This window comes from Blautia massiliensis (ex Durand et al. 2017), assembly GCF_051861785.1.
GTDB lineage: Bacteria > Bacillota > Clostridia > Lachnospirales > Lachnospiraceae > Blautia_A > Blautia_A luti_A.
Genome location: NZ_CP146725.1, coordinates 1,980,001 through 2,037,671 on the forward strand (window position 1 = coordinate 1,980,001; position 57,671 = coordinate 2,037,671).

Annotated in this window: 47 protein-coding genes and 2 riboswitches (1 of these 49 running past the window's edge); of the genes, 2 read left to right on the forward strand and 45 right to left on the reverse strand. The window is 45.1% G+C overall.

The window, feature by feature from the left end; genetic code table 11:
* Positions 1-446 precede the first annotated feature (446 nt).
* From V9W66_RS09555 to V9W66_RS09600, 10 genes are all read right to left on the reverse strand, one after another.
* Entirely contained in the window at positions 447-2,132 is a 1,686-nt protein-coding gene (locus V9W66_RS09555) for a sulfate adenylyltransferase subunit 1 (protein WP_144093817.1), read from the reverse strand.
* A gap of 1 nt (position 2,133) precedes the next feature.
* Complete coding sequence (gene cysD / locus V9W66_RS09560; RefSeq protein ID WP_144093818.1) at positions 2,134-3,036, reverse strand: sulfate adenylyltransferase subunit CysD; 903 nt, start codon at positions 3,034-3,036, stop codon at positions 2,134-2,136.
* 56 nt (positions 3,037-3,092) lie between these two features.
* A complete protein-coding gene (locus V9W66_RS09565; protein WP_015526617.1) occupies positions 3,093-3,404 on the reverse strand; it encodes a 4Fe-4S dicluster domain-containing protein in 312 nt (103 codons plus the stop codon).
* Positions 3,388-5,094: an adenylyl-sulfate reductase subunit alpha gene (locus V9W66_RS09570; RefSeq protein WP_144093819.1), complete on the reverse strand. Its 1,707-nt coding sequence runs from the start codon at positions 5,092-5,094 to the stop codon at positions 3,388-3,390. The genes V9W66_RS09565 and V9W66_RS09570 overlap by 17 nt, the downstream gene beginning before the upstream one ends.
* Positions 5,095-5,099: 5 nt before the next feature.
* Positions 5,100-5,516, reverse strand: coding sequence for a M67 family metallopeptidase (locus V9W66_RS09575; protein WP_144093820.1), 417 nt, complete (start codon positions 5,514-5,516; stop codon positions 5,100-5,102).
* Positions 5,517-5,592: 76 nt separating this feature from the next.
* Complete coding sequence (gene thiF / locus V9W66_RS09580; RefSeq protein ID WP_144093822.1) at positions 5,593-6,399, reverse strand: thiazole biosynthesis adenylyltransferase ThiF; 807 nt, start codon at positions 6,397-6,399, stop codon at positions 5,593-5,595.
* Positions 6,399-6,608, reverse strand: coding sequence for a sulfur carrier protein ThiS (gene thiS / locus V9W66_RS09585; protein WP_021650460.1), 210 nt, complete (start codon positions 6,606-6,608; stop codon positions 6,399-6,401). The genes thiF and thiS (V9W66_RS09585) overlap by 1 nt, the downstream gene beginning before the upstream one ends.
* 12 nt (positions 6,609-6,620) lie before the next feature.
* Positions 6,621-6,866 carry a sulfurtransferase TusA family protein gene (locus tag V9W66_RS09590; protein ID WP_015526613.1) on the reverse strand — a complete coding sequence of 82 codons (246 nt, stop codon included), beginning with the start codon at positions 6,864-6,866 and terminating at the stop codon, positions 6,621-6,623.
* Positions 6,859-7,722 (reverse strand): 4Fe-4S binding protein, encoded by an 864-nt coding sequence (locus V9W66_RS09595; protein WP_021650461.1) that lies wholly within the window; start codon positions 7,720-7,722, stop codon positions 6,859-6,861. Before V9W66_RS09595 ends, V9W66_RS09590 begins: the two co-directional genes overlap by 8 nt.
* A 40-nt stretch (positions 7,723-7,762) precedes the next feature.
* On the reverse strand, positions 7,763-9,001 hold the full coding sequence (locus tag V9W66_RS09600; protein ID WP_144093823.1) for an O-acetylhomoserine aminocarboxypropyltransferase/cysteine synthase family protein: 1,239 nt from the start codon (positions 8,999-9,001) through the stop codon (positions 7,763-7,765).
* A 371-nt stretch (positions 9,002-9,372) separates the two neighbouring features.
* On the opposite strand from V9W66_RS09600, the gene V9W66_RS09605 reads away from it, so the two are divergent.
* Positions 9,373-10,095 (forward strand): hypothetical protein, encoded by a 723-nt coding sequence (locus V9W66_RS09605; RefSeq protein ID WP_243121664.1) that lies wholly within the window; start codon positions 9,373-9,375, stop codon positions 10,093-10,095.
* A gap of 94 nt (positions 10,096-10,189) precedes the next feature.
* Here V9W66_RS09605 and V9W66_RS09610 read toward each other — a convergent pair whose 3' ends face one another.
* The 6 genes from V9W66_RS09610 to V9W66_RS09635 form a co-directional block, all read right to left on the reverse strand.
* Entirely contained in the window at positions 10,190-11,209 is a 1,020-nt protein-coding gene (locus V9W66_RS09610; protein ID WP_144093821.1) for a sulfate ABC transporter substrate-binding protein, read from the reverse strand.
* Positions 11,210-11,464: 255 nt separating this feature from the next.
* Complete coding sequence (locus V9W66_RS09615; RefSeq protein WP_110104204.1) at positions 11,465-12,289, reverse strand: hypothetical protein; 825 nt, start codon at positions 12,287-12,289, stop codon at positions 11,465-11,467.
* A gap of 293 nt (positions 12,290-12,582) precedes the next feature.
* Positions 12,583-13,824: a 2-iminoacetate synthase ThiH gene (thiH, locus tag V9W66_RS09620; RefSeq protein WP_144100547.1), complete on the reverse strand. Its 1,242-nt coding sequence runs from the start codon at positions 13,822-13,824 to the stop codon at positions 12,583-12,585.
* A 166-nt stretch (positions 13,825-13,990) separates the two neighbouring features.
* The gene (locus V9W66_RS09625; RefSeq protein WP_015526604.1) at positions 13,991-14,776 is read right to left on the reverse strand and encodes a thiazole synthase; all 786 of its coding nucleotides are present in this window, start codon (positions 14,774-14,776) and stop codon (positions 13,991-13,993) included.
* 178 nt (positions 14,777-14,954) lie between these two features.
* The gene (thiS, locus tag V9W66_RS09630) at positions 14,955-15,158 is read right to left on the reverse strand and encodes a sulfur carrier protein ThiS (RefSeq protein ID WP_144092642.1); all 204 of its coding nucleotides are present in this window, start codon (positions 15,156-15,158) and stop codon (positions 14,955-14,957) included.
* A 261-nt stretch (positions 15,159-15,419) separates the two neighbouring features.
* Positions 15,420-15,527: riboswitch (TPP riboswitch) on the reverse strand.
* A gap of 57 nt (positions 15,528-15,584) precedes the next feature.
* On the reverse strand, positions 15,585-16,706 hold the full coding sequence (locus V9W66_RS09635; protein ID WP_186289977.1) for an Ig-like domain-containing protein: 1,122 nt from the start codon (positions 16,704-16,706) through the stop codon (positions 15,585-15,587).
* Between the two features lie 367 nt (positions 16,707-17,073).
* Here V9W66_RS09635 and V9W66_RS09640 point away from each other — a divergent pair, with 367 nt between their 5' ends.
* Entirely contained in the window at positions 17,074-18,648 is a 1,575-nt protein-coding gene (locus tag V9W66_RS09640; RefSeq protein WP_144094053.1) for an IS1182 family transposase, read from the forward strand.
* A gap of 126 nt (positions 18,649-18,774) precedes the next feature.
* On the opposite strand, the gene V9W66_RS09645 is transcribed toward V9W66_RS09640, so the two are convergent.
* The 29 genes from V9W66_RS09645 to V9W66_RS09785 all read right to left on the reverse strand — a co-directional run.
* Entirely contained in the window at positions 18,775-19,833 is a 1,059-nt protein-coding gene (locus V9W66_RS09645) for an ABC transporter ATP-binding protein (RefSeq protein WP_144092224.1), read from the reverse strand.
* Entirely contained in the window at positions 19,823-20,659 is an 837-nt protein-coding gene (gene cysW, locus V9W66_RS09650) for a sulfate ABC transporter permease subunit CysW (protein WP_144092222.1), read from the reverse strand. The genes V9W66_RS09645 and cysW overlap by 11 nt, the downstream gene beginning before the upstream one ends.
* Positions 20,659-21,498, reverse strand: a complete 840-nt coding sequence (gene cysT / locus V9W66_RS09655; protein ID WP_144092220.1) for a sulfate ABC transporter permease subunit CysT — start codon at positions 21,496-21,498, stop codon at positions 20,659-20,661. Before cysT ends, cysW begins: the two co-directional genes overlap by 1 nt.
* A gap of 150 nt (positions 21,499-21,648) precedes the next feature.
* Positions 21,649-22,674 (reverse strand): sulfate ABC transporter substrate-binding protein, encoded by a 1,026-nt coding sequence (locus V9W66_RS09660; protein WP_242872633.1) that lies wholly within the window; start codon positions 22,672-22,674, stop codon positions 21,649-21,651.
* Positions 22,675-22,931: 257 nt separating this feature from the next.
* Positions 22,932-24,116 (reverse strand): LacI family DNA-binding transcriptional regulator, encoded by a 1,185-nt coding sequence (locus tag V9W66_RS09665; RefSeq protein ID WP_243121568.1) that lies wholly within the window; start codon positions 24,114-24,116, stop codon positions 22,932-22,934.
* A 214-nt stretch (positions 24,117-24,330) separates the two neighbouring features.
* Complete coding sequence (locus tag V9W66_RS09670; RefSeq protein WP_186289964.1) at positions 24,331-25,629, reverse strand: leucine-rich repeat protein; 1,299 nt, start codon at positions 25,627-25,629, stop codon at positions 24,331-24,333.
* 95 nt (positions 25,630-25,724) lie between these two features.
* Complete coding sequence (locus V9W66_RS09675) at positions 25,725-27,047, reverse strand: alpha-L-fucosidase (protein ID WP_144092216.1); 1,323 nt, start codon at positions 27,045-27,047, stop codon at positions 25,725-25,727.
* A gap of 67 nt (positions 27,048-27,114) precedes the next feature.
* Positions 27,115-27,456 (reverse strand): alpha-L-fucosidase C-terminal domain-containing protein, encoded by a 342-nt coding sequence (locus V9W66_RS09680; RefSeq protein WP_243121567.1) that lies wholly within the window; start codon positions 27,454-27,456, stop codon positions 27,115-27,117.
* Between the two features lie 182 nt (positions 27,457-27,638).
* A complete protein-coding gene (locus V9W66_RS09685) occupies positions 27,639-28,352 on the reverse strand; it encodes a lysophospholipid acyltransferase family protein (RefSeq protein WP_144092214.1) in 714 nt (237 codons plus the stop codon).
* 23 nt (positions 28,353-28,375) lie between these two features.
* The gene (locus V9W66_RS09690; protein ID WP_021651690.1) at positions 28,376-29,005 is read right to left on the reverse strand and encodes a hypothetical protein; all 630 of its coding nucleotides are present in this window, start codon (positions 29,003-29,005) and stop codon (positions 28,376-28,378) included.
* Positions 29,006-29,020: 15 nt separating this feature from the next.
* A complete protein-coding gene (gene gyrA, locus V9W66_RS09695) occupies positions 29,021-31,573 on the reverse strand; it encodes a DNA gyrase subunit A (RefSeq protein ID WP_144092212.1) in 2,553 nt (850 codons plus the stop codon).
* A 14-nt stretch (positions 31,574-31,587) separates the two neighbouring features.
* Positions 31,588-33,513: a DNA topoisomerase (ATP-hydrolyzing) subunit B gene (gene gyrB, locus V9W66_RS09700; protein WP_144092210.1), complete on the reverse strand. Its 1,926-nt coding sequence runs from the start codon at positions 33,511-33,513 to the stop codon at positions 31,588-31,590.
* Positions 33,514-33,861: 348 nt separating this feature from the next.
* Positions 33,862-34,851 carry a 3-isopropylmalate dehydrogenase gene (locus V9W66_RS09705; protein WP_144092208.1) on the reverse strand — a complete coding sequence of 330 codons (990 nt, stop codon included), beginning with the start codon at positions 34,849-34,851 and terminating at the stop codon, positions 33,862-33,864.
* A 381-nt stretch (positions 34,852-35,232) separates the two neighbouring features.
* Positions 35,233-36,096, reverse strand: coding sequence for a 16S rRNA (cytidine(1402)-2'-O)-methyltransferase (gene rsmI / locus V9W66_RS09710; protein WP_144092206.1), 864 nt, complete (start codon positions 36,094-36,096; stop codon positions 35,233-35,235).
* A gap of 633 nt (positions 36,097-36,729) precedes the next feature.
* Complete coding sequence (locus tag V9W66_RS09715) at positions 36,730-37,470, reverse strand: tRNA1(Val) (adenine(37)-N6)-methyltransferase (protein ID WP_144092204.1); 741 nt, start codon at positions 37,468-37,470, stop codon at positions 36,730-36,732.
* The gene (locus tag V9W66_RS09720; RefSeq protein ID WP_021651243.1) at positions 37,460-38,353 is read right to left on the reverse strand and encodes a PSP1 domain-containing protein; all 894 of its coding nucleotides are present in this window, start codon (positions 38,351-38,353) and stop codon (positions 37,460-37,462) included. Before V9W66_RS09720 ends, V9W66_RS09715 begins: the two co-directional genes overlap by 11 nt.
* A gap of 1 nt (position 38,354) precedes the next feature.
* The gene (holB, locus tag V9W66_RS09725; protein WP_144092202.1) at positions 38,355-39,344 is read right to left on the reverse strand and encodes a DNA polymerase III subunit delta'; all 990 of its coding nucleotides are present in this window, start codon (positions 39,342-39,344) and stop codon (positions 38,355-38,357) included.
* Between the two features lie 101 nt (positions 39,345-39,445).
* The gene (locus tag V9W66_RS09730; protein ID WP_144092200.1) at positions 39,446-40,033 is read right to left on the reverse strand and encodes a guanylate kinase; all 588 of its coding nucleotides are present in this window, start codon (positions 40,031-40,033) and stop codon (positions 39,446-39,448) included.
* Between the two features lie 76 nt (positions 40,034-40,109).
* A complete protein-coding gene (locus tag V9W66_RS09735; RefSeq protein ID WP_144092198.1) occupies positions 40,110-41,549 on the reverse strand; it encodes an aminotransferase class I/II-fold pyridoxal phosphate-dependent enzyme in 1,440 nt (479 codons plus the stop codon).
* 66 nt (positions 41,550-41,615) lie between these two features.
* A complete protein-coding gene (locus tag V9W66_RS09740) occupies positions 41,616-42,152 on the reverse strand; it encodes a Uma2 family endonuclease (RefSeq protein WP_022426158.1) in 537 nt (178 codons plus the stop codon).
* Between the two features lie 100 nt (positions 42,153-42,252).
* Positions 42,253-42,942 carry a response regulator transcription factor gene (locus V9W66_RS09745; RefSeq protein ID WP_015526575.1) on the reverse strand — a complete coding sequence of 230 codons (690 nt, stop codon included), beginning with the start codon at positions 42,940-42,942 and terminating at the stop codon, positions 42,253-42,255.
* Positions 42,935-44,092 (reverse strand): sensor histidine kinase, encoded by a 1,158-nt coding sequence (locus V9W66_RS09750; RefSeq protein WP_144092196.1) that lies wholly within the window; start codon positions 44,090-44,092, stop codon positions 42,935-42,937. The genes V9W66_RS09745 and V9W66_RS09750 overlap by 8 nt, the downstream gene beginning before the upstream one ends.
* Before the next feature lie 163 nt (positions 44,093-44,255).
* Positions 44,256-45,458 (reverse strand): methionine adenosyltransferase, encoded by a 1,203-nt coding sequence (gene metK / locus V9W66_RS09755; RefSeq protein ID WP_144092194.1) that lies wholly within the window; start codon positions 45,456-45,458, stop codon positions 44,256-44,258.
* 86 nt (positions 45,459-45,544) lie between these two features.
* A riboswitch (SAM riboswitch) is annotated at positions 45,545-45,646 on the reverse strand.
* Between the two features lie 188 nt (positions 45,647-45,834).
* Positions 45,835-47,421 (reverse strand): pilin N-terminal domain-containing protein, encoded by a 1,587-nt coding sequence (locus V9W66_RS09760; protein ID WP_144092192.1) that lies wholly within the window; start codon positions 47,419-47,421, stop codon positions 45,835-45,837.
* The gene (locus V9W66_RS09765; protein ID WP_144092189.1) at positions 47,411-48,328 is read right to left on the reverse strand and encodes a class C sortase; all 918 of its coding nucleotides are present in this window, start codon (positions 48,326-48,328) and stop codon (positions 47,411-47,413) included. The genes V9W66_RS09760 and V9W66_RS09765 overlap by 11 nt, the downstream gene beginning before the upstream one ends.
* A 3-nt stretch (positions 48,329-48,331) precedes the next feature.
* Complete coding sequence (locus V9W66_RS09770; RefSeq protein ID WP_243121566.1) at positions 48,332-49,192, reverse strand: class C sortase; 861 nt, start codon at positions 49,190-49,192, stop codon at positions 48,332-48,334.
* 160 nt (positions 49,193-49,352) lie between these two features.
* Positions 49,353-50,762, reverse strand: coding sequence for a SpaA isopeptide-forming pilin-related protein (locus V9W66_RS09775; RefSeq protein WP_186289963.1), 1,410 nt, complete (start codon positions 50,760-50,762; stop codon positions 49,353-49,355).
* Positions 50,763-50,832: 70 nt separating this feature from the next.
* Positions 50,833-56,637 carry a SpaA isopeptide-forming pilin-related protein gene (locus V9W66_RS09780; protein WP_144092183.1) on the reverse strand — a complete coding sequence of 1,935 codons (5,805 nt, stop codon included), beginning with the start codon at positions 56,635-56,637 and terminating at the stop codon, positions 50,833-50,835.
* Between the two features lie 363 nt (positions 56,638-57,000).
* Positions 57,001-57,671: the 3' portion of a helix-turn-helix transcriptional regulator gene (locus V9W66_RS09785; protein ID WP_144092181.1), read on the reverse strand. The gene runs 331 nt beyond the window's last position; only the last 671 of its 1,002 coding nucleotides appear in the window; its start codon lies off the right edge, out of view; it ends in the stop codon at positions 57,001-57,003.

Here is a 57,671-nt window from a genome sequence, read left to right on the forward strand (position 1 = left end):
ATTGTTTGTCAACACCTTTTTTTATTTTTTTACATTAATTTTATTGTATTGCGATAGATTGGGGATAATAAAGGATGTATACTATTGTTTATTGCCTACAGGATTTTTTCTCCTTTCCGGCCTGAATGCACAGCCGAGGCTCAGGATACTGTCTGGCTCTGCCTCTGCAGGAGGGGTGCGCTTCTTAGAAGCCAGCCCCCGACGAAGCCGCAGACCGGACAGTATCCTGAGCCTCGGCGTCCGTTCCGTCATAAAGACATGCTGAATGAGGACTCACCAACAAAAAAGAAAAGAGGCCACACACCCATGCAGCCTCTCAACATCATTGACATAATCTGATATAATCTTTCACTCAGACAACCAATCACAACCTCACCCGATCAACTTCAAACGTATAATCCAATCCACATCCGCCACCCAATCCGGTAAGGTCAAATCCGGTCAGATCAGATCATCCAGAAATTATCCGTGCAGACAATCCTCCTGTAAGTCTCAAACTTAAACCACTTATTATGAAACTCCGACTTATTATCAGCAGCCTCAAACTCCCTCAAAAACATCTGATAATCATCATTACTGCGGATCTCCAGGGCAAAACCTCTCTCATCCACAACAGGAAGCCCCATAAACACATACTCATCCAGCGGAATAATATCCTGCACCCTCTTATCACGGATCAGAACAGCCGCGCTATCCTCCAGAGAAACAATATCAAAATAGCCCGGATACGCAAAGCTGTCACCCTCAACAGGCACCACATCCCCTACATGATAAGTCTTAACCTCTTTATCCACCTTGGAAAGCAGCGCATTCTCAAGGTTAAAATAAAACTCCTCAAAAACATAACCGCCAACCTTCACATCATCCTTCTGGAAATAAGGCTTCTCCCCCTCAGTATCAACCGATTCCACAACACCACATGCAGAAGTCATATGACTCACACGGTCGATCAGGATCAGCTCACCGAGAGTCTTATTCCTCTTAAACTCATCCAGCACAACCTTATCAGAAAGACCGATTTTGCAAAGAGCGATCTCATTCTTCTCGATCGTATCCGCATGCAGATGCTCCCCGGTATTTACATCCGTCTTAAACTCAATACTCTTAACCACACCTGCGATCTTCTTGGTACCAAGCTTCACAAGATACTCCTTGCCCACTTCAAGCCTGGAATCATCCATCCATAGAAGCGTAGCCTCAAAGCCCTTTGCAACAGGGATCTCATTATTATTGGTAAGAACACATCCACGGCTTACATCCACCTCTTTATCCAGCTGTATCGTAACAGCCTGGCCGGCAACAGCCTCTTCACGATCGTCGCTGCCCACCAGGATCGTCTTAACAGCCGCTGTCTCGTTGCTTGGGAGCGTTGTGATGATATCGCCTACATGAACCCGACCACTCTCGATCTGGCCCTGGAAACCGCGAAATTCATGATTTGGACGAGAAACACGCTGAACAGGCAGATAAAATTCGCTGACATTCTCAGTCTCTGAAACATCCACAGTCTCAAGATGCTCCAGAAGAGCTTTCCCCGTATACCAGGGCATATGCGGAGACTTCTTCGTTACGTTATCACCCTCTGTAGCACTGACGGGAATGATCACAACATCCTGAAGCCCCAGAGTCTCAGAAAGCTCATTGATATCCTCTACGATCTCATTAAAACGGCTCTCACTGTAATCAACAAGATCCATTTTGTTCACAGCAAATACAAAATGATGGATACCCATCAGAGCGCAGATACGTGCATGACGCCTTGTCTGCACCAGAACCCCCTGCTTCGCATCCACAAGAATAATGGAAAGCTGAGCAAAGGAAGCTCCAACCGCCATGTTTCTTGTATACTCCTCATGCCCTGGAGTATCCGCAACGATAAAACTTCTCTTATCGGTTGTAAAATAACGATACGCAACATCTATAGTGATTCCCTGCTCACGTTCTGCCATCAGACCATCCAGAAGAAGAGAATAATCAATGGCGCCTCCTCTGGAACCTACCTTGCTGTCCAGAAGAAGGGCTTTTTCCTGATCCGCATATAAAAGCTTGGAATCATAAAGAATATGACCGATCAGTGTAGATTTTCCATCATCTACACTTCCGCAAGTGATAAATTTCAGTAATCCGCTCATCCTAGAAGTACCCCTCTCTCTTTCTTTTTTCCATGCTGGCAGCTCCGCCGTCGGAATCGATAACACGTGTGGTTCTCTCAGATTCCACAGAGCTTAAAGTCTCGTCAATGATCTCATCCAGCGTCTCCGCTTCAGATTCGATACCACCTGTCAGAGGATAGCATCCGAGAGTACGGAAACGGACCTTTTTCATCTGCGGCTCCTCACCCGGGTTCAGGCGCATCCTGTCGTCATCCACCATGATAATGTTGCCGTCTCTGTATACAACCGGACGCTCTTTTGCAAAATAAAGAGGAACGATCGGGATATTTTCCCTCTTAATATACTGCCAGATATCCGTCTCAGTCCAGTTGGAAATCGGGAAAACACGGATGCTTTCGCCTTTATTGATCTCCGTATTATAAAGCTTCCACATCTCCGGACGCTGGTTCTTCGGATCCCAGGCCTGCTCTGCATTACGGAAGGAGAAGATACGCTCTTTTGCACGGCTTTTCTCCTCGTCACGACGACCGCCGCCAAAAGCAGCTGTGAAACCATATTTCTTAAGAGCCTGCTTCAGTGCCTGTGTTTTCATGATGTCTGTGTATGCGGAACCGCTGTCAAAAGGATTGATTCCCTGCTTCACGCCATCCTGATTAATGTACTCAAGCATTTCGATTCCCAGATCCTTCGCGGTTTTGTCACGGAACTCGATCATCTCTTTAAATTTCCATGTTGTATTTACGTGAAGAAACGGGAATGGCGGCTTCTCCGGGTAAAAAGCTTTCATTGCAAGATGAAGCATTACAGAACTGTCTTTTCCTATAGAATAAAGCATTACCGGCTTCTCGCACTCTGCTGCAACTTCACGGATGATATAAATTGCCTCTGCTTCCAGCTCATCCAAATGTGATAATCCACTCATATCTGATCTCATCCTCCTGTTCCGGCCGCCAGAACCGGCAGCACTTATCTTCTGGTCTAATATTTATTCGAATTCCGTCGATCCACATCGATCACGGATGTAGAACCGTCCGTTTTTGTAATGATCCAGTGAAGGATATCCCCTTCGCTTTTTACATTCATGATACTTCCGTTACCGCCGATATCCGCACCAAGGAAAAAGTCGATGGCACCGGCTTTACATTCCTTTACACAGGAAACGCAGCCCCAGCAGTTTTTCGGATATTTCATCACGGCTTTTTTGTCTTCCATGACGATCAGGGTTCCCGGACATACTTCACTGCATTTTCTGCAGCCAACACATTTTTTCTGATCAATTCGTATGCTCATATGTGTCCTCCTTTACAATGTCGCGGAAAATCATCCTGATCTCACCGTTTTCCAGTTTCGAATTTACATATTTATAAAATTTCTCATCTGTTTCCGGATGATCCAGATTTTCGTTGAAAGAATGCCATCTGGTCTCTTTGCGGTTTTTCAGATGAGCGATCAGTGAACGACACACAATGAGACGCTCACGAAGTTCGTATGCAAACATCAGCTCATGCATATCTGCTGCCGCTGTTTTTTCGGCAAGAGCCTGAAGCTGAAGGATTTTTTCATCTGCAAGAGCAAGCTGTTTCTCATTAAACTGATAATTGGAAGCAATTCCTCCTGCATACTCATCCATGACTTTCTGCATGGCCTCTTCCAGCTCTTCCACGGAAAATGCCGGTGCATCTTCATTGCGGAACTTTTCGTACTGGGAAAGAATCTCCTCTTCCTGAACCTTGATCTCTGTCTCAGTCTGAACATCTGCTTCCCTCAGCGTTCCGGCCTTAAACTGTTTCACCATATCCAGTGCTGCAAGCTTTCCTTCTGCAAGAGCTCCTGTCACATATTTCTGTGGACATCCACCTGCAACATCACCGGCTGCATACAGCCCCTTTACCGTGGTTTCACGGCCTGTATTTACCCAGTAGCCGCTGGCTGTATGACCACCTACGATATACGGCTCTGTTCCCTGGATCTCAACATCCTGCTCACTGGGGTTCTTTCCGCTTTCGATCCATTTCAGAGTCTGGCTCGGTGCCATGTTGAGATAAGCCTTCAGAAGATCTTCGTCCTGTTCCTTCGTGATCCCTGTAGTCTTCAGGTAACACGGGCCGTGGCCAAGCTGATTTTCCCGGACTGTTCCGTAAACTCTCTCGCTTGTGGTCAGTCCGTATTTTGTCTCATAGATCTCGCCAGCTGCATTGATCTGTTTTGCGCCGACACCCTGTGCGATGGTTCCCGTAGGAGCAATGGTATCCTTGCAGCGAAGTGCGATAAAACGCATCTCAAAGGACGTCATCTCCGCACCTGCCAGGATTCCCATTGCATATCCGGCACCTGTGTTAAACGGCGGATACCACATCTTATGTCTGGAAAATCCCGGATTGTTCGGCTTATAAAGTCCGGCCGCTCCGCCTGTTGCAGCAAGAACTGCCTTTGCCCGGATAATGTATGCGGTTTCTTCCATAATAGAGAAACCAACCGCTCCGTAAACCTGTCCGTCTTTTACAAGAAGGTCTGTGATATTTACATAATTCAGAACGTCTACGTTCTCAGCTTTATGAACTGCATCAGCAAGAAGTGGTTTAAAATTTTCACCGTTGATCTTGATGTTACGGTTTCCTCTGGCTACGTAATCACCATTTTCATCCTTCAGGATCACAAGCCCAAGCTTTTCCATCTTTGCAGTAACTTCGTTGAAATTCTCCGCTGCTGTAAGAAGAAGGTCCTGCCTTACGATCCCGGCGGCATCCTTTGTGGCATAATCTACATAGTCCTGAGGCTTGCGGCCTTTTACAATGTAGGCATTGATGGCATTAACACCTGCTGCCAGACAGCCGCTTCGTCTGATATTTGCTTTTTCTGCGATCAGTACCCTGCCGGCTTTCTGTTCTGAGAGAACCAGCGCCGCATAGCAGCCTGCGGTACCTCCGCCTATGATCAGCACATCTGTTGTAATTTCCTTTGTGTTTAATCTGTTTTTCATACTCATCACTCTGTTATCTGAAGCTCATGTACAGTTACATTTTTCTCTTTATCTACGCCAAAGGCCCTCAACACTGGATTTTCTGCATCCATAAGGGAGAGGATCAGATATTCGATGTTCGGGTCAAATGCAAGTCGTTTATCTTCTTCGGAAGGCCTTGACGGAGACTCCGGATGAGAATGAAAGTTTCCGATCATCTGATATCCGTTCTGACGGATATCCTTGATCGCGCTCAGCTGTTCCTTCGGGTCCATGGAAAAGTGTTCGTTGCTTTCATCAATATTTGTCAGCAGATACACCTTCTCGATGGTTTTTACATCGCCCTCAATGGTCCCGCCCAGAAGGCCGCAGGACTCATTGGGAAGTCCTTTTCTGCAGTGGTCTAATATTTTCTCATAATCTTCTTTTTTTAATTTCAGCATTTCTTCGCAGCCTCCAATGGGTTTCTATACTTATTTATACTGCCTGCACCAGCAGACACTTTTGCCTTCTATATTATCAGTGTTTCAGCTCACACACAGCCTGCTCATAATCGATCAGTTCTGTGATCGTCGGATCATCGCCGCATACCGGGCAATGATGATTCTTCGGAAGCTTCACGGTACGGAAGGTCATCTTCAGCGCATCGTAGGTGAGAAGTCTTCCTGTAAGAAGATCACCCTGTCCGATGATGTACTTGATTGCTTCCATGGCCTGAAGGCTTCCGATCACTCCGCCCATGGCTCCGATCACGCCAGCCTGCTTACAGGTCGGTACGGCATCCTTTGGCGGCGGACTCTGGAACGCACATCTGTAGCATGGGCCCTGTCCCGGAACGTAAGTCATCAGCTGTCCCTGGAAACGGATGATCCCTGCATGTGAAAACGGTTTCTCAGCCATTACACAGGCATCGTTGATCAGGAATTTTGCAGGAAAGTTGTCTGTTCCGTCAAGAATGAAATCGTAATCTTTGATCAGATCCATGATGTTGCTGGAATCTACAAAGGTATGATATGTATTTACAGTAACGTCCGGGTTGATTGCTTTCATGGTCTCAGCCGCAGACTCTACCTTCAGTTTGCCGACATCTGCAGTTGTGTGGATGACCTGTCGCTGAAGATTGGAAAGATCTACCTCATCTGCATCCACGATCCCGATGGTTCCCACACCTGCTGCTGCAAGGTAAAGGGCTGCCGGTGCTCCAAGTCCGCCGGCTCCGATGATCAGAACCTTGGCATTCAGAAGCTTTTTCTGACCTTTTACTCCAACCTCTTTCAGGATGATATGGCGGGAGTACCGCTCAAGCTGCTCATTTGTAAAAGCCATTATCTTGCGCCTCCTCCCATGTAGTACAGGAACTCAACAACGTCGCCGTCCTTTACCTCTGTTTCCGGAACGTCTGCCTTGCTGATGAATTCATCGTTGATAGTTACGGTTACATACTCAGGACTTTCAATATCCTCTTTCTCAATAAGCTCTGTAAGCTTCAGTCCGTCTTCGTACTCTTTTTTATTTCCTGCAACTGTGATTGTCATTTCTCTGTTCTCCTATTCTTCAACTTTTCTTACGATCAGTGTATAAGTTCCGTCTTCGTTGTCCTCGAGCTTCAGGATCTGATGTCCTTCTTCCTTCACGCTTCTCGGCACATTCTGTACCGGCTCGCCATCGTTCATTTTGATTGCCAGGATCTGTCCGTCATCCAGCTCCTCAAGTGCTACCTTTGCTTTTACAAAGGTTACCGGGCAGACCACATCGGTAATATCTACGGTATCATCAATCTTAATATCAGCCATTGTATGCTCCTTTCAAAACTTCCTGAAGTTTTTCAGCGCCTACCCGGTCGATGGTAAATTTAAAACGCTCTCCCGGATTTGCATGATCATCAAAGAACTGGATCGCTGCATCGGTCACTCTGAAAAGCTGCTCCTCAGAGGTGATAAGCGGAAGGAATTCCTGTCCCTTGCTGATGTGATTTCCAAACGTTCCGCCAAAGGAAACGATATATGCTTCGTTTACATCCCATGCATCCACCGGACAGGATTTTGCACATCTGCCGCAGTAGTTACATTTCTCTGTATCGATCACCAGCTTGTCATCCTCAAAGGAGATGGCGTTTTCTCTGCAGGCCTTTTCACAGACACCACAGTGGATACATGCATCCTCTTTCCAGCTGACCTCAGCCGCTCCCTTGATCCCTACATCATTCTCCTCTGCCTTCAGACAGTTGTTCTGGCATCCGGTAACACCGAATTTGAATTTATGAGGAAGCTCTCTTCCGAAATATCTTTCATTTAATTTCACTGCAATGTCATAGCTGTTGATATTTCCGCTTGGACAGACAGCGTTGCCCTGGCAGGCTGTAACTGTACGGACTCTCGGTCCGCAGACACCAGGCTTGCATCCGCCTTTTGCAAGATCATCCTTTACATCATCAATATCATCTAATTTAATGAACGGGATCTCAACTCCCTGTCTGGAAGTAAGATGTACATATCCGTCACCGTATTTCTCAGCTACCTCTGCGATCTTCTTAAGGTTTTCTGCGGTAAGTGTACCGCCTACACAGGCAAGACGAAGAGAAAAATTATTTTTCTGCTTCTGTCTCATGAAACCACCTTTTTTTAATGTAGCGTAATCTACTTTTGCCATAACGAACTCTCCATTTCTCTGCTGGTGCAGCTCTTAGATTTTATCGGTTATTTTCTATCGCTTGTTTGAAATCTCCTTTTAAATCTTCAATATCTTCAATTCCCACACTGATACGGATCAGATCCTCGAATACTCCGGACTGCAGCTTCTCTTCGTCGGAGATGTGTGCCGCGATGGTGGATTCCGGATGGATCACCAGTGTCTTCGTATCTCCGATATTGGAGATGATCAGCGGGATCTTCAATGAATTGATAATGGAAAAAGCCTTCTCCTTGCTTCCGGTTCTTACGGTTACGATAGCTCCGTAGCCATTCCTGAACTGCTTTTCCGCAATTTCGTGATAAGGGCTTTCTTCCAGTCCCGGATAATTTACTTCAATGTCACCACCCAGGCCCTGTAAAAATCTCGCAAGCTCCAGTGCATTGTCACACTGTCTCTGCATTCGAAGTCCCAGGGTTTCCAGTCCCAGATTATTAAGGAAAGCATTCTGCGGAGCAAGACACGCGCCAGTGTTCCGGAAAAGTCCGTTTCTAAGCTTGGCGATGTATGCAAATGGTCCGAATTTCCGGTATGGAGCAAGTCCCGGATATCGGTCAGGGTCCCATTTCAGACCCTTACCACAGACAAGAATACCGCTGATGGCATCGCTGCTTCCATTGATATATTTGGAAGAGGAATGAACCACAATGTCAGCTCCAAGCTTCAGTGGCTGGATCAGATACGGGGTTGCCACCGTGTTGTCTACGATCAGCGGTACGTCATGCTTATGTGCCACTTCCGCAACTGCCTGGATATCGGTAACATCCAGCTTGGGGTTGCCGATGGTTTCCGCAAAAACAAGTCGCGTCTTCTCTGTGATCTCTGCCTCAAAAGCTTCCGGCTTATTCTCTTTCACATATTTTACGGAAATCCCGAAAGGCTTCAGATCATCGAACAGTTCCACGGTTCCGCCATACAGTCCGCAGGCTGCCACGATCTCATCTCCCGACTGAAGAATATTCAGAAACGCATTGGTCAGCGCTGCCATTCCGGATGCACAGGCCACACTGCCGATCCCATCCTCCAGCATGGTCACTCTCTTCTCAAAGGACTCTACCGTAGGATTGTTGATCCTTGTATAGGAGAAGCCCATTTTTTTATTGTCAAAAATTTTCTCCAGGTCTTCCGCGCTGTCATGTCGGAATGCACTGCTCTGATAGATTGGAACCTGTGTGGCTCCCTGCGGATATTTCTCATTGGTGCCGTGGAGCAGTCCTGTATTAAAGCCGTATTCGTTCATAGCCTCTTCCCTTTCTTTTGTTGACACTTATATTAACCTACTATTCATAGTATGTCAATAGGAAAACGGGATTAAATGTATTTTTTTGTGTACACAACTATACGACAGCATGATACAATTATAACAGTTACGATAATTACACCACCAAAAGAAAGATGCCCGCAGGCATACAAACCTACATTAAGAACAGGAGGTGATCCCTATCAATATAAACCCGAAGCTCCGGAATATTTTTCACTCTTTATTCAGTCCCACCCTTGATTTCCGCGTCCGGCTGTTCAACATCCTCGCCTTGGGAGGTACTGTGATCAGCCTGATCATGGCCTTTCTCAGTCTCGGGACCGGTTCCTGGGGAAATGTGCTGATCAATTTTGCGCTGGTTGCAATCTCCGGAGGGCTTTTTCTTTATTCCTATAACAGGCGCGATCGCTCTTTCCATATCTGCAGTCCCGGTCCTCGCTTCTGACCCTCCAACCGATGACGGTCAGTACATCTGGCAGGATGAAAACGGAGATTACTGGTACCGCAATGGTTCCGAGGATGAATATATCGGGGAAGGTAATTATGCCCCTGACCCGGATTCCGGTGAACTGATGGAAGGCAACGATGCCGGCTGGACCGAACAGGACGGTTATTTTGAGCCTCATTATTATTATGAGGACGGCAGTGTGTGGCTGGAAGATGCCACCGGAACCACATATATTGGCTCCAGAGATAAATATTATATTGATGACTACGGCAATCTTCAGGAATATTCCGATTCTTCATACCCAAATTCCTCTCTGGAGGATTCTTCCCTGAAGGGTTTTCTGGCAGAATACTATCCGGTAAAGGGTGAGATCATCACCAAAAAGGATCTTACCTTTGAATCTTATCCTGCCACGAAATATCAATACTTAACCGAAGTCAACGAAGAAGAAAAAAATGTAGATGCTCTTGTATGCCAGACTGACGATTATACATTCGGACTTTTTGTCCTGACTCCGTCAGACACCTATGATAAGGCCGCCGAAAAGGAAGCCACAGAGCTGATTAAATCCATAGATTTCGTTTACGCAGAGCGTGTGGATATGGCCATGCCTGATCCCTTGTGATTCACAATATTTACATAAAAGAAGCTGCAGACTCTGTTTTTTCACTGTTCTGCAGCTTCTTTGTGTTATTGCGTCCAACTATATCTTCTGCTGTCTATCCTTCGTAAATCTGATCAAAAATCCCTCCATCTGAGAAATGTGTTTCCTGTGCCTTTTTCCATCCGCCGAAATCATCAATGGTGACAAGATTGATGTCCAGATCAAACACATCGGAGTATTCCTTCAGAATATCCTGATTTGACGGACGGTAATAATTATCACCGGCGATCCGCTGTGCTTCATCGGAATAGAGATAATTCAGATATTCCTCTGCCACATCTCTGGTGCCTCTTTTGTCTACGACTTTATCGACTACTGCTACAGATGGCTGTGCAAGGATGCTGATGCTTGGTGTTACGATCTCGTAGTCGTCCGGATAATCCTTTACGGAAAGATAGGCTTCATTTTCCCAGGCGATCAGTACATCACCCTGTCCGTTTTCCACGAAAGAGGTCGTTGCGCCTCTGGCTCCGGTGTCCAGGACAAGTACGTTTTTGTAAAGATCTCCGATGAATTCTTTAATTTTATCCTCATCTCCGTTATATTTATCTTTTGCATAGGCCCAGGCTGCCAGATAGTTCCATCTTGCTCCGCCGGAGGTTTTCGGGTTTGGTGTGATCACACCTACGTCTTTCTTTACCAGATCGTCCCAGTCTTTGATGTTCTTCGGATTTCCTTTTCTCACAAGAAATACAATCGTCGAAGTGTAGGGAGCGCTGTCCTCCGGAAATTCGTCCACCCATCCGTCATCGATGAGTCCTGCATCCTGGATCGCATCTACATCATACTCCAGTGCCAGTGTTACCACATCTGCTTCCAGTCCGTTGGCAACCTCAAGTGCCTGCTTTCCTGAGCCTCCGTGGGATTGTGTGATGTCCACCACATCCTGCCCTGTCTTTTCTTTCCAATGCTTCTGAAAGATCTTATTATACTGTTCATAGAGCTCTCTGGTGGGGTCATAAGATACGTTTGTAATGCTGACACTGTCCGCCGCATAAGCGTTTGCTCCTGTAAGACTTCCGATGGTTACTGCTGCCAAAAGGGCTGCTGTTGCTGATTTCCATTTTCTTTTCATAATACTTTTCCTCCTGTTTTTCTGCCTTTATTTTTGTTGTTGGCTTATTATAAACACGAGTAAGTCTTTATGAAAACTATAGAATCGGAAACCGTTTTCATGCTATCCAAAATTCCTGGTATTCCTACCTTAAAAAACAGCAGAAAAATCCCGGAAATCGGTAAATAAACATATGATTCCGTATAAAAATTTCCATTTCAGAATATTTACAGAAAACGTAATCAGCCTTGTATTTACAGTATTTCTGGTGATTTTTTATTTGATATTCAATTCTTCCAGCAGCTTTTTCATATAATTTTCATCTTTCATAGCCTTATCAAGGTCTTCTGTACGGTTCTCTTCCAGAAGTTTTTTTGACAAAAGCAGTCCCTGCTCCATTCCTTTTTTCATTCCTTTTTCCATTCCCTCATCCAACAACATCTGTCCAAGTCTTGTCATAGATATAACCTCCTTAATCTCATCCAGATCTTTACTATCCAAAAACTTATCTGCCAGAGTATATAACATTGCCATTGTTTTTTCTGCTGTTAGGCCACGTTTCTTTTTGGATAGTATAACTGCTTCTTTGATTTTTTCCTTAATCTTCATATTCCCAGACATTAATGGTGTCAACGATAGGCTTGCATAATCTTCTTCCGTAAGCTCTGTTCCGTCTTCTTGTTTTTGTCGTATTTTTTCAAAAACCTCATCTGCATTTCTATCCTTGAGATATATCGGTTGTATCCGATATGTAAACAGTCCCATATTCAATTCTGTCTTAACCGATTTGATTCCACCTGAATAAATCACATAGGTTATAACATTTTTTCCTGTTTTATGTGAATATACCGCATCATAGGCAAGAAATCTGCGCAAATCATTTTCTCCCTTGTCGGTTGTCTGGAATTCTATATGAATATAAAATCCTTCTTTAGTCAGAAATGTAAAATCCATATATAAAGAATGAATAGTAAGTTCTATCAGCTCTGTAGGACCAAGATTCACAAATTCATAGTCAATTCCAAGACTTTTCAGGATCGTATCACGGAAATAATCAAATCCCATTTTCATAATAGCATCTTCATGTTTTGTATTTGCCATGTGGCACCTCTTTTTTAGTTCAGTATCGTTATCAGCTGTGCCTTGAAAATGCTTTTGTAATTTTACTCTGACTCTTTATCTTATGTGAATTTTATTATTCTTAATCGTCCTCCTTGTTATATTTATTTTATCAGACCCGGACTAAAAAATCATCATTACTCTTCCGACAAATTCTTCCTTTATTTTCTATCCGTTTTTATTTTATGGTTATCCACACCCACCCCGGAGAAACATTCTCCGGGGTGGGTGGTTTTCCACATATTCCACAGAAGTTATCCTCTTCTGTCGTGTTTTCACAGATAAATATAGTCGTTCATGACTGGCTGCAGGCCATGATCTTTCAGGGCGTTGAAAACTTCGTTCACAGACCTTCCGTCGGAAATCTCAAACTGATCATCACCTTTATCTTCGATATCATCCACATGGCTTCCGATTCCGGTGCTGACACCTGCAGAGATCTTGGTTGCTGCAATATTCACCAGATTGTCACGGACACGCTCACATTCTCTGGTGGATACGGTAATACTTGCAAACGGCATAAACAGACGATATGCACAGACTACCTGGAGAAGCTGCGGTTCGTGAACATCCTTCGGGTTGATCCTGTCGTTGTTGATGATCGGACGAAGTCTCGGGCAGGAAAAAGCGATTTCTGCATGTGGATATTTTCTCTGCAGAAGATATGCATGATATCCCGTTGCAAAAGCATCCTTGCGGAAATCATCCAGTCCCAGAAGTGCCGCAAAGCCAACACCTCGCATGCCGCCTTTTAACGCACGCTCCTGTGTATTTAACCTGTATGGGAAAATCCTCTTGTGGCCTGCCAGATGCAGAGTTTCGTATTTATCAGAATTATAGGTCTCCTGGAAAACTGTCACATAATCTGCGCCGCATTTGTGAAGATATGCGTACTCATCAGAATTCATCGGATACACCTCAAGACCGACTACCTTGAAATATTTCCGGGCGATCTCACAAGCCTTTCCGATATATTCCACATTAGATTTCGTTTTGCTCTCCCCGGTAAGGATCAAGATCTCCTGGAGTCCGGTTTCTGCAATGGCTGCCATCTCTTTCTCGATCTCATCTGCATTCAGCTGTGCACGGCGGATCTTGTTGTGGCAGTTAAATCCACAGTAAATACAGTAGTTCTCACAGTAGTTTGCAATGTAGATCGGTGTAAACATGCAGATACTGTTTCCAAAATGTTTCCTTGTTTCGATCCGTGCAGCCTGTGCGATTTCTTCCAGAAGAGGCAGCGCTGCCGGTGAAAGCAGTGCTTTAAAATCCTCCGGTGTACGGTTGTCATGAACAAGCGCTCTCCGTACATCCGCTTCTGTGTACTTATCATAATCATATGCGTTCATTGCGGAAATAACCTGATCCATTACATCAGATTCTTCCAGCTGTTCCATATCCGGAAGGTACTTCATGTGATCGATACGGTTCTTTTTCATATCTTCCAGAATTTCTTCATTTACGATACTTTCATTAAAATGGCCGTCCTGTCGGCTGGCCTGTACTGTTTCTGCCATTACTCTTATGTCGCTCCTCTCATATATTGCAGCAATACTCTGGTGCTCACTGCTGCATATCTGTAAACTCAATTTCGATTGAAACCAGATAATACCTGTGTTTCACTACACAGGCAGAGCCTGTCCCCCGCTTAGTGTTCTGCGTTCAATCATTCATTTATCAATTTTACTCATGAAGAAATCCGGTCAGTGGTGAGGATGCACTTGCACCTCTCTCCAGAGTTCTTCCCATACCGGAAAGATATGCACTTCTTCCTGCCTCAATAGCCTTCTTAAAGGCTTCCGCCATAACACGGACGTCTCCTGCAGTTGCAATAGCTGTATTTGCCATAACTGCTGCAGCACCCATTTCCATAGCCTCACATGCCTGTGACGGGCGGCCGATTCCTGCGTCCACGATGATCGGAAGGTCGATCTCGTCGATAAGGATCTGGATGAATTCTTTTGTACAGATTCCTTTGTTGGAACCGATCGGAGAGCCAAGCGGCATTACACAGGCAGCTCCTGCATTCACCAGATCTCTGGCTGCATTCAGATCCGGATACATGTATGGCATAACTACAAAGCCCTCTTTTGCAAGGATCTCTGTTGCCTTGATGGTCTCATAGTTATCCGGAAGAAGATATTTGGAATCATGGATAACTTCGATCTTTACAAAATCTCCGCAGCCAAGCTCGCGGGAAAGTCTTGCGATACGGACTGCCTCTTCTGCATTTCTGGCGCCGGACGTATTCGGAAGAAGAGTAACATCCTTCGGCACATAGTCAAGAATATTGGCAAGCCCACCCTCATTTGCACGGCGCAGGGCAAGTGTTACGATCTGAGTTCCTGCTTTTTCAATACATGCTTTTACAAGCTCCAGGGAAAATTTTCCGGAACCAAGGATAAAACGGGAAGTAAACTCATGGCCTCCCAGGATCAGTTTGTCTTCATTTGTGTTTGCTGTTGTCATTTTTTATGTCCACCTTTCTGTTATTTATCTGCATTGTATTTCAGCTGCAATAACTGCTCAGTTATTCAATTTCAAGTCAGCAGTTATCTGCGATTCTGCCCATCTCACAGCCGGATATTCCTGCCCATCTTCAGACTTCTGAACAGGATTTTCTGTATCCACTCTTATTCTTTCTGTCTCAGCAGCTTCCGCCGCCCATAAACTGCAGGATTTCCACAACGTCTCCGTCTTTCAGCACGGTCGTGTCGTAAGTCTCTCTCTTGATGATCTCTTCATTCAGCTCTACTACCACCTGCACCGGAACATAGTTACATGCTTCCAGATATTCAGTTACTGTCACCGGCTTTTCCAGTGTTCTGCTTTCACCATTTACTGTGATCATAATCGCTCCTTTCCGGAAATTTCGCCAAGTCAGAAGTAATTCGCAATCTCTTCCGGTCAATCGGATATTCGCAATCCGTAAAAAAAGAGTTCACAAAGAAATACACCCGCGGTGGTGCACCCCTTCATGAACTCTGTTCACTCTCAAAATTTCCCATGTTTAATTGTAAAATATTTCTCTGTAAATCCTGATCTTACGTATATTCAGCCGGATAAAACATCCGCATCCAATAAAAAAGGAGATACACCAAGGTATCTCCCGTAAATTCATCTTATACGTTCCTACGTTGGCATTATCCAAATCAGGTATAAGGGTCGAAGTTGAAGACTTCCTCTCAGCCTGCCGTCACAAGCTCCCCTGTTATTTACACGATTTAGTATAATTCCGATTCTGCTTCATGTCAAGAATAATAAATTTTTGTCTTATTTATAATTTATAAGCAGTGAATCCCAGATCATTCATTGTCAGGTTTAAATTCTTTTTCAGATAAGCATTTGCTGCTATCATTGTCGCTTTCATCATAATGTTGGAAGTATCCTGCAGATCTGTCATCGCTTTTTTTCCGTTTGTATACAGGAAAGTCAGATTCTGACCTTTATAAGCAGATGCTTTTGTGGAAGAAGTCAGCAGCACAAAGACTCCATCCGAAGACAGGGCGGACTTCACACTGACCGTATCAGATTTCACACAGTTTCCGATAATATCCAGTCCGGCAAGGACTCCATCTGAAGGCACAGAAATCAGTATTCCAATATCTATCTTATCTTCTTTCTTCAGATAGCCGATCATCAGAGTACTTTCTTCATTTACTTTGACATTTATAAACTGACTTCCGTCTTCGGTATATCTGCCTTTCTGACTGATATATTTTTTCAGTTTGGCATAATTCTGCGTCAGTTTTGCGTTAACCGATGCAGGATTTTTTACAGTAACCTTGCAGGTGAATTTTCTGCCGCCAAGGATCGCTGTGATATTCGCTGTTCCTGTTTTTACTGCGGTGACCTTTCCGGCTGAAGTTACACTGACAACCTTTGTGTTGCTGCTCTTCCATGACGGTTTCAGACTGGTGCCGTTGATCTTCAGTGTATAAGTTTTTTTCGGTGTCAGTGTCAGACTGGTCTTATTCAGGGTAAGAGAATTCAGCCCTGCGATCGCTGTCAGGCCTTTTTTATTATAACCGCTCCAGATCATATTTTTTCCGGATTTCCGGTAAGCTTTTACCGTATAAGTATAACGTGCTCCGGTGCTTACTTTTGTGTCGGTAAATGTAACATTCTTACTTCCTGTGATGGTTTTTACTGCTTTCCATCCGCTGTTTCCGGACTTGCGGTATACACGGTATCCGGCTGTTCCTTTTACCTGTTTCCAACTGAAAATGATCTTATTCCTGCCGGAGATCTTAATAGAAGACATGGCCGGCGCTGCTACAGTTACTGCCGCCTGTACTTCTGCCACGCTGATCAGCTCCGGAACCGCAGCTGGTGCCGCCGTCGCAAGCATAAAACCTGTCAAAATGCCACATAAAGCTTTTTTCCAATTTCTTTTCATACGCTTTTTTCCTTTCTGCTTTGTGGTGTATCTGGATTTCCTAACAAATATAGTATACATTATGGGGAATATTCCTGCTATGATATTTTTCGCCGAATCGGGGCTTTCGGTGAAATTCGGCAGTTTTTACAATGGCATAAAAAATGCCGCTCCCTCGGCCACATCATATGATATTCGCAATCCGCTAACGCTACTTGCTCATAAAAAAATGCCGCTCCCTCGGCCACATCATATGATATTCGCAATCCGCTAACGCTACTTGCTCATAAAAAAATGGGGCTGTGAAAAAAGAATAGTCCCCCAAAAAAGAAAGACCAAGAGTTTATAATGAACTCAAGGTCTTTCTTTCTGTTATAATTAACTTGCAATGAAAATTAATAACATAATCTATTCTAACCCAAAACAGGCAGTTTTGCCAATGCTAATTCAAGATTATTTGGACATCTGTGATCCAGTGCTGACTTTTGATAGATTTATGGGAGAAATCGAACTGGAGAAATATCTGAAAAATATTCCTCAACATGATACAGGAAGACTCAGGTATGACCCGGTCAGCATGCTGAAAACAGTTTTGTTTGGATTTATGGCGAATGGCTATATATCATTGCGTGAACTGGAGGATCAGTGTAAAATCAATCTCCGTTTCATGTATCTTATGGATCATCAAGCACCTTCTTACCGTACTTTCGGCTACTTCATCAACGAAGTACTTGCTGATTCCATTGAAGAAATATTTCAAGATATAAACAAAAAAATCTTCGAGACAGAGCATGTGGATCTTCAACATCTATACATTGATGGATCCAAGTTTGAAGCAAATGCGAATAAATACTCCTGGGTATGGAAAAAAGCAACCGAAAAATCCAGATACCGTCTCTTTGGTAAGATCACTACACTCTTTGAAGAAATCAATGAGGAACTTTCATGTACAGGTATGAAACTTTGTATCAATAGTGAGTACGCACCAGAGTATCTGAAGGAAGCTGCTGAACAGTATGCAGAAGTCTGGCAGATTAATGAAGCAATGTTTGTTCATGGCAGGGGACATCGTAAAACTACACAACAACGTCATTATGAGAAACTCAAAGAGTATGCTGCTAAGTTGGAAGAATACGTGGAAAAAATCAAAATCTGTGGAGAAGATCGCAACAGCTACTCGAAAACAGATCATTCAGCCACTTTTATGCGAATCAAGACAGACTACATGGGAAATGACCAGTTGCTTCCAGCTTATAATGTACAGGTCGGTGTTGCAGATGAATATATTGCTGTTGTTGATGTAAATCAGTATCGCTCAGATATGGATTGTTTTATTCCATTAATGAACAAGTTTTATACTACATATGGCTTCTATCCAAAGTACCCAGTAGCAGATGCCGGATATGGTTCTTACAACAATTACATCTTCTGTGAGCAGCAAGGAATGGAAAAATATATGAAGTTTCCCATGTTCAAGAAAGAGACTACTGACAAGAAATACCATGAAGATCCATTTCGTGCAGTAAATTTTCCAATCGGGGAAGACGGAATCATGCGTTGCCCAAACGGGAAAAACTTTAATCTTCAGTATCGAAAAAACGTAAAAGGGAACAAGTATGGGCGACAGGAAGAAGTGTATCAGTGTGAAGACTGCTTCGGCTGTCCATACGCAGAACAATGTAAAAAGACAGACAAAAACCGTACTGTTCGAATCAACCGCGAACTTACAGCGATGCATCAGGAAGTGATAGAAAATCTCGAAAGTATCCAGGGAGCGCTTCTAAGGATGAACAGATCCATTCAGGCAGAAGGTACCTTTGGTATCATGAAAAACGACCGGTGGTACAAAAGAATTGTCCGAAGAGGAATAAAATCTGTATTGCTTGAAGTATTTCTCGTTTCTATCGGACACAATCTTTATAAATATCACAACAAACAGAAAAAAGTTGCAGCTGCCGCATAGGAGTTCATAATAGCATTCTTATGGGGTAAGGGGAACTATACCCTTTTTTATGCAATATAACTATTATCATAACCATAAGCAAAAGGACGCATGAAAAAACTCTCGTTTTTTCACACGCCCATTTTTTTATATCACTAACCAATCCTCAATCATAGCTGTATTATGTAGCAGTACTGCCTCATTTCCCTTCGTTACAAAAATCCTCTGCACAAACACATCCACAACTTCGCCTTCCCGGACGGGTTCTTCGTCAAGGCTTCTTCTGGCGCTGAGTGTGGTGTTTCCTACACGGACTTTCAGTTCCAGGTTGCTGCCGCGGAATGCGACTCGTTCTACGACGCCCTCTGTTGCGGAGCTTTTATATTTCTGTTCCTCATTCTTCTTAGTCACTTTTACAAACTCCGGACGGACAATGGCTTTTTCGCCTCCCGGAACTTCCTCGAAGTGATTGAACACCTGGTAATCATCGATCACAGAAGTCTGCCCGAAAAATCCCGCCGTAAACGCAGTATCCGGATTCTGGTAAACCTCCAGTGGGGTTCCCTTCTGCTCGATCCGTCCACGGTTGGTAATAATAATTTCATCCGCCACCTCGATAGCCTCATCCTGGTCATGGGTAACAAAAATACTGGTGATCCCTAGCTTCTCGATCATGTCCTTCAGCCAGCTTCGAAGCTCCGTACGGATCTTTGCATCGATCGCCGCAAAAGGCTCATCCAGAAGGAGAAGCTGCGGATTCGGAGCCAGAGCCCGGGCAAAAGCAACTCGCTGTCTCTGACCACCGGACAGCTGACTCGGATATCTTTTCTCCAGGCCCTTCAGCCCGATCAGCTCTACCAGTTCCATAACCCTCTGCTTAATATACTTCTTGTCCGCCTTCTGTACCTTCAGGCCAAATGCAATATTATCATACACCGTCATATACCGGAAAAGAGCATAATTCTGGAACACAAATCCAATGCCTCGCTCGCTGGCCGGCACATCATTGACCACTCTTCCGTCGATGATGATCTCCCCGCTGTCCGGCTGCTCCAGACCGGCGATCATACGGAGAATCGTAGTTTTTCCACTTCCGCTGGGTCCCAGAAGACCAATCAGCTTCCCCTTTTCGATACCAAAGCTTACGTTATCAGATGCCTTGTAATCCCCATATGTTTTATTGATATTTTTTAACTCAACGTACATCGCCTTTTTCCCCCTTTCCTTTATGCTCCAGAACATTTCTTGCGATCAGAAGGATCACCGCCAGAATCACCAGGATCGAAGAAACCGCAAATGCCGGAACATACTGGAATTCGTTATAAAGAATTTCCACATGAAGCGGAAGTGTATTTGTTTTTCCACGGAGATGTCCGGACAGTACGGACACAGCTCCAAACTCTCCCATGGCTCTGGCTGTACACAGCACAACACCATAGAGAAATGCCCACTTGATATGCGGAAATGTCACCCTGGTAAAAATCGTCCAGCCTTTTGCTCCCATCAGTGCTGCCGCCTCTTCCTCATCGGACCCTATGGATTCCAGAACCGGTATGATCTCTCTGGACACAAATGGAAATGTGACAAAGATCGTTGCCAGGACAATTCCAGGAACTGCAAACACGATCTGTATCCCTGCACTTTCAAGAACAGAATAAAGAGGACTCTGCTTTCCAAAAACCAGGATATAGATAAGACCTGCGATAACCGGTGATACCGTAACCGGAACATCGATCAAAGTGGTAAGGAGCTTTTTTCCCCGAAAATGAAATCTGGTCATTGCCCATGCCGCACACAGACCAAAGATCGTGTTGCATACAACAGCCGCAGCCGTCGCCTCAATGGTCAGCTTCAGCGCTTTCAGCGTGTACTCATCTGTCACCGCCTGCACGTAGCACTGCCAGCCCTTGCTCAGCGCCTGGGTTACAACAACCACCAGAGGCAGTACCAGCATCACAAAAAGAAAGATCACGGAAATCCCGATAAGGATCCATTTCACCGGCCCGGAAGCCTGCTTCTTTTTTTCATCCATTATGCATCCCTCCCTCTGATACGTTTCGTATTTCTTGCCTGCACCAGATTCACACCAAACAGGATCAGGAATGATACTGCCAGTGTAACCAGTGCGATAGCTGTTGCGCTTTCATAGTCAAACTCCTGAAGCTTTGACATGATGATCAGTGGCGTGATCTCTGTATAGTAAGGCTTGTTTCCTGCGATAAAAACAACGCTTCCGTATTCTCCCAGGCAACGTCCGAAGGCAAGTCCCGCCCCGGAAAGCATTGCCGGCAGAAGCTCAGGAAGAATAACTCTGCGAAAAACGGTGAATGGCTTTGCACCCATGACACGAGCCGCCTCCTCATAAGAACCGTCCAGCTTCTCCAGAACCGGCTGAATGGCCCTGACTACAAAAGGGATTCCCACAAAGATCAATGCCACCGTGATACCGATCCTGGTATATGCGATCTTAATACCGAAATTTGCAAAAAAGCTTCCCACCAGACCTTTATCGGATGTCAGGGATGTCAGAGAGATACCGGCAACTGCAGTCGGCAGTGCGAAAGGCAGCTCGATCATTCCATCCATGATCCTTTTTCCCGGAAAATCATATCTTACCAGCACCCACGCAAGAACCAGGCCCATAATAGCATTGATCACTGTGGCCGCAAATGCGGTGATAAAGCTTACATAGAATCCGGACAAAACCCTCGGCCGTGTGATCACCTCAATAAATTCCCGAAGCCCCAGCCGCGCCGAGTATACTGCCAGAGACGCAAGAGGGATCAGAACTACGATACTCAGCATCGCCAAAGTCACTCCCATTGTCAGTCCAAAGCCTGGTATCACACGTTTACTCTGTTGTTTCTTCATTTCTGTCTCCCCTCTTTTCTATTCTAAGTCTCTGATCTGTTACAAATTCCCGATCTGCTGCAAATCTCTGATCTGTTACAAATCTCTAATCTGTTGCAAATCTCTGACTCTTCTACAACTCTCTGGTCTGTTACAAAATCTCTGGCTCTTCTACTCTTCATATATTTCATCAAACACTCCGCCGTCTGCGAAATGCTTTTTCTGAACTGCATCCCAGCCGCCGAAATCTTTGATCGTTGTCAGCTTCACCTTCAGGTTAAAAGTATCTGCATGCTTTTTCAGGATCGTCTGATCAACCGGCCTATAGTAATTCTCCGCGATCAGCTCCTGAGCTTCATCGGAATACAGATATTTCAGATATGCTTTCGCCGCTTCTGCATTATCATGCTTTTTCACATTTTCATCTACAACAGCAACGGATGGCTGTGCCAGGATACTGATGCCCGGCGTTACGATCTCGTAATCATCCGGATTATCCCTTACAGAAAGAAACGCTTCATTTTCCCAGGCGATCAGCACATCACCCTGCCCGTTTTCCACGAAAGAGGTTGTGGCACCTCTTGCTCCGGAATCCAGAACCAGGACATTTTTGTAAAGCTTCTTGATAAAGGCTTTCATCTCTGTCTCGTTGCCGTTATATTTCTCATTGGCATAAGCCCAGGCTGCCATGTAATTCCAGCGGGCACCACCGGAGGTTTTCGGATTGGGAGTAATCACCCCCACACCATCCTTTGTCAGATCATCCCAGTCGTGGATATTCTTCGGATTTCCCTTCCGAACAAGAAATACAATGGTGGAAGTATAAGGAGCACTGTCATCCGGATATTCATCGATCCAGCCCTTGTCGATCAGACCGGCATTCCGGATCGCATCGATATCATATTCCAGAGCAAGTGTCGCCACATCTGCAGGAAGTCCGTTGGAAATCTCAAGAGCCTGCTTTCCGGAACCGCCATGAGACTGGATCACATCCACACTCTGACCTGTTTCCTCTTTCCAATATTTTGAAAAAATCTTATTATATGCTTCATAAAATTCTCTGGTCGGATCATAGGACACATTGATGATCTCCACATGATTTTTATCCTTTGTATTGTTTCCCGATACTGCAAAAGTTCCTGCCAGTACCACTGCTGCCAGTGTGATACAGACACCTGCGATGCGTTTTCTTTTCATGATCTGTGTACTCCTTTACAACCACATTTTTATTTGGAAATCTTTTTTCCAACAATGTAAATGCTTCATTTCGCTGTCAAATCATACCTGTTCTTTCCGTTTACTGTGGTTCTGTAATTTTTTTATTTGAATTGAATACATTAAACCATATTATTCCCATTAATTAAATAGGAATATCTGAAAACGTTTTCACGAGAATACTCTGATCATAGTGCAACCGCATCCTGTCTGTCACTATATCTGCGCATCCGCAATCCTCAGATACAATAATCGCTCCACATACTGTCCTCCACACTGCTGCAGCTGTTCCGAATCATCAGTCTGCCTTCCAGTTCCATTCGCACAATACCGGAATGCCCGCCCTTCAGCCGGTCCAGCAGCAGGTATAATGCAAATTTTCCCATATCCTCCTTGGGCAGGCTCACCGTTGTCAGCATCGGTCTGGTAAACTGTGCCTCCTGTATATCATCGCTGGATATGATCGAAGGCATATAATACCGGTTCCGAAATTTATTCAGGCACTTCAGCATTCCGATCGCCGAAATATCATTGGCACAGTAGATTCCGGTTGGCATGTCGTCCGACTGAAAGAACTTTTCCATGGCCTCGTAGCCCTCGGCCTCAGTCTGCTTTGTTTCGATAACATACTCCGGTATCACATCCAGATCATGCTTCTTCAGTGTTTCCAGATACCCGTTATACCGGTCCTCGCTGTGACACTGGCCAATATAACCGATATTTTTGTGCCCCAGGGAGATCAGATATTCCACTGCCGCTGCTGCGATCTTTTTCCCATCACAAAGGACCTCATCCACTTCATAATTGGTAGAATTCCGGTTCACCGATACCACACTTTTATACTTCTTATTCAGCTTCTTCAAAGCCTCTTTATTACATCTGCCGATGATGATCAGTCCGTCCCTTTTCCCTTCCACCTCATCATACATTCCGTCGATCAGCCGGTCCAGATTCTCCCTTCGGCACTTCCGGTCATCGGAAAACACAGACATATACCATACTTTGGAAAGAATGCAGTTTTTATCATGGATCTCACTTTCGATCACCCGAAGGAGCTCCGCAAAAAACGGATCCGTTGTGGAAGAATCGGTTCTTGTCATCAGGATATTGATGTACCAGGTTTTCTCCTGCTTTGCGGAAACGCCTTTTTTCAGATTCCGGGCCGCCTCGTTGGGCACATAATTCATCTCGATAGCTGTCTTCCATATCTTGTCCCTGAGTCCGGAAACAGAACATTTATAATTGGGATTGTTCAAAACTCTGGAAACCGTCGCCGGTGAAACCCCTGCCTTTTCTGCAATCTTCTTGATGGACATGTACCCGTCCCCTCCTTCTGAAAAAAGTCTGCCCGCTGCCAGTCCTGTAAGCTGCTCAACGTCATCTGTGTAACTCAGCATCATCAGTGTAACAGAACTTTTTATCATTCCTTATTTCATAGTAATTAAATATGTTTTATATGATAATAAGAGTTTTAAAAAAAGTCAATCTTATTTTGTGAAAACGTGTTCTTTTTTGCCTGCAATATATAAAAACAGACTGAGAACCTGATGTATATTCTTATCAAGCTCCAGTCTGTTTTGCGTGCTCAAACATATAAGATATAACTATAACAAATGCGGATTGCTAATATCCCTTGAATTATTTCACCGTTACCTTACAGTTCAGTTTTTTCGCTCCGCTCTGCACGGTGATCACGGCCGTCCCTTTTCGGATTCCCTTTACAACACCTTTGGAATTTACCGTAGCGATCCTGCGATCCGAGGAACGGAAAAGAATCTTCTCGTCGCTGTAATACGGCACGGTCACTGCCTGGATCGTGTATGTTTTTCCACGAAGTATGGTTTTTGTTTTGGGCACACCGGTCATCTTTGCGGTCCTTACTGCGGCAGTATTGTTCAAAAAACGGAACCCATTTTTCTTTGCGTAAGTCTGAGCAGTAGAACTCTTTTTTCCGGCAATGACAAAAGTTTTATTTTTTCCACTATTGAAATTATAACCGATTGCTTCTTTTTCTATCACTGTTTTACTGTTGAGGATCGTAATCTTTTTCATTGCCAGGCAATCATAAAAAGCATGGCTTCTGATCTTTTTCACACTGGCAGGTACTGTAATATTCCCCAGTTTTCGACAATTATTAAATGCACCGTTCCCGATCTCTGTAAGCTTCTTGGGCAACGACACCTTTCTGAGATCTGTACAAAAAGAAAACGCACCTTCACCAATAACCGTAACACTGTCCGGAAAACTTACTCCTGTCAAACCGCAATGCCGAAAGGCCGCTCTTTCTATCCTGGAAACGCCCTGTCCAAGCGTAACCTTTTTCAGCTTCATATCCGCCTCAAATAACGATTCCGGTAATATTTTCACACTTCCCGGAATGCTGACAGATTCCAGACTGTTACAGTAACTGAAAGCATATTCATCAATTTTTGTCACAGTTTTCGGTACATCCAGGCTCGTAAGCTTACTCTGGTAAAAAGCATATGCACCAATGCTTTTCAGTCCATCAGGAAGCTTGATCCTGGTGATCGCAGTATCTCCAAATGCTCTTACCCCAATACTCCGCAGAGTTCCCGGCAACAAAATCCTCTTCATATTTCTGCAGCCTGAAAAGGTTCTGTCACCGATTCCCGTGATCCCAGATGCAACGGTTACTGTTTTTATCATTGCTGATCTGTATGAAAAATCATCGGTAACCTTAACCTCCCCTTTTCCCTGTATCTGCAGGTTTCCATTGGAGTACAACCGGTAAACAGCTTTGCTTCCGCAGGAGCCCTTCGCAACAAGCTTTGCAGTGCTCTGCACGCCTGCTGCCGATGCTTCCTGTGCATATTCAGCCGCATAACCGGTCTGTGCATGCACAGCCACAGAAGATACACAGGACCCTGTCAGGATCATTGCCGTTGATAACAGTATTGCGATTTTTTTCCCAAACATAAAAGCTCCCTCCCTGAGAATCGATCGGATATCCACGATCTTCTCCCATGTAGCAACAAAAGGACCGGCATACATCCGGTCCTCATGTTCATCATTTAGAATCTGTTGGTTAATCCAACCACATACATATCTTCTTTATATTCCGGGATTTTCACAAAAAGTCCCTCTGCAGTATCTTCAGTTTCTACCTTCACTGCCGGATCAAATGGTCTCAGCGCTCCGTGGTATCCTTTGATCAGGAACTCATTTGCGCCTTCCTTCAGATGATCTGCAAACACATTCAGATTTCCGTCTTTCTGTGTATAATGGAGCTCGATTCCATTCTCAAGCAGCTCAGATTCACGGTCACTGCAACGTGTTCCGTAAATACCGTCATGGTTGACCTTCAGCCATGCACCCAGGATCTTCAGTCTTCTTACCTGCTCCTCCGGGATAGTTCCGTCTGCCTTCGGGCCGATATTCAGAAGAAGATTTCCGTTATTTGCCACTGTTCCGACAAGAAGTGAGATCAGATTCGGAACAGAGATCAGCTTGTCATCGCCTTCGTTGGCATTATAACCGAAGGATAAGCCCATTCCACGGCACATCTCCCATTTTTCATTTCTGTTTACAGAACCGGATTTATATTCCTTAGTAAGGAAATCGTAATAACGTCCGTTGAAACGGTCATTTACCACACCCTCCGGAACCTTATTGTAATAATGTGCTAAGAAATACGGCATCATCTCTTCACTCTGTGTCGGCCATCCGATATCATTCCAGAACACACTCGGTGCATAATCATCTACAAGCTCTTTCATCTGATTATAGGAATAATCTGCATATGCAAATGTCGGGCTGGCTGTTCCAAACAGATCATCATCCTCAAAAATAGGATCGTTTGCATACTGCCAGTCGATCAGTCCGGAATAATACAGGCCCATGCGGATTCCTGCGTCACGGACAGCTTCTGTCAGCTCACCGGTGATATTTCTCTTCGGTCCCATTTCTACGGAATTGAAATGTGTATATTTACTTGGGAACAGGCAGAATCCGTCATGATGCTTGGTTGTCAGAACAACATACTCCGCACCTGCTTCTTTGAAGATCTCTGCCCACTGCTTTGGATCCCAGTTTTCAGCTTTCCACATAGGAATAAAATCTTCGTATTTGAAATCTTTTCCGTATTTTTCTATATGATGCTTATATGTAGGGCCTTTTCCAATGTTCAGAGAATTGTAATACCATTCTGCATACGGATTATCCGCAAACCATTCCTTGGAATCAACCTCTCCCAGCTCCCATGTATGCGGTGCAAATGCCGGCACGGAATAAATTCCCCAGTGGATAAAAATTCCAAATTTACAGTCCTCATACCATTTTGGAACTGTGTGTGCATTTACAGAGTTCCAGTTTCCTGTGAATCTTACATCTCCCATAATTAAAATACCTTATCCTTTCTGTCCTTTCAAAAAGACATTATAATTTACTTGCTTCCCCCAACTGCTATTTTACTGTGATCTTCAATACCACCGGCATATCTCCCGCCTCAATAACCCCTCCTCCGCAGGAAATATCCAGTTCTTTATTTCTCGCAAATGCCGGATGCAGATCTGTTCCGAGGATCTCAATATCCCGGATCGTGGATTTCAAAAGCTTCATATCATTGCCAAGAGCTTTGATATGGATTTCTCCATCCTCCGGCCAGTGCAGAACAGTCGCATAAATATGATTGCTCTTACTTGTAAAACGGATATCCTCAGAAGTAAAGTGCTTATCATAGGTATCCGTGTATGGTCCCTGTGCGATCACCTCATCGATCAGAGAAAGGTATTGTTCTTTTTTCATCTGTTCGTCCTCTTTACATCTTTTATTTATATTGTATGGATGCCTCTATGTTATCATCAAACCTTTTGGCTGTATATGCCCAACAATTCACAAATAAAACGTTTCGTTTTTATACAAAACATACAACAAAAAAAAGACCTTGATGATGTTTTTGTTCCAACTTCATCAAAGTCTTTTCTTTTTTACATAATATTCTCTTCGATCACCTTTTCGATCCGTCTCTTCACTTCTTCTGCGAGCTCTGTGGTATGCATATCTTTGTATTCCTCATAATACATCGGAGGAAGGATATGCACCTGTACGGTGAGCCTCTCTGTAGAGCCGGTATCAAAAGCCTTAAAGGAATCGATCAGTGCAACCGGAACGATCGGGCATTTCGTCTTGGTGGCAGTCTTGAAGCTGCCGCCCTTGAACGGCCCCGGATGATTTCCGTTTTTACTTCTGGTTCCCTCCGGAAAGATCAGATAATTACGACCAGCTTTCACTTCCCGTATTACATTGACAATGACCTGCATGGACTGCTTCAGGTCTTCCCTGTCAATGATAAAGGCCTTCATACAGGCAAAAACCTGCTTCAGAAAAGGAATCTCTCCAACTTCCTTCTTGGCAACTACCGAAAAAGGAACCGGGCATGCCCGGATGATCGCCAGCACATCAAACAGTCCCTGGTGATTCGGAAAAAACATAAATCCCTTTTCTTTTGGGATATTTTCAGCTCCATGCACATCAATATGGATATTTCCGCCTTCAATGGCATGCTCATCTATCAGTCTCAGGAATGCGTATTTCTTCTCTTCCGGATAATCATCTGTATGCGCTGCATACCAGCAAAGCTTGATCCACCAGTAAGGAACAAAGACTATATTTCTGAGCACCATCAGCAAAATCCGCTTCATTCTTACATCCTCCCGCCTCTGCTTTATCCGTTCAGTTTCCCTGCGATCTTATCCTCGTATCCCGGATTCTTTTTCAGAAAAACCTCATAAGCCTTTGTATAATCTGTATAGGTTTTCGTAGTCATAAATTTCTGATAATCCTTGGCAGCCTGCTGGCTGATCTTATCTGAAATCTCAGAAGGCGCATACAGATAATACTTTTTGTCCTGGACCTTTACAAGATAGGTACTGATACATGGATATTCCTGCTCGTTCTCCAGAACAAGATTATAGCGGATATAAACATAAGAATAATTTTTGTTTTCAGAAATGGAGCCACAGCTGTCGATATTTACATCCTTTACTCCATGGGCCTGAAAATATTTTATCGTGGAGGAAATCTCTGTTTTCGCCTCATCCGATAACTTATCCGCACTGTAACAGCTCTGCATCTTTTTATTCTTGCCTGCTGCTGCCGCTTTGATGTAGCCTTCCACAACCCCCTCCGGAGTTCTGTGGCTGATCTTTCCGCAGCCCCTGGCCGCCAGAACGATCACCAGCAGGATCAAAATGATCCCCGCCAGTGTCGCAATATGGACAAAATTCAGTTTTTTATTAGAGTATTTCAGCTTCTTTACTGATTTTTTTCTGCGTTTTTTCTTTGTCGTCGTCATGACTTATCCTCGCTCTTATTCCTCTTCACTGCCTGTGACAGCTTCCTCTGCAGAGCCTTCTTCGTTATCGCCGGTTTCTCCGTCAGCTTTTTCGGCATTTGTATCTGCTTCCGGATCTTTATCTCTTACCTTGGCGATACTTGCAACGGTTACACCCTCTGTAAGATTGATCATCTTCACACCGGAGGTGATCCTTCCAAGAACAGAGATATCCGCACACTGCAGACGGATAATGATACCCTCTGTAGTGATCATCATGATCTCGTTCTCTTCGTTGACAGCCTTGGCGCCGACAACATTTCCGGTCTTCTCGGTGATCTTGTAGCACTTCACACCCTTACCGCCACGGTTCTGGACAACGAACTCACTCATAGCTGTACGTTTGCCCATTCCGTTCTCGGAAACTACAAGCAGATAATCTCCCTGAGTGTTCAGCTGCATGGCAACAACTTCATCACCGTCAGTAAGATTCATACCTCTTACTCCCATGGACGCACGGCCTGTGCTGCGGACATCTGTTTCCTTAAAGCGGATACACTGTCCGTCCCTGGTCACAAGAATAATATCTTTGTTATTATCAGTAGCCTTAACCTCGATCAGCTCGTCATCATCACGGAGAACGATTGCTGTAAGACCTGTCTTACGGACATTCTCGTAATCCTTGATCGGAGTTTTCTTCACAAGGCCTTTCTTGGTGGCCATCATCAGATAATGACCCTCTTCATATTTACGAAGCGGGATCACAGCTGTGATCTTTTCTCCCGGTGCAAGCTGCAGAAGATTGATGATCGCAGTTCCTCTGGCTGTACGACCGGCCTCCGGGATCTCATATGCCTTCAGTCTGTATACACGTCCTGTATTGGTAAAGAACATGAGATAATGGTGCGTTGTCGTCATCAGAAGCTCTTCGATATAGTCATCCTCAATCGTCTGCATCCCCTTGATTCCTCTGCCGCCACGGTTCTGGCTGCGGAAGTTGTCAACGGTCATACGCTTGATATAACCAAGCTTTGTCATTGCGATCACTGTATTTTCTCTCGGGATCAGATCCTCTGTAGAGATATCATATACATCGTATCCGATGGAAGTCTTTCTGTCATCGCCGTATTTCTCTGCAATGGCAAGGATCTCCTCACGGATCACCCGGAGAAGGAGCTTGCGGTCAGCAAGTATTGCCTGGAACTTGCGGATCTTCTCCATAAGCTCTGCATACTCAGCCTCCAGCTTCTCTCTTTCCAGACCTGTCAGTGCGCGGAGACGCATATCCACGATCGCCTGTGCCTGCACATCTGTCAGCTCAAAACGGTCGATCAGCTCCTGCTTGGCGATCTGTACGTTGCGGGAACCACGGATGATGCGGATCACTTCGTCAATATTATCAAGTGCCTTCAGCAGACCCTCCAAAATATGGGCTCTCTCCTGTGCCTTATTAAGATCATACTGTGTTCTTCTGCGAACTACATTCTCCTGATGCTCCAGATAGTACTCCAGCATCTCTTTCAGGTTCAGAACCTTCGGTTCCATACTTCCATGATTTGGAACAAGAGAAAGCATGATCACACCAAAAGTATCCTGCAGCTGTGTATGCTTGTAAAGCAGGTTCAGGATCACGTTGGCATTGGCATCCTTACGAAGATCAATACAGATTCGCATACCCTCACGGCTGGAATGGTCGTTCAGGTCTGTGATCCCGTCGATCTTTTTGTCACGGACAAGCTCTGCGATCTTCTCGATCAGACGTGCCTTGTTTACAAGGTACGGGAGCTCGGTAACCACGATACGGGATTTACCGTTTGGCAAAGTCTCGATATTCGTCACCGCACGGACACGGATCTTGCCACGTCCGGTACGGTAAGCTTCCTCGATTCCTCTCGTTCCGAGGATGGTCGCTCCTGTAGGGAAGTCCGGTCCCTTTACGATCTCAAGAAGCTCCTCCATAGCTGTTTCTCTGTCTTCTTCTACAATGTTGTCAATGATCTTAACAACTGCATTGATAGTTTCACGAAGGTTATGCGGCGGAATATTGGTTGCCATACCTACCGCAATACCTGTAGTACCGTTTACCAAAAGGTTCGGAAAACGTGCCGGAAGCACAACCGGCTCACGCTCTGTTTCATCAAAGTTCGGCTGAAAATCAACCGTATCCTTGTTGATGTCAGCAAGCATCTCCATGGATATCTTGCTGAGACGTGCCTCTGTATATCGCATGGCAGCCGCACCGTCACCATCCACGGAACCAAAGTTTCCATGTCCGTCAACCAGCGGATATCTTGTGGACCATTCCTGAGCCATATTGACCAGCGCACCATAGATGGAGCTGTCACCGTGCGGATGATATTTACCCATGGTATCACCGACAATACGCGCACATTTTCTGTGTGGCTTGTCAGGACCATTATTCAGCTCGATCATAGAGTACAGAACTCGGCGCTGTACCGGCTTCAGACCGTCTCTTACATCAGGCAAAGCTCGTGAGGCGATAACACTCATGGCATAGTCGATGTAAGATTCCTTCATCGTTTTTTCCAGATCCACTTCGTGGACTTTGTCAAAAATATTATCTTCCATTCTTCTTTATTCTCCTAGATATCAAGATTCTTAACGAATCTTGCATTTTCTTCGATAAATTCACGTCTTGGCTCTACCTTGTCTCCCATAAGAGTGGTAAATGTCAGATCGATCTCAGATGTGGCAGCTTCGTCCATGGTTACACGGAGAAGGATTCTCTTCTCAGGGTCCATAGTAGTCTCCCAGAGCTGCTCGGCATCCATCTCACCCAGACCTTTATAACGCTGGATCTTATTGTTTCCGTCACGTCCGATCTCGGTAAGGATATTGTTCAGCTCATCATCGTCATATGCATACCATACCTTTTTGTTCTTCTCCACTTTATAGAGAGGAGGCTGCGCCAGGTATACATATCCCTGCTTGATCAGCTCCGGCATGAAACGATACAGGAAGGTCAGAAGCAGTGTTGCGATATGCGCACCGTCAACATCGGCATCGGTCATAATGATGATCTTGTGATAACGAAGCTTGGAAATATCAAAATCCTCATGGATTCCGGTTCCGAAGGCAGTGATCATTGCCTTGATCTCTTTGTTTCCGTAAATCTTATCCAGACGTGCCTTCTCAACATTCAGGATCTTACCACGCAGCGGAAGGATTGCCTGTGTGGCACGGTTTCTCGCTGTCTTGGCAGAACCGCCCGCGGAATCTCCCTCTACGATATAGATCTCACAGTTCTCCGGATTCTTGTCAGAACAGTCTGCAAGCTTTCCCGGAAGAGACATGCTGTCCAGTGCGGATTTCCTTCTCGTAAGGTCACGTGCCTTTCTGGCTGCCTCTCTGGCTCTCTGTGCAAGAACAGATTTCTCAACGGTAGCCTTGGCAACTGCAGGATTCTGCTCCAGGAAAATCTCCAGCTGTTTACTTACAACACTGTCTACCGCACCTCTGGCCTCACTGTTTCCAAGCTTCTGCTTGGTCTGACCCTCAAACTGCGGATTCTCGATCTTAACACTGACGATCGCAGTCAGGCCCTCACGGATATCATCACCGCTTAAGTTCGGCTCACTGTCCTTGAGAAGCTTGTTCTTACGTGCATACTCATTAAATGTATTGGTGATCGCATTACGGAAACCGGTAATGTGTGTACCGCCCTCCGGTGTATTGATATTGTTTACAAAGCCATAGGTGTTCTCTGTATAGGAGTCATTATGCTGCAGCGCAACCTCTACAGCCACGCCGTCCTTCTCACCCTCACAGTAAATGATCTCCGGGTAAAGAGCCTCCTTGCTTCTGTTCAGGTAGCTTACAAACTCACGGATACCACCCTCATAATGGAATACCTTCTCGCGCTCCTGTCCCTCTCTCTTATCCTCCAGAACGATACGAAGGCCCTTTGTCAGGAAAGCCATCTCACGAAGTCTCTGTTTCAGGATATCATAATCATAAACAGTCTCCTCAAAGATCTCCTTGTCCGGAAGGAAATAAACCTTCGTTCCTGAAAGCCCCGGATCACAGTCACCTACCACCTTCAGCGGGTACATAGTTTTGCCACGCTCATATCTCTGTCTGTATTCCTTACCCTCTCGGTAGATGGTAACCTCCAGCCATTCGGAAAGTGCATTTACAACAGATGCACCAACACCGTGAAGACCACCGGAAACCTTATATCCTCCACCGCCGAACTTACCGCCTGCGTGAAGAATGGTAAATACAACCTCAACTGCCGGAATACCAGCCTTATGATTGATGCCAACCGGAATACCACGACCATTATCTGTAACTGTAATGGAATTATCCGGATTGATATCTACATGGATCTCCGTACAAAAACCAGCCAGTGCTTCATCAACTGCGTTATCCACGATCTCATATACGAGATGATGAAGTCCACGGCTGGAGGTACTTCCGATATACATTCCAGGCCTCTTACGTACGGCTTCCAGTCCTTCCAGGATCTGGATCTGATCCGCGCCGTATTCTGTATTCTCTGCGCCCATGTCATTCCTCCTGTTCTTGTCGTCCGGACGTGTTTGAAAATTCATTTCTGCAGAACCATAACAGCTTCAAAAATCATTACATCAAATCCTGAGCAAAATAAACTGATCTGTTAATTTCAGGAAATACTGTATTTTCATTTTGCAGAAAGCAATTCTCAAACCCGCTCCGGAAGTGTCATTTATACCTGTAAAATAAATATTTTTTACATACGAATACAGAGTTTATTATAGCACAAAAAAGCCTGTATTTCCACGCAAAATCATAGGAAATACAGGCAAAAAAGTATCTTATTAAATGCAATCCAAAAACGTAGCGCAATATGCTCTTAAAACATATGGAATATTCAGCTACTCCGGCAAAAGCCCAAATTCCTTTAACAATTTCTTCTGGTATTCCGGATCTGATGCCGATCTTATAATATCAGACGTCCTCCCCAGCTCAGCAAGGCAGAGGATCAAACTGTTAATACTATGTTCTCCCTGCTGCATTCCCCGCTGCATTCCCTGCTGCATTCCCTGCTGCATTCCCCGCTGCATTCCCCGCTGCATTCCATCCTTTATTCCATCCTGCATTCCAATTCCATACCCTTCATCATAGCCAGCCTGTAAACTTTTTCTTATCTTTTCCTCGATCTGATCCTGTATGATCCGATTTAATGCTTCACACATACAATCCGCCTCCCTGAATTTTTCTTCATTAGCCCTTACGATCATCTGCATAACTGATTCGTACAAAGGATTTTTCTGCTTTTCTCTGTATTCATTGAGAAGTCGTTTCATATCTTCCTTATCTTTTATTCTATCAGTCAGACTTCTCAGCCACAGATTTTTCTTCTTCGACAACTGCTCTGTTACAATGACCTGGATTGGGATCTTAGATCCTGTTACGTAATAAATTCCTTCTTCCATCTTTTTTACCCGGCATTTCCAAAACTCCCTCAAATGACGGAGCATCTTCCGGGGATATGCCCTGCTTACCAAAGAGATCGTAATCTCCTCAATTGGGATTTCATCCTCAGTTACCGTATCCGCTTTATAAAAAAATGCATATCCACACACCTTATAAAAATCATTGATGCTTATATAATCCGTCGGACTCTTATATTCAATGATATTATATTTTCGGAAGATCCTTCCTATGTTTTTATTAATGGGGATATCTGATTTCTTTTTGATCACAAGCGCATCGATCTCCATTGGTTTCGTCCCAAGCTGATGCTCATTCTCAAAAATCAGATTCTCCCTTTCTGCCTCCAGTTCTATCTGAATATCAGCAAAAAATGCAGGATGCCACTGCCGCAGGTTAGAGCTGTTTGTTCTGTTATTATTTACGATCATACACGACTCCTCTGTTTTGATCTCAAGGAGCCTCATCTGAAAACTCCTGCTGAAAAATGGAAAAAAGCATGAATTTTCTGAGATGACAGGCAATCTGCCTGATATATGAAATGTAATAGAAAAATAAGATTATTTTTAGAAAATATGCTTTTACAGCATTTCCATAGAATCCCGGAACTGCTTTTTATTTTTGATAAGATCAGCTTACCACAATATGGTCTATACTGCAAGCAAATCATTTCGACAAAATCCGCACAGTACTTTTTATTACCACAATAAAAAAAAGCCACATACGTTCCCCAAAATCCCTGGTCACAGTATGCAGCTTATTCAATCATCCACGATCACGTTACCTACGATCCGTACCACAATTACACCTGATCATTCAGCAGAACCTTCTCTATCCAGAAGTGCCTTATAAATATCCCGCTTGGAAACACCACGATCCCTGGCAGCAAGCTTCATGGCATCCTTCCTGGAATTCCCCTGCTGCTCATACATCGCCACATGCTCCGCAATGGAAATCTCCTCCCAGGAAGCACGCTTCTCCGCCTCCATCTCACTGCGGCTCCTGCCCTCGATCACAAGAACACACTCACCCAGCGGCTTCTCATCTTTATAAAAATCCATCAGATCATCGATCGTAGTCCGGAATGCCGTCTCATGCTTCTTGGTCAGCTCTCTGCAAAGAGTCATCCGGCGGTTGCCAAGCGCCTCTCTGAGCTCACCAAGAGTCCGTACAAGCCTGTGAGGTGCCTCATACAAGATAATAGTCCTGGTTTCACAGGAAAGCTCCTCCAGGATCGTTTTTCGTTCTTTCTTATCCGCCGGAAGAAAAGCCTCGAAAGCAAAACGCCTGGTATGCAGGCCTGACAAAGTCAGAGCAGTGATACAGGCAGCAGGACCCGGAAGTGAAGTCACTTCAATTCCGGCTTCATAACACATGGCGGCAAGCTCCTCCCCGGGGTCTGAGATACCCGGAGTACCTGCATCTGTGATCAACGCAATGTTTGTACCCGCCAGCAGCTTTTCCACGAGGACATGACCCTTATCGATCTTATTGTATTCGTGGTAGCTGGTCATGGGGGTTTTTATATCAAAATGATTCAGAAGTTTTATGCTGTTGCGGGTATCCTCCGCAGCGATTAAGTCCACTTCCCGAAGGGTTCTTAGTACTCGAAGGGTGATGTCTTCGAGATTTCCTATGGGGGTGGCGCATAAGTATAGTTTTCCGTTTTGTTTCATATTGCCTCTTTTCTCGCTTAACCGCGGGGGATATTCCGCTTGACCGCGGGGGATATTCCGCTTGACCGCGGGGGTTTGTTTAAGTTTGGGAACTTTGAAAACCGCAAAGGGGCCGCAAAGCCGCGCCCCCTCTGCACACCCCTTGGGCTTTTTTTAAGTAGTGCAAGGGATTTGCTGTTCTTATTTGTTGACTTGTGTCTGTATGCTTCGGTATTCAGCGCGCTACGCTGTGCCGATGTTGTTTTATTTCTTCTCTTTCTCTGTGGTCCACTTCTGGCAAAGTGCCCGTATGCTTCGATATTCAATGCGCTACGCTGTGCCGGTGTTGTTTTATTTCTTCACTTTCTCTGTGGTTCACTTCTGGCAAAGTGTCTGTATGCTTCGATACTCAGCGCGCTACGCGTTGCGATCTCTCGCTTTGAATCTCAGCCGAGCAGGGGGCGCAGCGTGTCACCACCAGCAGCCTGCCTCCCCTCGCCGTCCCTTCACCAACCGAAGTTCCACAGCCACCATCACCTCCCAGCCATCCAGCGCAGCGCCGATGGCCCAAAACCTCCCGAGCAGCCACCCAATCTCTCACAACCAACCAAACAACCAACCAGGCAGCCACCCTAAGCCACAACATCACAACATTCACACCATCCGATACAACTCCAAAACATCCTTCGTATAAACCCCAGGCCGCTCATAAACCACCAGCGGCCGCTCAACCCGGATCCTGGAATTCCCGCCCTTACAAGCCTCGATCAACACCATATTCGGCTCCTTATCAATAAAAGGATACACCAGCTGCATCCTCTTAGGCTCCAGCTTATACTTCGTCAAAGTCGCCATCAGCTCCACAAGCCGAAACGGCCTGTGCACCAGAAAAAACCGCCCCCGGTCCTTCAGGACCCGGGCAGTCTGACAAGCCACATCATCAAACGAACACAAAATCTCATGCCTCGCGATCGCCTTCGGAAGATGCGGATTCGTCAACCCATGCTGCCCGATCATATACGGCGGATTACACGTCACCACATCAAAAGAAGCCGCCCCAAAAATCCCGGCAGCCTCCCTGATATCACCCTCAACGATCCGAACCCTGTCCTCAAGACCATTATACCTCACACTACGGTCAGCCATCTCCGCACACTCATGCTGGATCTCCAGCCCCGTGAAATGCTCCCCATCCGTACGATCAGAAAGCAAGATCGGAATGATCCCCGTACCGGTCCCCATATCCAGCGCAACCTCACCCCTCTTCACCCGGGCAAAACCAGACAACAGAACCGCATCCATCCCAAAGCAAAACTTCTTCGGATCCTGAATCACAAACAACCCATTCTGAAGATCATCCACACGCTCACCGCAATAAACCAGATCACTTCTCATTCGGCTTCGAATCTCCCTTTTTAACCTCTTTCTCCTCGTGGTCAGCAGAACCACCCTTACCCTTTTTTCTCTTAGGACGGAACCTCAGATCACGGACCGGAAACTCCTGGATCTCCTTCTCGTCATTCACCTCAACCACGATCTTAACCATCTGCCGGAGAACATTCACACTCTGGACCGTACCCGAAACACCCTGCGGCGTCGTTACCATATCACCGATACCCGGAAGATTCCGGTTCAGCTCCTCATAAGTCTCCTGCTCATTCTTCAGACAGCACATCAGACGACCACAGACACCGGAAATCTTCGTCTGGTTCAGAGAAAGATTCTGCTCCTTCGCCATCTTGATGGAAACCGGCGCAAACTCCGAAAGATACGTATGACAGCAAAGCGTCCTTCCACAGATACCAATACCGCCAAGGATCTTCGTCTCATCACGGACACCGATCTGACGAAGCTCGATCCTGGTCTTAAACACAGACGCCAGATCCTTAACCAGCTGCCGGAAATCAATACGGCCATCCGCTGTAAAATAAAACAGCACCTTGTTATTATCAAAGGTATACTCCGCATCGATCAGCTTCATATCAAGCCCATGCTCACGGATCTTCTTCTTGCAGATCTTAAAAGCCTCTTTCTCCTTCTGGCGGTTCTCAGCCTCATGGTCCTCGTCCTCCTTCGTTGCAACACGGAGAACCTCCTTCAGCGGATGGACCACCTCGTCCTCCTTCACGCTGCGCGGCTCCAGGACAACACGGCCATACTCCACACCACGGGCAGTCTCCACGATCACATGATCGCCGACCTTCACCTTATAATTCTTAGGATTAAAATAATAAATCTTACCAACGTTACGAAATCTGACTCCAACTACCTTTTCCATTCTATTTCTCCCTAATTGTCAGGAACAGGAGCTCCAGGGCAAGTTCGAGATTAACATTGGCACGGAGACGCACCTTCGTCTTCTCCAGTGCCTCAAGGATTTTTTCGATATTCTCATAAGAACGCTCGCTGGCCTGCTCTCTGATAAAATTAATCTCCTGTTTAAAAACCAGGTTGTCAATTTCCCTTGTTGCCTTAAACATCAGAACATCGCGGAACCAGAACTGGAAAATATCCAGATAATCATTGATATTATTCTTATCAGCAGCCAAAGTCTTGATCGCCTCTGTCAGCTCATAAACCTCCATGGAATTGGCATATTTCAAAATCTTCAGGGCATTGGCAGTCATATCCGCAAACTCCTGAGAAGTCGCAGCCTCCTTCGCCTTGCCGATACTGCCCTGCGCATAAGACGCATCGATCTCAGCCTGATAATCCGGCACCTGAAGATGCTCCATCAGATATTCCTTCACAAGACTGTCATCCACCACCTTCAGATCCAGACGCACACATCTGGAACGGATCGTAGGAAGAAGACTGTCGATATTGCTTGTCAGCAGCATGATCACCGCATATTCCGGCGGTTCCTCGATAGTTTTCAAAATGGCATTCTGCGCCTGCACTGTCATCATCTCCGCATCCGGAATGATATAGATCTTATACGGACTGCAGTACGGCTTGATATCCACATCACGCACAACCTGGTCACGCACCTCGTCAATGCTGATGCTTCCAGGCTTCTCATGAGTTACTGTAATGATATCCGGATGATTCTTGCCGATCACCTTCTTACAGGAATCACAAGTCATACACGGTTCAGACTCTCCCGATTCACACTGCAGCGCTGCCGCAAAAGTTCCCGCAAGAAGCTTCTTGCCGGATCCCGGTTCCCCTGTGAAAATATAAGAGTGGGATACCTTCCCTGTCTCTATCGCATTCTTCAAATGCCTGATTATATCGTCATGGCCGATGATGTCATGAAATCCTGCCATAAGAATCACCTCTTTCTGCCTTTTGTGCCCTCCGTTATACCCGGCGGACATCTTTCAACTAATTATAACATAATCTTCTGTATAAAAAAAACTATTTTTCCTTATTGTACAGATTTTATATAATTTACGATCTCCTTCACACATTCATCCAGATTATGATTCTCAAAACGCTTCCATATACCTGCTTTAAGAATATTTTCCTCGGAAAAATCATTCTGGTCTGCAAGAAAACGCCTGCACATCTCCTCGTACTTCGGCACCTCCTGGGTCTTCTCCCTGGCAAGCGCACGCTCCAGACGCTCTCCGTCTTCCACCTCTATATAAACCGGCCACATCACTTCATTGCCGTAATACTCCCGGAGCCTCACAAAAGACTCCAGTGTACCGATTCCCAGATAGTTGTCATTACCCACAGACACCTGCCCGTCATCCGCAGTAAAATATGTCCACGGCCCGTAAACCGTCTGATAAGTACGCGCCTCGATCAGCTTCCCGTTTCTTCGGAACTCCTTCAGTTTATTCTCATCTGCAAAAAAATATTCTCTTCCGTTCTCCTCTCCATCCCGGATCGGACGGGTAGTATAGATCACAAGACGCTTAAGCCCCAGCTCCTGATCCTTCTCCAGCTGTCTGTAAATACTGTCCTTACCGGAAGAGCTTTTTCCCATAATGTAAAAAATCTTTCCCATATGTCTCCTCTGCTGCATATGCATTACTATACACGCTCTGATCCGTAATACACAGATCCGTCTGCTGCCACACACCTCACATCTCATTTCTCACAACACACACCGTCTCACTGGTCTGGTCGCTCAGGCCCTGGACCTCAAAGCCCTGTTCCAGGTATCTTCTCACATTTTTTACGAAATGTCCAGAAATCTGTTCCCCCGGAACGATCAGCGGGATCCCCGGCGGATAAAGATACGCAAACTCCCCGGACGTACGTCCGATACACTCATCCAGCGGACACCGCTCACTCTCCGCATCCATAGCCTGGGAGATCCTCATGACCTGCTTCATTTTTCCGTTTTTCAAAGGCTCCTTCTCCACAACCTCTTCTCTGTATTTTAACGATTCACGGCGGTCGATCTCTTCAATAGCATCACAAAGCCGCTCAAAACCCTCCGCCGTATCACCTACAGCTGCCAGCGCCAGCACATAATTCTCCGCCTCCATCTCCATTTCCAGATGAAACTCCCTCCGGAGGATCTGATGCAGCTCCCGGCCGTTCAGCGAACTGTTCACAGTAGAAAGCAATATCTTGGATCTGTCAAAATCAAAAACTCTCTGGCACTCACAGGCCTGCGGCGTTACCAGCCGGATATACTTACACCCGGAAAGACGCCTGCGTGCTTTTTCCAGATTCTCCGTAAACACACGGAACATCTCATCCCCCTCACGCTCCAGCTTATCCATGCACGCATCAATGCTGCTCATAAGAATATAAGAAGGACTGCTGCTCTGATAGATTCCCAGAAAACGCTTCAGTTTTTCCCGGCTCACACGATCACTGCACAGATGGATCACCCCCGTCTGGGTCAGACAGGGCAGCGTCTTATGCACACTGTTGATCACCACATCCGCACCAAGCTGCGCCGCAGACACCGGAAAATAATCCGAAAACCGAAAATGCGCCCCGTGAGCCTCATCCACGATCAGCGGCACACCATAGTGATGCGCGATCTCCGCGATCCTCGCCACATCCGACACGATCCCGTCATAAGTCGGCGAAGTGATCAGCACCGCCTGGATCTCCGGATTTTCCGCCAGATACATTTCCACACGGCCGGGTGAAATCCCTCCGTTTATCCCCAATTTCGGATCCTCATGTGGATAAATATACGTGGCACTCAGCTCCCGCAGATAAATCGCATGGTAAACCGCCTTATGGCAGTTCCTTGCCACCAGGATCTGTCCCCTCTTATCCACAGCCGCAGACACCGCCGCCAGGATCGCCCCGGAGCTTCCATTAATACTGTAAAAACTCTCCGGCACACCATAAAGCCGTGCGACATCCTCCTGGGCCCTTTTCAAAATATCCTCAGCATGATGCAGGTTATCAAACCCGTCAATCTCCGTAATATCCCTCTCCACCGGAAAATCCCCCTCCACAGCCAGCGGATTCCTCTTATGCCCCGGCATATGAAACGGATAAAAATCACTCTTACCGTACGCTTCCAGTTTCTTGTATAATCTGTCTTCCATAATTCGTCCTTTTCATCCTAAAAACAAGGAGGGGCTATCACCAGACGATATTCCCCTCCATTTTTATCACATCTCAGCAAAATCAATCCTCAGCTCCTCATAGATTCCCACTTTGATCGAATCCTGAAATGTATACTGCTCCGTATCCTCATTTTCAAAATCATACACCATTACCAGCTTCTTCACAGGATCCACGATCCAGTACTCTCTCACACCGGCAGTCCTGTATTTAAACAGCTTGGTATAATAATCCATACGCCTGCTCGCCGGAGAAACGATCTCAATGATCCAGTCCGGAGCCCCCTTGCATCCCCTGTCATCCAGCTTATCCGGATCACAGATAACAGAGACATCCGGTTCCACATAAGTATTCGTCTTCTCATCCAGATACACCGCAAACGGTGCGGCAAATACCTCACATTTCCCCTTGTTAGAATCTATATAGTTACCTATCTTTCTGGACAAAATACTTGAGATCCTCTGATGCATCGTATTCGGCGGCGCCATATAATAAATATGTCCATCGATCAGTTCCGCTCTTTCACCCTCCGGCAAAGCATAAATATCCTCTATCGTATAAATTCTTTCCCTCAACAGCGGCATATCTCCACTCCTCTCAAAAGCACCCGACAGATCCTACACCATCATTCCGATCTGCACTCATACCCCTGCAGCAGCTCCATCCGAAGCCTTCCCCGCAGGCTCACACCTTAAACCGGTACCCCACACCCCAGATCGTCTCAATATACTGAGGCTTGGCCGTATTAAACTCGATCTTCTCACGGATCTTCTTGATATGCACCGTAACCGTAGCGATATCACCCACAGACTCCATATCCCAGATCTCCCGGAAAAGCTCCTCCTTTGTAAAAACCCTGTTCGGATTCTCAGCCAGAAAAGTCAAAAGATCAAACTCCTTGGTAGTAAACGTCGTCTCCTCACCATTGACCCACACACGCCTGGCCGTCTTATCGATCTTAATACCACGGATCTCGATCACATCATTCTTATGCACATTGGAACCAACCAGCCGGTTATAACGCTCCATATGCGCCTTCACACGTGCAACCAGCTCACTTGGGCTGAACGGCTTGGTCATATAATCATCCGCGCCAAGACCCAGTCCGCGGATCTTATCGATATCATCCTTCTTGGCAGAAACCATAATGATCGGCGTATTCTTCTCCTCACGGACCTGCCGGCAGATATCAAAGCCATCCACCTCCGGAAGCATCAGATCCAGGATGATCAGATCAAACTCCTCCTTCATGGCACGTACAAGCCCCGTATCACCACGGTTCTCGATCTCCACCTCAAAACCCGAAAGCTCCAGATAATCCTTCTCCAGATCCGCGATCGCTTCCTCATCCTCTATGATCAAAATCCTACTCATTCATCGGTACCTCCTGATATTTTCTGAGAACAAAATACATGATCGTTCCGATCCCCAGCCGGCTTGTGGCCCAGACCTTTCCTCCATGATCCTCCATGATCTTCTTTACGATGGAAAGTCCGATACCGCTTCCTCCCTTGGAAGAATTTCTGGAAACATCGGTACGGTAAAAACGGTCAAAAATATACGGCAGATCCTTGGCGGCAATCCCCTTGCCGTTATCCTCGATCTCCACCTGGATAAAATCACCCACATCCTTCACCCGAAGCTGGATGATCCCCCTTGGCTTCTCCATATACTTAATGGCATTACTCACGATATTATGGATCACACGGCGGATCTGCTCACCATCCGCAATAATCTGCACACCCTTCTCCACATAATTGGCATACACAAGCTCGATCCCCCTGGTCTCCATCTCAAGCCCAAGCTCCTCCGCACAATCCGAAAAATAATCCTCCACATTCAGCTTGCTGAACGTATACGGAATACGGTTGGTATCGATCTTGGAATAAAAGGTCAGCTCATTGATCAGATGATCCATCTCATTGGTCTTATTATAAATGGTACGCACATACCGGTCCATCTTCTCCGGCGTATCCGCCACACCATCCATGATCCCCTCCACATAACCCTTCACCGCAGTGATCGGCGTCTTCAGGTCATGGGAAATATTGCTGATCAGCTCCTTATTCTCCTTATCCATCAGGATTTTCTCTTCCGTGGACTCCTTCAGACGCTTACGCATCTCCTCAAAATCCTGGCAAAGCTGGGAAAATTCATCATTCCCCTCAACCTCCAGCACAAAATCCAGATTCCCCTCCTTGATGTTCTTGGTAGCCTTCTTAAGCTTCACCAGCGGAACCGCAATACTCCGATAGATCCACAGCCCCACGGACAAAGCAGTAAAAACAAGGATGATCGTTGCGGTCAGGATCATATCCTTGGCCATCAGCTTCACCTGGCTGCTGGAAGACTGCGGCAGCGAAATATCATAGACCATCTGGCTGGAATCCGAAGCCTGGCTGCTGCTCTCCTGCACATGCTTCGCCTGCGTCTGGCTGAACCCGTACAGACTTGCGGAAAAAAGAAGCAGCGGCAGCAGGATGATCGCAACGAAGCCCACAATAATACGTGTTTTTAACTTCATCTGTATCTCCGTCCTTTATAAATTCACACATTCACATACACGTATTATAACATAAACTATATTCCCTATCTCTAAATTTTCTATAAAAAACCCCATCTCACCATGCAAGAAGCCCCCGGTACTGGCACTACCGGGGGCTTCACTCTTTATTCTTCTGAAACGATTATTCGTAGCTGTTGCAAAGATACTTCTTCAGAGTCTCAACCTTGTCCAGATGCTCCCATGGAAGATCAACATCTGTACGGCCGAAATGACCATAAGCAGCAGTCTGCTTGTAGATCGGACGGCGAAGGTCAAGCATCTTGATGATACCAGCCGGACGAAGATCAAAATTCTCACGAACGATCTCAACAAGCTTGGTCTCAGAAAGCTTACCTGTTCCGAAGGTATTCACACTGACAGAAGTCGGATGCGCAACACCGATCGCATAGGAAAGCTGGATCTCACACTTGTCAGCAAGACCGGCTGCAACAATGTTCTTTGCAACATAACGTGCAGCATAAGCAGCAGAACGGTCAACCTTTGTGCAGTCCTTACCGGAAAAAGCACCGCCGCCGTGACGTCCTGCTCCGCCGTAAGTATCAACGATGATCTTACGACCTGTCAGACCACTGTCACCGTGAGGTCCGCCGATAACAAAACGACCTGTCGGATTGATGAAATACTTCGTATCCGCATCAACCATATCAGCCGGAATGATCGCATCAAAAACATACTTCTTAATATCCTCATGGATCTGCTCCTGAGTAACATCCGGATCATGCTGTGTAGAGCATACAACAGCATCGATTCTCTTCGGCTTGCCGGCCTCATCATACTCAACAGTAACCTGAGTCTTTCCATCCGGTCTTAAATATTTCAGAGTGCCGTCCTTACGAACCTTTGTCAGCTGCTGAGCAAGCTTGTGAGCCATGTTGATGGCATATGGCATATACTCCTCAGTCTCATTGGAAGCATAACCAAACTGAAGACCCTGGTCACCGGCACCGATGGAATCCAGCTCGTCCTCATTCATATCGTCCTCTTTCTGCTCAAGAGCCTTGTCAACACCCATAGCGATATCTGTGGACTGCTTGTCAAGTGATGTGATAACCGCACAGGTATCTGCATCAAAACCATAATCCGCATTGTCATATCCGATCTCACGGATAGTATCGCGAACGATCTTCTGGATATCAACATTAGCCTTGGTTGTGATCTCGCCCATAACAAGTACAAGACCTGTTGTAGTAGCAGTCTCGCAGGCAACACGGCTCATCGGATCCTGTGCCATCATAGCATCAAGGATCGCATCGGAAATAGAGTCGCAGACCTTGTCAGGATGACCCTCAGTTACAGATTCAGATGTAAATAAAATTTTCTCCATGATCTTCTCCTTTTGTAATAAAACAATGGTTATATACATAAAAAACAGCCCGTACAATCCGGACTGTTTAAATTCTGTAAACAATCCTCTTATTGTTCGATTGCTCGCTCAGGTTGGCACCTTCCTGGGTTATCCGGGGTTGCCGTGGCTTCACAGATCCTTTGTATCTCCACCACTCTGAATAAAAGGCTATCTTTTATGAAATTTACTGCAACACATACAATATACTTATCATACCAAAATGTCAAGAGCAATTTTTGAGAAAAAATATCACCCGCTGCTTTTTCATCCCCAATGCGTAAATATTCCAAAAAAAGAACCGGGCATCCACATCGCCCGGTTCTTCCATCGATCATCCTTCAGAATGATCCTTTATTTATTTTTTCTTCTTTCTTTTAACTCCATAAGCTGCACCACCGCCAACAATGATCGCGGCTGCAAGGATTCCACCCCATACGCCGATCGGTGTATCATCGCCGGTCTTTACAGAACGTCTTGCCGTACCGCTGGTATCGTTCGGAGCAGTTCCGCCCGCTGTACCGTTATTCGGGATCGGAGTGATCCGATCATTTCCACCATGATTTGTTCCAGGTGTAACAGTCGGAATCGGTGTCGGCTCGGAAGAAAGACTGTTGGTGATCTCCTTTGTTACAGTAAATCGGTTATCATTATTCAGTGTAACCTCACCCTGACCGGTAACTGTATACTTAAAGGTATCATCATCAACCGGATTTCCATCCTTATCCGTCTCCAGAACAGTATAAGTAACACTGTTGATCTCCTGATCCTTTGGAAGCTCCATTGTTACCTGAACACTACCATTCTGTTTCAGAGTCACTACCTGCTCAAGCGTCAGCTCACCGTTACTCTCAGTGGAGAACACACCTGCATAGAACGTATCATCCACAGAAGAAGCAACACCATCGATCATCACATTCTTCTTAATGTTGATATATCCGTTACGGCTAAATGCATCGGAAATCTTTGTATAATAGTTATTTACATAAGCCGTTGCCTCAGTAACACCACTATCTCCACCGATCACAACCTGATTGGACTTCTCTTCACTCTCACCATTCGGCTTCGTTACATTGTAGTAGTAAAGATTCTCATCATCCACCTTGATCTTCGTATTCTGCTGAAGAAGATTTCCATCCTCATCCAGCTCAAATACATAATAGGTGCCATCCGGAACATCCGTCCATGTAGCTGTACCACTGGAAGCATTCTGGATATGGATATCCTGCAAATAATCATCACGGAACGGGATCGTACCTTCCTGATCCGAAAAAACGCCAACCTTATAAGTTACATCCTCCTTCGTTTCCAGAGGAATCACATTGTCGTTCTCATCAACATTATAGATTCTCTTCGTAACCTGGATCTGTGTATGCTTCGGCGGATTAATTACAGACTTCGGATAAGCCTGTACATCGTACATCCAGCCCTGCTCCTGATCTGCAAAAGGAACGGAGATCAGCATCGGTGAAACCATAACACTGCTGTTTCCGTCTGTCTGCACCACCAGGTACATACCCTCAGCCAGATCGGTAACAGTAATATTACCCTCTGCATCAGACTTCTCCGACTTGCTCCACACATCCACACTTCCGCTGACGATCATAGCCGCCAGCTTCTCTGCTGCTTCATACCAGCCGTCAGCCGTCGTGATGGAATCAAAATCGATTGCTGCGGCAGCCAGTGCCTCATCCAGCACGAAATGCACATTGCCATCAAAATTCACACTGCCAACCTTGTAGATCGTCAGCCCTACATCCGGCAGCGGAGTCTGGTTTCCCTCCTCATCCGCCTGCTGAACCGTCAACGTCAGATTACCTGTTTTTCCAGCTTCATAATCCCCGGCGAAAACCGGCTGCAAAACACTCGTGACCAGCATAGCCGTCAGCATCAGAACAGCCAGAAGGCTCCGGAATATTTTCCCTTGCTTTCTTCTATTTTTCATCGCTCTCTGCCTCCTCTTTCCTTTCTGAAAGCTGCTTCTTTTTCCGTTTTTTGTCCCTATAACGGACGATCAGATAAATCAGCAGGATCAGAACAACAAGCACTGCAGCGCCGCCGGCCAGAACCCTCTTCGGATCCACAACAGCAAGCTTCTGCGGTATCGTTTCGTCATTCTTTGTATCTTCCACCACATATTTCGTCCGCACTCCCCGGACAAGAAGCCTGTGGGTGTTAACTCCATAAGGGGTACACGTGATCAGAGTCACATGATCTTCACCCTCGATAATATCCAGGTCACTGGTCTCATCCGGAAGCACCGTCTTGATCTGATCCACCTTGTAGGCCAGATGCTTGCCAAGAATGTGCAGGATAAAAATATCTCCCTTTTCCATCTGATCCAGATCTGTAAAAAGCTTTGCGTTAGGAAGACCTCGATGCGCCGCCAGAACCGCATGGGTGCTCCTGCCTCCAATGGGAAGGCTGGTACCCTCCACATGACCGACACCCTTTTCCAGGACCGTTTTGCTCAGTCCGTGATAGATCGCCAGTCTGGCTTTGATCTTCGGGATCTCGATACTCCCCATCAGACCATCACCGTTCGGATCCAGAACCCTGTCATAAGGATGACTCAGCTCATAAGTATCCTCTTCCTCAAAAGCATCTACAATGGCATTCACCGGATGCCCGGCATTATACTCCTTCGCCTCTTTCCACAGCCTGTCATAGTCGTTGTCCGAAAGCTCCGTTACCGCTTCCTCGTACTTACTGACCAGCTGGGCATTTCGATACTGGTTCCACATATCACTGATCGTGGGATAAAGGAACACACCCGCCCCCGCCAGAAACACCAGGACAATAATGATGTTCAGGACAACATTACTCTTTTTCTTTTTTTTCTTTTTAGCCATAAACTATTTCCTGCGTCGTTTTTTGTTCTGAACAGAATTGATACCGGCAACCAAGATCACCGCGATCACAATTCCGATCACAACACAGAGAGCAAGCATCGGAAGCGTCGGATTGGTGATTCCGGTAACCTTCTTCTCTGCTTTCTGAACCGCCTTCGCAGCCTTCATCGGAACTCTGTGTCCCCTCACCAGAAGTCTGTGCGTATTCACCGCATACGGCGTACACGTAACCAGCGTTACATAATCATCCCCATCCGTGATACCCAGAGACTCTGTCTGCTCCGGAAGAACGGTAAGAATCTGATCCACCTCGTAGGCAAGCGTCTTACCCAGCACATGCAGGAAAAAAACATCTCCCTCTTCCACAAGATTCAGATCTGTAAAAAGTTTCGCACTTGGAAGTCCTCTGTGTGCCGACAAAATACAATGGGTACTCTTGCCGCCAACCGGAAGACTGCTGCCGAACAAATGACCGGTCCCCTTCTCCAGAGACTCATCTGTCGTGTAATGATAGATTGGAATGCTCACATCGATCACAGGAATCTCCACATACCCCATCATTCCATCACCATTCAGGTTCAGAAGAGACTCATATGTACTGTCCGTCTGGCCATCCCTCACGGAAAAAGCATCCGGCACACTTTCCTGCTTGATCTGTTCGTTATACTCCTGTGCTGCCTTCCACATACTGTCAATCTTCTCCGAATTATCATCCGAAGAAACACTGCTGCTATAATTACTGATCAGCAGGCTGTCCCTGTACCGGTTCCAGGCATCACTGACCATTGGATACAGCAGTATGGACAACCCTATCAGAAACAGCAAACCAAGTCCAATATAATTTTTCTTCTTATTCTTTCTCATAGGTTTCTCCATACTGTTGTATTTACCACTCCCGGCCCCCGAAAGGGCCGGGCGGTAATGATTTCTTCAACAGAATAATCAGAAACTATTCTGTTTTAATACTTGCTTTGTCGTTGCTTATAAATAATTTTTGAATCGAATCAATCCGGCAATCAAACGATTACTCCTCAGATCCTTTTCTGCGGCTGATGAAGAAAGCACCAGCAGCGCCAACCATAACTACAACACCGATGATAGTGAAGAGGTATGTTCCCATGCCACCTGTGGATGGAAGGGAGCTGAGTTTTGTATCTGTCATGCTTGTTGTCTTTGTAAGAACTGCAGTTGCTTTACCATCTTCTCCTACTGCTAATGTTGCCTCAGACTGATTCTGATTTACAGAATATCCTTTCGGAGCTGTAATCTCTTTGAAGTAATATGTTCCAACATCAAGTCCCTGTACTTTTACTGTACCGTCTGCTTTAGTGAAAACTTCTGTTACTGTTCCTTTTGGATCATATTTGTATACGCCATCTGCAAGTCTTGTAAATTTTAAAGCATCTGATTCTTTGCTAGCTTTTCTTACTTCGAATCCTGCATTTGCAAGTTTAACATCGTTCTCACCTGTTTTGGTTAATGTGATGTTACCTTCGTAAACTTTGATTTCTTTACTTCCGAAATCCTCTTTGTCCTTATGTCCTGCTGTCGCTTTGTTGGTGATGGTATCATTCTCAGATGTTACTTTTACTGTGTAAGTAATCACTACTTCTTTTCCAGCATTGCTATTTGCATCATCAATCATGCCACTTAAATTAACGCTGAATTTTGTTGCGGAATCCCAAGTAATCGGATATGTTGCTGTTACATCATTAGTCTCTCCATCAAGAGTAATGGTTGCATTCTTAGTATACTCAGCACCTGTTAATTCATCATATGCCCAGAATGTTTTATCTGTATCTGTTGGTGCAATAAATGGAACGTTTGTCTTTACTTTGTAAGTAAGAATATCACCAGTTGCTACTACATTATCATCATCTACAGCCTCTTTCTCGACTTTAGTTTCTGTTTTCTTTGCATTAAGCGTTGCATCTACTAAGGATGGATATTCATACTTTACTTCTTCTCCATCATTAATCTTAGTAACTTCACCAAATCCGATATAAGCACTCATCAGATTATAGGTATAACCTGCTTCTGTTGCTTTGATTAAATAAACACCTGCTTCATTTACAGTCTGCGGATTGGCCATAGTTACAAAGTTTACCTTTCCTGCTGCATTGGCCTGTGCCGCACCTAATTTATTTGCATCTACATTGTTTGCCGGAATCATTGCCTCAATAGCAGCCTGAGCATCAGCCACACCAAACGCATCCACATATGCTTCAGCAACTTTATCATCTACAAAATTCCAACCTGTTTTTGTTGACTGATCAGCTTTAATTACCTGCGCGTAAGTTAATGTTGCTTTTGCCGCATTAGTTACTGTAATTGTTGCATCAGTTTTTATCGCTGCGAATACCGCTGTGCACATAGACAGTACCATAACCGCTGCCACTAATAATGCACCAATCTTTTTAAATAAATTTTTCATAAGGTTTGCTCCTTTCTTTCTCTGCATTTTTTTCTTTTTCGCCCTTCATCGGCCATTTACAATTAATGTGTTACGATCTCTTTGCTTCTTCCTCCCTTCGTTTATTATTTATAAACAACAGGAGTGCAGTTGCAAGAATCGCTACACCACTGATTGTAAATCCATAAGTTCCCGGACCACCGGATTCTGGTAAGGAATATACCTTCGCGTTTTCGAGCTGGTAGATTGCCGGTTCGCTTCCACTCTTACTAGCAATAGCACTTCCGTTACTGTCTTGAACTGTTACTGTTCCGCCACTTCCAACTATAATTCTCCATGGCTCTGTCGGACAGGTATAACCGGTTGCCGCTTCTGTTTCATATAACAGATAATTACCAACTGGAAGATTCTTCATTTCGATTTTTCCATTATTTCCGGAAACGATTCCTTCATATCCCTCAACAGGATTCTTAGAAACCTTGCCCCAGTTTCCATCTGCTTCATATAACGCAAATTTAGCACCTTTTATAGTTATACCATGATCTGCCTTATCAACTTTCTCAAGCTCTACATTTGCTACAGATTTCTCATTGGTAAACTCAGCTACTCCAATTCTTCCGTTTTTTGTATCCGTATTTCCAGCCTTCAGAACTTCTGTATTATCTTTATCTGTTCCGATTGTAAATTTAATTTCTTTACTGTCTGAAACTCCAGATTTACAATTTGTCGCCTTACCAACAGTTGCAGATTTCAGAGTGTAGCTTGAATTTGTCATCTCAGAAACAGTGTATTCACCTCTTGCTAACTTCGTCAATGCAGGTGTATCTGTATTAATTTGTGCATCCGCATTTCTCTCAAGTGCAAATGTTATTGTTGCCTCAGTTTGACCAACTTGAATTATAGCCGTCGCTGTTGCAATCTTGTCTTCACCTTTCTTAATATCAAAGGTAAACGTTGCATCCTCTTTTGCTGGAGATTCCAGTTTTTTGGTAATCTGAATCTGTCCGGCGATAATGTGAATAGTATAAACTCCATATTCCCGTTCCTTATTATCCTGGGAATTATGAGCTTTCAATGTACCATCACCATTTCCAGAAATCTTTTCATTAGTATTATTTTTATTTTCGTCTGTAACTTCTTTTAACCCGTCGTTTTCATAAGTTACTTTCAGATAATACGTTTTAGAATCTGGCTCAGGTTTAACTTTCGCCATATTTTCTTTCGAGATTTCTGTTGTACAGTTCTCATCTTCATACCATTTTAATTCAAACTCATCTGGATTAATTGGTTTTCCATCAGCTCCTATTGTATAGGTTACTAAGTTTTCTGTGCCATCTAACTGTTTTACACGTCCCTGCGGTGCATTTTTATTAAACAACGCATTTATAATGTCTTCAGTCGTCGGGACAGTATCACCATAGAAAATAGTTGTTTCTTTATTGTTAACAAACAAATCCGATTTTACATTAACCTTTGGCTGTGGTAAAACGGCTTCTCCGTATCCTGTAGTAATCTTGGAATCCGGTGAAACATTGGTAGGAACATTGTTGCCACCGATGTATTCGTCTTTGGCTCTTACAGTAATGGTTCTACTCCATGTGCCATTTTCAGCATTTGGAATAGTTTGATTGGTCCATTTTACAACTTGGTTTCCGGTACTTTCATCTACGGAAACCACTCCACCATTTCCTAAATCTATTGAACCTCCGGCATTTTTTATCATTTCATTGGTTACGGACTCGCCATTCTTCACAATTACAAATCGCGGATCAATCACATCCTTAATTTCAGCACCAGCAATATCAATATTCTGAGTAATCGTCTGCTGAATTTTTTCAAATATAACTTTCAGCTCATCAATTGATCCAGCCGTATAAGCACATCCCTCAGATGCAATTTCACCAGATAACCACTCCTTTGTAATATCATTTAATTTGAGTCCTATTGTAAATACTTTAACTCCCGCTTTTCTTAAAGCTTCTGCTTTATCTTCCGAAGCCTTTTTATCGTTTGAAGTAGATGGAGCTCCATCTGTAAACAGAATTACATATTGCGGAACATTCTCTCTCTTAGTTTTCAGCTGATTCTGCGCTATCTCTAATCCTGTCTGTGGAGATGTTCCTCCTGATGCATAAACACAATCCGTTGCCTTGATCAAACTATCTTTGGCACTTCCAACTTCTATTAATCCCTGTTTTAAGGTTCCGGACGTATTAAATGTAGCTAACCCTATTCTGCTGTTCGGAGAAGCCGCCGCAGTAGAAGCTATAAATGTTGTTGCAGCCTCTTTTAGACCAGTCAGACTACTATCCAAAGTGTAAATAGTATTTGAGGAATTATCTGGTACATTTTCCCATGACCTGCCATTGTAATATATCCACTGATTGTTTAAATAAATCATTGGATTTTTAGCATTTGAATAATAATATCTATCCCACCCAGATGTGTATGATATATCGGTTGTTTTATTAGTAAAATAGTATACTTTCGATGTATCTAGCTTTGCTTTAACCTGTTTATATTCTCCAAATTTTTTAAATCCATCTTCATCTGTACCATTTCTACCATCATACAACATACTTCCTGTAGTATCGAATACCATCATAATATCCGCAACACTGTCTTTTTCCTCTGTTGTACTACTGGTCATCTTTGAATCAGCACTGATAGTAATATCATAAGTCCTCTTATCCCAATCAGATACTGTTGCAGTTTTATTATAATCCATGATGGATTCAATAAATTCCTGCTTGGTCTGATTGACTATCTGCTTATTCTCAACTTCCTTTCCTGAACTGTCTTTGAGCGTTGTAGTAGCATGTGTATCGCTCGTCTTTGTTACTTCAACCTTCCACACAGCATCAGATTTCACATAACCATTCGGTGCCTGGAGTTCCTTCAGATAATAAGTACCTGCACGAAGTTTATCGAAGGTTACTGTTCCTTTTTCTCCGGATGTAGCTGTTGCAAACTGTGTTGTACATGCTTCATCTGTATAAAGAGCAAAACTTGCACCACTCAGTCCGGTGCCCCCTTTATTCACCTTGTTAAATGTCAATGTTCCAAGTGCCTCTGTTGTTACCTGTTGTGAGATTGTAGCATTTGGAATGGTGAAGTTCATATAACAGTTGGAAGCACCTGCGCCTCGCTCCATGTAGAGGATTGTTAATGTATGCTCTTTCTTTTTCTGTGTATCTGTAAGCTGTGTCTTATCCTGATTCTCTTTTAATAAATGGTCCCACAGATTAACAGTAGCTGTGGCTGCATTATGAATTCCACCAAGATCAATGACCACTGTTTTTCCATCCAGAACAACCCACATATCGTCATCGCCTGTGAAGCTGTAACTCAGTGGTCCTACATAGTCACCAAGCTTGAAGCTGATATCATAGCGCATACCAAAATAATAATTATGGGTTTTGTTATCATCATCATAAATTGGACTATCTGTTTTTTTTGTATACGCTCCTTCTTTTTTTGATGCAACTGAATCCAGTGGAAAGAAATTCTTTCCGGATTTATTTGTCCTGTCTAATGCATACTGTTCTGTTACATTTGTACCCTGTCCGTCCGTCACGCCGGTTAATGTATAGGTATCTCCACTTCTTTCAAAATTCAACGTATAATCTGTATATACTTTTCTTAAATAATTATCAGTTGAACTTCCGGCCAGCAAGTCAGAATTTGTAAAGAACCCAGGATCCGGATAATTAAATTCAACATTTCCTTCTTCGTCCAGTCCTTTCAGCAGGCCTGTTATAACAGCAGCACTTCCTGTCCATGAGTTAACACTATGACCGTCTTTCAACCAGTTATATTGGTAATATAAATAATTTTGTTTTGCCTCCCCCATGGTCAGCTTATTTTCTTTGTCTTTTTTATCACCATAATTACTCTTCTGGTTAATAGAATAATAAGTTCCTTCGCTCTGTCCTGCCTTTACCGTATAATCATAAAATGTCGGTACACCAACGAAGTTTACTGTTTCCGGTGTATAATATACTTTAACCGTAGCATCCTCTGCTACATTAAACTCACCTTCCTGAACTGTAGATGTTCCGCTGCTTGTAACTAATTCTACTCTTGAAATATCCCAGTTTGTAGTTTTTTTGCAATCTACTTTCTGACCGATCGTAAGTTCACGAACGTCATCCGCATAGATCTTCGTTGCCGGACTGGTAGTTCCGTCATAATGCTCTACGGTAACTGTAATCTTTCCATCACGTTTGTTATCAACAATTACATAAGTAGAAAAATGCGTAGTTTCAAACTCAACATTACCATTCTTATCAACGCTTCCGTCCATGTTCTCAACATTGTCTTCTGCGTCTACATGGTATACGTCTGCGTCTTTGATCTTTTTCTCATCATTGAGAGTCACTGATACTTTTACCGTGGCACCCGGCTGGACTTCTTCGCCGTCTACCAGGAATTTGATATCGTAGGAGTGGATATTCTCGATGGCTTTCTTTTCTTTGATCGCTTCTTCGGTGATCTGGTCTTTGGCTTCCTGGCTGAGCTCTACCGGTGTTACGGAAAGCTCTGCGTTGTCCGGAAGGTCTGCCGGATCGGTAAGAGTAACCTTGACATTGACCTCGTCACTCTTGTAATCATATCTGGTGATCTCAGGCTGAAGTTCTTCTTCCTGCACATCCTCAGGCTCTTCTGCCTCATCACTGCTTTCAACAACCTGTGCCATATCACTTCTTATGTAAGCCTCGGTTCCTTCCCAGGAAACCTTGTACCAGGTTGCTCCGTCCTCTGCTGTTACGGTATCCAGAAGTGTGAGCTGTGTTCCTGCGTTTACAGTTGCCAGAACCTCTGCCTCGGTAGATGGGCTGACACGAAGATTGGTCTCGTCTTTCAGAACCTCGATCAGGCTTGTCTCACCATTCTCATCTGCTGCCGGAACATCCTCCGGGCTCGCAATATCCTCTGCCGGTTCTTCCACCACATCCGGATCCTCAGCCGGCGCTTCGGTAGGTTCAGCATCCGGATTCTCCGCCGGCTCCTCAGAAGGCTCTGCCTCAGGAGTTACCTCCGGATTCTCTGCTGCCGGTGTATCAGCTGCATCCTGCTCAGGCTCGTCCGAAATATCCATTCCGTCCGTAAGCTCCTCTGATGCGATAGACACCTCGTCCTCATTACCGGAAACAGCTTCCGCCTCGACATCTGCTGTCTCAGGAGAATCCCACATAACGGCAAAAACAGCTGCGTTGCCAGTCTCAACCTGAAGTGTCTGGATCTGTTTGCCCTCGTTGACATTCAGAACCTTCAGATCCTCGTTGGCCTGTAAGGTGTTAACATCAGTATCACCGGTACTGCTGTTATAATGAAGCTTCTCAACGGTTACACTCGTGCTGGCTGCATCGGTAAGCTCCGGTGCTGCCGGTGTCTTGTACTCAAAAGTTACTCTGACTCTGCCGTTCGGCTCGACTCTGTTTCCGTCGCCATCAGCAAAATACACATCATACGCAAAAAAACCTCTCAGGCTGCTGCCCTTGTCTGTAGCTGCTGCTGAAAGCTTCTGAGAAACTGTATCATAAGATACGGATGAATTCTCGTTTACGCCGTCAGCCTTCAATGCTGTATTCTGCGGAAGAGCTCCGTCCTCCAGTGCCTCTGCTGTTACTTTAACAGAATCATTTTCATATGTAAGCGTCGGTTGCTGCGCCTGTTCCGTTTCCTCCTGGTCAGCGCTGCTTACATCCGGTGTCGATTCTTCGGCCGCTGGTTCAGATGTAAATTCGCCATCTGTAAATATATCCTCCGTTCCACCTCCGAACGCCTCACTCGCGGAGATCGTATATGCACTCGGCATACAGGATACCATCAACGCCAAAGCCACCATAAATGCCAGGAGTTTTCTGATCTTATTATTCCTTAATTTTTTCATACCTTTCCCGCTTTCCTGTGTGTGCATTAACGTGTACTGTATTTCTTATTACTTTACTTCTGTTTATATTCCTTTCTCTTAAAAAAGCTTCATGTTTTTAGCCGGTGAGTAAACAGGTTACACCTTTTCAATATTTCACCCTTATGTGATTGTAGTATCAATATACCAGGCATTTTTGGTAAGGATATTGACATTATCAGATGCTATCGAGAATCAGTCTTCAACTCCTCCTTCTTAACTTACTCGTTCACTGGTTCTTTTCGTCTGATTTCCCAATAAAATCTGACTATTTGTGGTATTTATTATACAACATTACCAGTTGTTTTGTAAGGCACGTTTTTTCAAAAAAAAGTGCCTCTGCCACTATTTTAACATGAATTTCTTCAGCTCATCCCGCTTCTTGACATTCAGCTTGCAAAAGATATCCGTAAGGTAATGCTTGACAGTATTAATGGAAATCCCCAGATGCTCTCCGATCTCCTTATTGCTCCATCCCCCACTTGCCAGCATGGCAATAGAAAACTCCATCGTTGACAGCTCCCCTGTAACCTTTCTCCGGTTTTCCGAATTATGAAGCGCCATCCAGCCCCTGCTGAAAAAAAGCACCCCTTTCGTGATCCGCTGATACGCCTCCGGATCCCGATTCCGGATACAGGCCTCGATCAGCCCCCGCAACAGCCCATGATGCTCAATAAAAGGCTCCAGAAACCCATCCATCTTCGCCAGCTCCCAGCTCCGGAGCATCTCCTCCTGCGCCTCCTTCTTATGCTTTCGGTTGATCGCACACACCGCCATCATACAGTGGATATACGTCATACTGATCGGATACGGCCTCTCCGCCATAAACAAAGCAGCCTTCCCCATCCCATAAGCACTCCATATCTCCCCGTTAAGATAAGTATGGTGAGCCATCACATACGTGGCAAAAAGCCTCAGCCCCTCAGGAAGCATCCTGCTGTACTCCCCAAAAGCAGGCATTCCATCCGTAGGCAGATGAAGCAAAACCGCCCCCACATACCCCGCCAGAAGACAGG

What these genes read in the sequence shown, in the direction of transcription:
- V9W66_RS09610 (WP_144093821.1), bottom strand. Translation starts at nt 11,209, where the DNA reads ATGAAAAGAAAATGGAAATCAGCAACAGCAGCCCTTTTGGCAGCAGTA.
- V9W66_RS09685 (WP_144092214.1), bottom strand. Translation starts at nt 28,352, where the DNA reads ATGAAGCGGATTTTGCTGATGGTGCTCAGAAATATAGTCTTTGTTCCT.
- cysW (WP_144092222.1), bottom strand. Translation starts at nt 20,659, where the DNA reads ATGGATGAAAAAAAGAAGCAGGCTTCCGGGCCGGTGAAATGGATCCTT.
- V9W66_RS09640 (WP_144094053.1), top strand. Translation starts at nt 17,074, where the DNA reads ATGAAAATTAATAACATAATCTATTCTAACCCAAAACAGGCAGTTTTG.
- V9W66_RS09765 (WP_144092189.1), bottom strand. Translation starts at nt 48,328, where the DNA reads ATGGCTAAAAAGAAAAAAAAGAAAAAGAGTAATGTTGTCCTGAACATC.
- thiF (WP_144093822.1), bottom strand. Translation starts at nt 6,399, where the DNA reads ATGGCTTTTACAAATGAGCAGCTTGAGCGGTACTCCCGCCATATCATC.
- V9W66_RS09575 (WP_144093820.1), bottom strand. Translation starts at nt 5,516, where the DNA reads ATGCTGAAATTAAAAAAAGAAGATTATGAGAAAATATTAGACCACTGC.
- V9W66_RS09715 (WP_144092204.1), bottom strand. Translation starts at nt 37,470, where the DNA reads ATGAGAAGTGATCTGGTTTATTGCGGTGAGCGTGTGGATGATCTTCAG.
- V9W66_RS09645 (WP_144092224.1), bottom strand. Translation starts at nt 19,833, where the DNA reads ATGTACGTTGAGTTAAAAAATATCAATAAAACATATGGGGATTACAAG.
- holB (WP_144092202.1), bottom strand. Translation starts at nt 39,344, where the DNA reads ATGGCAGGATTTCATGACATCATCGGCCATGACGATATAATCAGGCAT.
- V9W66_RS09775 (WP_186289963.1), bottom strand. Translation starts at nt 50,762, where the DNA reads ATGAAAAATTTATTTAAAAAGATTGGTGCATTATTAGTGGCAGCGGTT.
- V9W66_RS09770 (WP_243121566.1), bottom strand. Translation starts at nt 49,192, where the DNA reads ATGAGAAAGAATAAGAAGAAAAATTATATTGGACTTGGTTTGCTGTTT.
- V9W66_RS09555 (WP_144093817.1), bottom strand. Translation starts at nt 2,132, where the DNA reads ATGAGCGGATTACTGAAATTTATCACTTGCGGAAGTGTAGATGATGGA.
- V9W66_RS09635 (WP_186289977.1), bottom strand. Translation starts at nt 16,706, where the DNA reads ATGAAAAGAAATTGGAAAAAAGCTTTATGTGGCATTTTGACAGGTTTT.
- metK (WP_144092194.1), bottom strand. Translation starts at nt 45,458, where the DNA reads ATGGAGAAAATTTTATTTACATCTGAATCTGTAACTGAGGGTCATCCT.
- V9W66_RS09750 (WP_144092196.1), bottom strand. Translation starts at nt 44,092, where the DNA reads ATGAAGTTAAAAACACGTATTATTGTGGGCTTCGTTGCGATCATCCTG.
- V9W66_RS09760 (WP_144092192.1), bottom strand. Translation starts at nt 47,421, where the DNA reads ATGAAAAATAGAAGAAAGCAAGGGAAAATATTCCGGAGCCTTCTGGCT.
- V9W66_RS09675 (WP_144092216.1), bottom strand. Translation starts at nt 27,047, where the DNA reads ATGGGAGATGTAAGATTCACAGGAAACTGGAACTCTGTAAATGCACAC.
- V9W66_RS09665 (WP_243121568.1), bottom strand. Translation starts at nt 24,116, where the DNA reads ATGATAAAAAGTTCTGTTACACTGATGATGCTGAGTTACACAGATGAC.
- V9W66_RS09690 (WP_021651690.1), bottom strand. Translation starts at nt 29,005, where the DNA reads ATGACGACGACAAAGAAAAAACGCAGAAAAAAATCAGTAAAGAAGCTG.
- V9W66_RS09730 (WP_144092200.1), bottom strand. Translation starts at nt 40,033, where the DNA reads ATGGGAAAGATTTTTTACATTATGGGAAAAAGCTCTTCCGGTAAGGAC.
- V9W66_RS09720 (WP_021651243.1), bottom strand. Translation starts at nt 38,353, where the DNA reads ATGGAAAAGGTAGTTGGAGTCAGATTTCGTAACGTTGGTAAGATTTAT.
- V9W66_RS09780 (WP_144092183.1), bottom strand. Translation starts at nt 56,637, where the DNA reads ATGAAAAAATTAAGGAATAATAAGATCAGAAAACTCCTGGCATTTATG.
- V9W66_RS09680 (WP_243121567.1), bottom strand. Translation starts at nt 27,456, where the DNA reads ATGAAAAAAGAACAATACCTTTCTCTGATCGATGAGGTGATCGCACAG.
- V9W66_RS09660 (WP_242872633.1), bottom strand. Translation starts at nt 22,674, where the DNA reads ATGAAAAGAAAACGCATCGCAGGTGTCTGTATCACACTGGCAGCAGTG.
- gyrA (WP_144092212.1), bottom strand. Translation starts at nt 31,573, where the DNA reads ATGGAAGATAATATTTTTGACAAAGTCCACGAAGTGGATCTGGAAAAA.
- V9W66_RS09740 (WP_022426158.1), bottom strand. Translation starts at nt 42,152, where the DNA reads ATGCCGCTGTTGAGGGAAAGAATTTATACGATAGAGGATATTTATGCT.
- gyrB (WP_144092210.1), bottom strand. Translation starts at nt 33,513, where the DNA reads ATGGGCGCAGAGAATACAGAATACGGCGCGGATCAGATCCAGATCCTG.
- V9W66_RS09735 (WP_144092198.1), bottom strand. Translation starts at nt 41,549, where the DNA reads ATGGAAGACAGATTATACAAGAAACTGGAAGCGTACGGTAAGAGTGAT.
- V9W66_RS09670 (WP_186289964.1), bottom strand. Translation starts at nt 25,629, where the DNA reads ATGTTTGGGAAAAAAATCGCAATACTGTTATCAACGGCAATGATCCTG.
- rsmI (WP_144092206.1), bottom strand. Translation starts at nt 36,096, where the DNA reads ATGAAACAAAACGGAAAACTATACTTATGCGCCACCCCCATAGGAAAT.
- V9W66_RS09615 (WP_110104204.1), bottom strand. Translation starts at nt 12,289, where the DNA reads ATGGCAAATACAAAACATGAAGATGCTATTATGAAAATGGGATTTGAT.
- V9W66_RS09565 (WP_015526617.1), bottom strand. Translation starts at nt 3,404, where the DNA reads ATGAGCATACGAATTGATCAGAAAAAATGTGTTGGCTGCAGAAAATGC.
- thiH (WP_144100547.1), bottom strand. Translation starts at nt 13,824, where the DNA reads ATGGCAGAAACAGTACAGGCCAGCCGACAGGACGGCCATTTTAATGAA.
- thiS (WP_021650460.1), bottom strand. Translation starts at nt 6,608, where the DNA reads ATGACAATCACAGTTGCAGGAAATAAAAAAGAGTACGAAGACGGACTG.
- V9W66_RS09625 (WP_015526604.1), bottom strand. Translation starts at nt 14,776, where the DNA reads ATGACAACAGCAAACACAAATGAAGACAAACTGATCCTGGGAGGCCAT.
- V9W66_RS09590 (WP_015526613.1), bottom strand. Translation starts at nt 6,866, where the DNA reads ATGGCTGATATTAAGATTGATGATACCGTAGATATTACCGATGTGGTC.
- V9W66_RS09745 (WP_015526575.1), bottom strand. Translation starts at nt 42,942, where the DNA reads ATGAGTAGGATTTTGATCATAGAGGATGAGGAAGCGATCGCGGATCTG.
- V9W66_RS09600 (WP_144093823.1), bottom strand. Translation starts at nt 9,001, where the DNA reads ATGAACGAATACGGCTTTAATACAGGACTGCTCCACGGCACCAATGAG.
- cysT (WP_144092220.1), bottom strand. Translation starts at nt 21,498, where the DNA reads ATGAAGAAACAACAGAGTAAACGTGTGATACCAGGCTTTGGACTGACA.
- V9W66_RS09705 (WP_144092208.1), bottom strand. Translation starts at nt 34,851, where the DNA reads ATGATCGTAAATAATAACAGAACAAACAGCTCTAACCTGCGGCAGTGG.
- V9W66_RS09570 (WP_144093819.1), bottom strand. Translation starts at nt 5,094, where the DNA reads ATGAAAAACAGATTAAACACAAAGGAAATTACAACAGATGTGCTGATC.
- cysD (WP_144093818.1), bottom strand. Translation starts at nt 3,036, where the DNA reads ATGAGTGGATTATCACATTTGGATGAGCTGGAAGCAGAGGCAATTTAT.
- thiS (WP_144092642.1), bottom strand. Translation starts at nt 15,158, where the DNA reads ATGATCACAGTAAATGGTGAAAGCAGAACACTGGAAAAGCCGGTGACA.
- V9W66_RS09595 (WP_021650461.1), bottom strand. Translation starts at nt 7,722, where the DNA reads ATGGCAAAAGTAGATTACGCTACATTAAAAAAAGGTGGTTTCATGAGA.